Source organism: Pseudomonas sp. zjy_15 (genome assembly GCF_043101865.1).
GTDB classification, from domain to species: domain Bacteria; phylum Pseudomonadota; class Gammaproteobacteria; order Pseudomonadales; family Pseudomonadaceae; genus Aquipseudomonas; species Aquipseudomonas putida_Y.
Genome location: NZ_JBICII010000121.1, coordinates 1 through 41,297, shown reverse-complemented (window position 1 = coordinate 41,297; position 41,297 = coordinate 1). Strand labels below are relative to the sequence as shown.

General features: G+C 60.5%; 39 protein-coding genes. 19 read left to right on the top strand and 20 right to left on the bottom strand.

Annotation, left to right across the window (positions count from 1 at the left end; all coding sequences use genetic code 11):
• Positions 1 to 74 precede the first annotated feature (74 nt).
• On the bottom strand, positions 75 to 995 hold the full coding sequence (locus ACF8EF_RS23700; RefSeq protein ID WP_392461923.1) for an iron-sulfur-binding ferredoxin reductase: 921 nt from the start codon (positions 993 to 995) through the stop codon (positions 75 to 77).
• Positions 996 to 1,244: 249 nt separating this feature from the next.
• Here ACF8EF_RS23700 and ACF8EF_RS23695 point away from each other — a divergent pair, with 249 nt between their 5' ends.
• A complete protein-coding gene (locus ACF8EF_RS23695; protein WP_003255232.1) occupies positions 1,245 to 2,768 on the top strand; it encodes a fumarate hydratase in 1,524 nt (507 codons plus the stop codon).
• A gap of 121 nt (positions 2,769 to 2,889) precedes the next feature.
• Here ACF8EF_RS23695 and ACF8EF_RS23690 read toward each other — a convergent pair whose 3' ends face one another.
• Positions 2,890 to 3,762 (bottom strand): carbon-nitrogen hydrolase family protein, encoded by an 873-nt coding sequence (locus ACF8EF_RS23690; RefSeq protein WP_176683784.1) that lies wholly within the window; start codon positions 3,760 to 3,762, stop codon positions 2,890 to 2,892.
• Positions 3,759 to 4,349: a GNAT family N-acetyltransferase gene (locus ACF8EF_RS23685; RefSeq protein ID WP_003255235.1), complete on the bottom strand. Its 591-nt coding sequence runs from the start codon at positions 4,347 to 4,349 to the stop codon at positions 3,759 to 3,761. Before ACF8EF_RS23685 ends, ACF8EF_RS23690 begins: the two co-directional genes overlap by 4 nt.
• Positions 4,350 to 4,464: 115 nt before the next feature.
• On the opposite strand from ACF8EF_RS23685, the gene ACF8EF_RS23680 reads away from it, so the two are divergent.
• A complete protein-coding gene (locus ACF8EF_RS23680) occupies positions 4,465 to 4,863 on the top strand; it encodes a nuclear transport factor 2 family protein (RefSeq protein WP_176683785.1) in 399 nt (132 codons plus the stop codon).
• 30 nt (positions 4,864 to 4,893) lie between these two features.
• Here ACF8EF_RS23680 and ACF8EF_RS23675 read toward each other — a convergent pair whose 3' ends face one another.
• The 7 genes from ACF8EF_RS23675 to ACF8EF_RS23645 form a co-directional block, all read right to left on the bottom strand.
• Positions 4,894 to 5,472, bottom strand: coding sequence for a DJ-1/PfpI family protein (locus ACF8EF_RS23675; RefSeq protein WP_021781811.1), 579 nt, complete (start codon positions 5,470 to 5,472; stop codon positions 4,894 to 4,896).
• 51 nt (positions 5,473 to 5,523) lie between these two features.
• Positions 5,524 to 6,681 carry a phosphatidylserine/phosphatidylglycerophosphate/cardiolipin synthase family protein gene (locus ACF8EF_RS23670; RefSeq protein WP_176683786.1) on the bottom strand — a complete coding sequence of 386 codons (1,158 nt, stop codon included), beginning with the start codon at positions 6,679 to 6,681 and terminating at the stop codon, positions 5,524 to 5,526.
• Position 6,682: 1 nt separating this feature from the next.
• Positions 6,683 to 7,264, bottom strand: a complete 582-nt coding sequence (locus ACF8EF_RS23665) for a YceI family protein (protein ID WP_176683787.1) — start codon at positions 7,262 to 7,264, stop codon at positions 6,683 to 6,685.
• 44 nt (positions 7,265 to 7,308) lie between these two features.
• Positions 7,309 to 7,605, bottom strand: coding sequence for an amidase (locus ACF8EF_RS23660; protein ID WP_176683788.1), 297 nt, complete (start codon positions 7,603 to 7,605; stop codon positions 7,309 to 7,311).
• Positions 7,602 to 8,681 carry a serine hydrolase domain-containing protein gene (locus ACF8EF_RS23655; RefSeq protein ID WP_392461921.1) on the bottom strand — a complete coding sequence of 360 codons (1,080 nt, stop codon included), beginning with the start codon at positions 8,679 to 8,681 and terminating at the stop codon, positions 7,602 to 7,604. The genes ACF8EF_RS23660 and ACF8EF_RS23655 overlap by 4 nt, the downstream gene beginning before the upstream one ends.
• Positions 8,682 to 8,789: 108 nt before the next feature.
• Positions 8,790 to 9,350, bottom strand: coding sequence for a response regulator transcription factor (locus ACF8EF_RS23650; protein WP_003255244.1), 561 nt, complete (start codon positions 9,348 to 9,350; stop codon positions 8,790 to 8,792).
• Complete coding sequence (locus tag ACF8EF_RS23645; RefSeq protein ID WP_392461919.1) at positions 9,350 to 10,606, bottom strand: ATP-binding protein; 1,257 nt, start codon at positions 10,604 to 10,606, stop codon at positions 9,350 to 9,352. The genes ACF8EF_RS23650 and ACF8EF_RS23645 overlap by 1 nt, the downstream gene beginning before the upstream one ends.
• A 202-nt stretch (positions 10,607 to 10,808) precedes the next feature.
• On the opposite strand from ACF8EF_RS23645, the gene ACF8EF_RS23640 reads away from it, so the two are divergent.
• From ACF8EF_RS23640 to ACF8EF_RS23600, 9 genes are all read left to right on the top strand, one after another.
• Positions 10,809 to 11,525, top strand: coding sequence for an SIMPL domain-containing protein (locus ACF8EF_RS23640; protein WP_392461918.1), 717 nt, complete (start codon positions 10,809 to 10,811; stop codon positions 11,523 to 11,525).
• A 388-nt stretch (positions 11,526 to 11,913) separates the two neighbouring features.
• Complete coding sequence (locus tag ACF8EF_RS23635; RefSeq protein WP_176683791.1) at positions 11,914 to 13,539, top strand: ABC transporter substrate-binding protein; 1,626 nt, start codon at positions 11,914 to 11,916, stop codon at positions 13,537 to 13,539.
• Positions 13,540 to 13,685: 146 nt separating this feature from the next.
• Positions 13,686 to 15,278, top strand: a complete 1,593-nt coding sequence (locus ACF8EF_RS23630) for an ABC transporter substrate-binding protein (protein ID WP_392461916.1) — start codon at positions 13,686 to 13,688, stop codon at positions 15,276 to 15,278.
• 228 nt (positions 15,279 to 15,506) lie between these two features.
• On the top strand, positions 15,507 to 16,886 hold the full coding sequence (locus ACF8EF_RS23625) for an OprD family porin (protein WP_021781802.1): 1,380 nt from the start codon (positions 15,507 to 15,509) through the stop codon (positions 16,884 to 16,886).
• 78 nt (positions 16,887 to 16,964) lie between these two features.
• A complete protein-coding gene (locus tag ACF8EF_RS23620; RefSeq protein WP_176683793.1) occupies positions 16,965 to 18,575 on the top strand; it encodes an ABC transporter substrate-binding protein in 1,611 nt (536 codons plus the stop codon).
• A gap of 91 nt (positions 18,576 to 18,666) precedes the next feature.
• Positions 18,667 to 19,677 carry an ABC transporter permease subunit gene (locus tag ACF8EF_RS23615; RefSeq protein WP_392461913.1) on the top strand — a complete coding sequence of 337 codons (1,011 nt, stop codon included), beginning with the start codon at positions 18,667 to 18,669 and terminating at the stop codon, positions 19,675 to 19,677.
• Positions 19,678 to 19,687: 10 nt separating this feature from the next.
• On the top strand, positions 19,688 to 20,614 hold the full coding sequence (locus ACF8EF_RS23610) for an ABC transporter permease subunit (protein ID WP_009685150.1): 927 nt from the start codon (positions 19,688 to 19,690) through the stop codon (positions 20,612 to 20,614).
• A gap of 10 nt (positions 20,615 to 20,624) precedes the next feature.
• Positions 20,625 to 21,593, top strand: coding sequence for an ABC transporter ATP-binding protein (locus ACF8EF_RS23605; protein ID WP_010952089.1), 969 nt, complete (start codon positions 20,625 to 20,627; stop codon positions 21,591 to 21,593).
• Positions 21,593 to 22,561, top strand: coding sequence for a peptide ABC transporter ATP-binding protein (locus tag ACF8EF_RS23600; protein ID WP_028697406.1), 969 nt, complete (start codon positions 21,593 to 21,595; stop codon positions 22,559 to 22,561). Before ACF8EF_RS23605 ends, ACF8EF_RS23600 begins: the two co-directional genes overlap by 1 nt.
• Positions 22,562 to 23,000: 439 nt before the next feature.
• Here ACF8EF_RS23600 and ACF8EF_RS23595 read toward each other — a convergent pair whose 3' ends face one another.
• The 9 genes from ACF8EF_RS23595 to ACF8EF_RS23555 form a co-directional block, all read right to left on the bottom strand.
• Positions 23,001 to 23,180: a rubredoxin gene (locus tag ACF8EF_RS23595; protein ID WP_012051273.1), complete on the bottom strand. Its 180-nt coding sequence runs from the start codon at positions 23,178 to 23,180 to the stop codon at positions 23,001 to 23,003.
• A gap of 2 nt (positions 23,181 to 23,182) precedes the next feature.
• Positions 23,183 to 24,163: a LysR family transcriptional regulator gene (locus tag ACF8EF_RS23590; protein WP_176683797.1), complete on the bottom strand. Its 981-nt coding sequence runs from the start codon at positions 24,161 to 24,163 to the stop codon at positions 23,183 to 23,185.
• A gap of 94 nt (positions 24,164 to 24,257) precedes the next feature.
• Positions 24,258 to 25,127, bottom strand: coding sequence for a DMT family transporter (locus ACF8EF_RS23585; RefSeq protein ID WP_392461911.1), 870 nt, complete (start codon positions 25,125 to 25,127; stop codon positions 24,258 to 24,260).
• Between the two features lie 75 nt (positions 25,128 to 25,202).
• A complete protein-coding gene (locus tag ACF8EF_RS23580) occupies positions 25,203 to 26,444 on the bottom strand; it encodes a cation:proton antiporter (protein ID WP_176683799.1) in 1,242 nt (413 codons plus the stop codon).
• A gap of 40 nt (positions 26,445 to 26,484) precedes the next feature.
• Positions 26,485 to 27,717: an ATP-grasp domain-containing protein gene (locus ACF8EF_RS23575; RefSeq protein ID WP_176683800.1), complete on the bottom strand. Its 1,233-nt coding sequence runs from the start codon at positions 27,715 to 27,717 to the stop codon at positions 26,485 to 26,487.
• Positions 27,714 to 28,589 carry an iron-containing redox enzyme family protein gene (locus ACF8EF_RS23570; RefSeq protein WP_392461909.1) on the bottom strand — a complete coding sequence of 292 codons (876 nt, stop codon included), beginning with the start codon at positions 28,587 to 28,589 and terminating at the stop codon, positions 27,714 to 27,716. Before ACF8EF_RS23570 ends, ACF8EF_RS23575 begins: the two co-directional genes overlap by 4 nt.
• A 10-nt stretch (positions 28,590 to 28,599) precedes the next feature.
• Positions 28,600 to 29,046, bottom strand: coding sequence for a DUF3291 domain-containing protein (locus ACF8EF_RS23565; RefSeq protein ID WP_176683802.1), 447 nt, complete (start codon positions 29,044 to 29,046; stop codon positions 28,600 to 28,602).
• The gene (locus tag ACF8EF_RS23560; RefSeq protein WP_176683803.1) at positions 29,043 to 29,501 is read right to left on the bottom strand and encodes a VOC family protein; all 459 of its coding nucleotides are present in this window, start codon (positions 29,499 to 29,501) and stop codon (positions 29,043 to 29,045) included. The genes ACF8EF_RS23565 and ACF8EF_RS23560 overlap by 4 nt, the downstream gene beginning before the upstream one ends.
• Before the next feature lie 18 nt (positions 29,502 to 29,519).
• On the bottom strand, positions 29,520 to 30,269 hold the full coding sequence (locus ACF8EF_RS23555) for an ArpA protein (protein ID WP_176683804.1): 750 nt from the start codon (positions 30,267 to 30,269) through the stop codon (positions 29,520 to 29,522).
• A 1,278-nt stretch (positions 30,270 to 31,547) separates the two neighbouring features.
• On the opposite strand from ACF8EF_RS23555, the gene ACF8EF_RS23550 reads away from it, so the two are divergent.
• The 4 genes from ACF8EF_RS23550 to ACF8EF_RS23535 all read left to right on the top strand — a co-directional run bounded on the left by ACF8EF_RS23550 (position 31,548) and on the right by ACF8EF_RS23535 (position 35,350).
• Positions 31,548 to 32,372 (top strand): nuclear transport factor 2 family protein, encoded by an 825-nt coding sequence (locus ACF8EF_RS23550; protein ID WP_209967897.1) that lies wholly within the window; start codon positions 31,548 to 31,550, stop codon positions 32,370 to 32,372.
• 64 nt (positions 32,373 to 32,436) lie between these two features.
• Positions 32,437 to 33,843, top strand: a complete 1,407-nt coding sequence (locus ACF8EF_RS23545) for an NAD(P)/FAD-dependent oxidoreductase (RefSeq protein ID WP_392461907.1) — start codon at positions 32,437 to 32,439, stop codon at positions 33,841 to 33,843.
• Positions 33,844 to 33,876: 33 nt separating this feature from the next.
• Positions 33,877 to 34,218, top strand: coding sequence for a cupin domain-containing protein (locus ACF8EF_RS23540; protein ID WP_014589771.1), 342 nt, complete (start codon positions 33,877 to 33,879; stop codon positions 34,216 to 34,218).
• A gap of 52 nt (positions 34,219 to 34,270) precedes the next feature.
• Positions 34,271 to 35,350, top strand: coding sequence for a polyamine ABC transporter substrate-binding protein (locus ACF8EF_RS23535; RefSeq protein ID WP_028697402.1), 1,080 nt, complete (start codon positions 34,271 to 34,273; stop codon positions 35,348 to 35,350).
• A gap of 131 nt (positions 35,351 to 35,481) precedes the next feature.
• On the opposite strand, the gene ACF8EF_RS23530 is transcribed toward ACF8EF_RS23535, so the two are convergent.
• Positions 35,482 to 37,065, bottom strand: a complete 1,584-nt coding sequence (locus ACF8EF_RS23530) for a peptide chain release factor 3 (protein ID WP_021781794.1) — start codon at positions 37,063 to 37,065, stop codon at positions 35,482 to 35,484.
• Positions 37,066 to 37,622: 557 nt separating this feature from the next.
• Here ACF8EF_RS23530 and ACF8EF_RS23525 point away from each other — a divergent pair.
• Genes ACF8EF_RS23525 through ACF8EF_RS23510 form a run of 4 tightly spaced genes read left to right on the top strand, consistent with a single transcriptional unit; the run spans position 37,623 to position 41,068 of the window.
• Positions 37,623 to 38,336 (top strand): ABC transporter permease, encoded by a 714-nt coding sequence (locus ACF8EF_RS23525; protein ID WP_176685717.1) that lies wholly within the window; start codon positions 37,623 to 37,625, stop codon positions 38,334 to 38,336.
• 13 nt (positions 38,337 to 38,349) lie between these two features.
• Positions 38,350 to 39,264 carry a glycine betaine ABC transporter substrate-binding protein gene (locus ACF8EF_RS23520; protein WP_392461905.1) on the top strand — a complete coding sequence of 305 codons (915 nt, stop codon included), beginning with the start codon at positions 38,350 to 38,352 and terminating at the stop codon, positions 39,262 to 39,264.
• Positions 39,261 to 39,914: an ABC transporter permease gene (locus ACF8EF_RS23515; RefSeq protein WP_028697400.1), complete on the top strand. Its 654-nt coding sequence runs from the start codon at positions 39,261 to 39,263 to the stop codon at positions 39,912 to 39,914. Before ACF8EF_RS23520 ends, ACF8EF_RS23515 begins: the two co-directional genes overlap by 4 nt.
• A complete protein-coding gene (locus ACF8EF_RS23510) occupies positions 39,911 to 41,068 on the top strand; it encodes an ABC transporter ATP-binding protein (protein ID WP_339444670.1) in 1,158 nt (385 codons plus the stop codon). Before ACF8EF_RS23515 ends, ACF8EF_RS23510 begins: the two co-directional genes overlap by 4 nt.
• Positions 41,069 to 41,297 lie beyond the last annotated feature (229 nt).

Below are 41,297 nucleotides of genomic sequence, written 5' to 3'. Positions count from 1 at the left end.
GGTGCCCGTCGCCGAGCACAGCGCCGCATGAAAGAGGGGCCGCTTTGCGGCCCTTCGCACTTCAAGTGCTACCCTCAGGCATGCTCGACGAACACATCAGCAAACACCTGTCCCCGCGGTACCCCTGCCATGAACATGCGCCGGGCAAACCGTTCGACACTCCCCGGCGCCCCACACAGCAGCGCCACCGTCTGCCGCGACAATAACCGCATCCTGGCCAACGCTTCATCCAGCTGCTCCGCCAGCACCAGCTCGACACTCACCCCTGGCAGCTTCAGCAGCGGCTCCGCCAGGTAGTGCCCAGCCTGATCGCGCGCCACATGCACCACCCGGATTTCGCCCCGATGTCCCCGGCGCAACGCTTCGCGCAAGATACCCCAGAGCGGCGCCAGCCCGGTTCCCGCAGCCAGCAACCACAGCGGCCGCTCCTGCCAATCAGGGTCGTAATGAAGGGCTCCGCCTCTGAACTCCCCCAAACGCATCTCATCGCCGACCCGCAGACCACGCGCCTTGTCGCAAAAGGCACCAGGCCGCTGGCAATCGATATGAAACTCGAGAAAATCATCCTCGCCCGGCAGGCTGGCCAAGGAATAAGGCCGAGCAACCGCGCCTAGCCACAGCACCACGTGCTGCCCCGCCTGGTAACGCACCACCCGATCGGGCCGCAACCGCAGGCGCAAGACATCGCCAAACCATTCCAAAGCGCAGACATGCGCCGGTACGCCACCCTGCTGGGGGTCGTATAGCGCCACACGCAGGTCCTCGACCACCCGGCACTGGCAAGCCAGACGCCAGCCCTGGGCGTGTTTCTCCAATGCCAAAGCCTCGGGCAAAGCGTCTGCCGGTTGCCCGTCCAGGCAGCGCACCAGGCAGGCGTGGCAACTGCCCGCGCGGCAACTGTAAGGCACATTCAGTCCCGCCTCGTTGAGGGCATCGAGCAGGTTGCTGCCAATGGGCACCAGCCAGCGGCGCTCGCCCACGCAAATTTCGGGCATGTTCGGTACATCTCCTGCTGTCCAAGGCTCACTGTAAGCCAAGCAGAGCACACCAGCAAAATAGATGCCTGCGCGCTGCCGACCATGGTCCAGACCGGCCGCAGGTGTGCCGGGCACGGATGCGCGCTATACTGCCGCGCCTTTTTCCGTCGGCCTGACCTGCCGGCGCCTTGCAAGGCGCTTCGACGTGCTGGTCGGCTATGTCGAGCGTCTTTTTGAATGTTCCCGTCTTTAAGAGGAGCGCGCTGCATGACCGTGATCAAGCAAGACGACCTGATTCAGAGCGTCGCCGACGCCCTGCAATTCATCTCGTACTACCACCCCGTCGATTTCATCCAGGCCATGCACGAGGCCTATCTGCGTGAAGAGTCGCCTGCTGCACGCGATTCCATCGCCCAGATCCTGATCAACTCGCGCATGTGCGCCACCGGCCATCGTCCAATCTGCCAGGACACCGGTATCGTCACCGTGTTCATCCGCGTGGGCATGGACGTGCGCTGGGATGGCGCCACCATGAGCGTCGACGACATGATCAACGAAGGTGTGCGTCGCGCCTACAACCTGCCTGAGAACGTCCTGCGCGCTTCGATCCTGGCCGACCCGGCCGGTGCCCGCAAGAACACCAAGGACAACACTCCGGCAGTGATCCACTACTCCATCGTCCCTGGCGACAAGGTCGAAGTGGATGTCGCAGCCAAGGGCGGCGGCTCGGAAAACAAGTCGAAGATGGCCATGCTCAACCCGTCCGACTCGATCGTCGACTGGGTACTGAAGACCGTGCCGACCATGGGTGCTGGCTGGTGCCCGCCCGGCATGCTCGGCATCGGCATCGGCGGTACCGCCGAGAAGGCCGCGGTCATGGCCAAGGAAGTGTTGATGGAGTCCATCGACATTCACGAACTGAAAGCCCGTGGCCCACAGAACCGCCTGGAAGAAATCCGCCTGGAGCTGTTCGACAAGGTCAACCAGCTGGGCATCGGCGCTCAGGGCCTGGGTGGCCTGACCACCGTGCTCGACGTCAAGATCATGGACTACCCGACCCACGCCGCGTCCTTGCCGGTGTGCATGATCCCCAACTGCGCTGCTACCCGCCATGCCCACTTCGTGCTCGATGGCACCGGCCCGGCAGAACTGGAAGCGCCGTCGCTGGACGCTTACCCGGAAATCGTCTGGGAAGCTGGCCCGAGCGCCCGTCGCGTCAACCTCGACGACATCACCCCGGAAGAAGTGGCCAGCTGGAAGCCGGGTGAAACCATCCTGCTCAACGGCAAGATGCTGACCGGCCGCGATGCCGCGCACAAGCGCATGGTTGAGATGCTCAACCGTGGCGAAGAGTTGCCGGTAGACCTGAAAGGCCGCTTCATCTACTACGTAGGCCCGGTCGATCCGGTGGGTGACGAAGTGGTAGGCCCAGCCGGCCCGACCACTGCTACCCGCATGGACAAGTTCACCCGCCAGATCCTCGAGCAGACTGGCCTGCTGGGCATGATCGGCAAGTCCGAGCGTGGCCCGACCGCCATCGAGGCGATCAAGGACAACAAGGCCGTGTACCTGATGGCCGTTGGCGGCGCTGCCTACCTGGTAGCCCAGGCCATCCGCAAATCGAAGGTACTGGCCTTCGCCGAGCTGGGCATGGAAGCGATCTACGAGTTCGAAGTCAAGGACATGCCGGTGACCGTCGCCGTGGACAGCAACGGCGAGTCGGTACACATCACTGGCCCTGCCCTGTGGCAGAGCAAGATTGCCGAAAGCCTGGCCGTCGAAGTGAAGTAACCTGATGTAACTGCGGTGGCTGCTTCGCGGGCAGGCCTGCTCCCACACGTACAGCGCAAGCCAGAAGGCTACGCGTTGACCTGTAGGAGCGGGCTTGCCCGCGAAGAGGCTGCCACAGTCATCACAGGACTCTCTCGAACTGCTCCGGCCAGTCCCGCCAGGTAAACACCTGCCCTTCCCGCCTCACCCGCCGTACTTCCTCCAGATCCACCTCACACACCAGCCACTGGCTGCAGTCCGGGCTCAACTGCTCACTCAACGCCAGCACCCCATCGCCCGGCATCCCGTGATCCGGCGGCACGAACAGGCCTGCCCGGCCGATATTCTCGTCCAATGCCGGTGACCACGGCGCCACCCCCACCGTAGGGCTCTGCAACACGGCAATCTGGTTCTCCAGGGCGCGCGCCTGGGCGCCAATACGCACCCGGTGGTAACCGGCCTCGGTATCGGTACAACTCGGCGCCAGGATCAGGTCGGCACCACACTCGGCCAGGCGGCGGGCCAGCATCGGGAACTCATTGTCGTAGCAGATCAGGATGCCAAGCCGCCCCAGTTCAGTTTCGAATACCTGCAACCCCTGGCCTGCAGCAATATCCCACTGCTCGCGCTCGAAGCGGGTCATCATCAGTTTGTCCTGATAACCCAGCACACCTTGGGGGCCGAACAGCCAGGCACGGTTGCGGTAGCGCCCATCGCTGTCCAGCACCGGCACACTGCCCGGTTGCAGGTAGATCCCCCAGCGCCGGGCAAGGCTCTCGCACAACGCTTTCCAGGGTTCGATCAGCGGCTGGATGCCGGCAATCGAAGCCTTCAGGTCTTCCCGCTGCCCGGCACTCAGCTGGCCGCTCAGCACCAGCCCGGCGTACTCCGGCAACAGCAGCAAGCGTGCCCCCGCCTCCACCGCTTCGGCGCACAGGCCTTGCAGGTGGTCGGCGTACGCGTCCCATGTTTCATGCAGCTCGATGGCGTACTGGCAGGCCGCCAGGCGGATCATATCGGCAGTGCCTTGAGCCAGAACGACATCAGTTTGTCGGAGCTTTCCTGCTCGTCCAGGTCGCGCCAGGCGTAGGTGGTGCGCAGCGACGGGTCGTGCAGGAAGCCGCGGTTGCGCCAGAAGCCGTGCAGGGGTTTGTACTCTGCTGGCCGTCGCGGGTGTGCACCAGGCCGTTCGACCGCGCAGAACGCGCAATAATCGAACTCGGCCAGTTTGTGTGCGTAGGACTCGCGCTCGATGAAGAAGCGAACCCCCAGGCCCTGACCGCGGTATGCCGGCAACACCAGCGACTCACCGAAGTAGTACACACTGGCCGGGTCGCGCCCCTGGGCCAGGAACGGCTGCTGGAATTCGGGCGCGACGTCCACCAGCGGCAGGCCGGTAGAGGCGCCGACCACTTTGCCGTCGTCCAGCGCCAGCACAACCAGGCTGCGCCCGGAGCGGGCATAGTTGGCCAGGTAGTCGGCCTCGTACTCCGGGGTGCCGTCGTAAAGGTAGGGGAACTCGCGGAACACAGTAAGGCGCAGGCGAGCGAGGTCATCGATGTAAGGCGCGATAGCGGCACCGTGCAACAGGCGTATTTCCATGTTTGGCGGTCGTTTTGTCGATGTGGATGACGCGCTCGGCTAAGCCGGGCTTGAGGGGAAACCCTATCATCCGAGTTAGCGACCCGCCTTTTCCCTACACGACAGGAATTGTTCCATGACCGCAACCGAACTGGTAAATGCTTACTACGCCGCCTTCAACGCGGGTGACATGCCAGGCTTTCTGGCGCTGCTCAGCGAAGACGTGATCCACGACATCAACCAGGGCGAACGTCAGATGGGCAAAGCCAGGTTTGCCGCGTTCATGGAAAAGATGAACCGCTGCTACCGCGAGCGCCTGGCCGACATCGTGGTGATGCAGAACGCCGATGGCAGCCGCGCGGCGGCGGAGTTCACCGTACATGGCCAATACCTGGTCGATGACGAAGGCTTGCCGGCGGCAAACGGGCAGACCTATGTGCTGCCGGCGGGGGCGTTCTTCTATATTCACTGTGGCAAGATTGCCCGGGTGACCAACTACTACAACCTCAATGATTGGGTTGAGCAGGTTGCCTGAAGCAACCCGCTGCCAACTCAATCAAGCCTGTCAGACAATACGCGTGCCCAGCACTTGAAGGAACGCCGCCAGCCAGGCCGGGTGCGCTGGCCATGCCGGTGCGGTCACCAGGTTGCCATCCACATGCGCCTGGTCCACCGCGATGTCGATGAACGTGCCACCCGCCAGGCGCACTTCTGGCGCACATGCCGGGTAAGCGCTGCATTCACGCCCATCCAGCACCCCAGCTGCCGCCAGCAACTGGGCACCATGGCATACCGCCGCAATCGGCTTGCCGGCCTGGTCGAACGCCCGCACCAGCTCCAACACCTTTTCATCCAGGCGCAGGTATTCCGGCGCGCGACCACCCGGGATCAGCAGCGCGTCATAACTCTCGGGCCGCACCCGCACGAAGTCATAATTCAGGGCAAAATTGTGCCCGGGCTTTTCGCTGTAGGTCTGTTCACCCTCGAAGTCATGAATCGCGGTACGCACGGTCTGCCCCGCCAGCTTTTCCGGGCACACCGCATGCACCGTGTGGCCTACCATGCTCAGGGCCTGGAACGGCACCATCGCTTCGTAATCCTCGACGTAGTCGCCCACCAGCATGAGAATTTTCTTCGCCGTCATCTTGCCCACTCCTTCGGTTAACCGTGAATAGTCACTGCACGATAGCCGCTGTCAGTCACGGCGGTCGAGGAAGTTGACCACCAAACGATCCAGCCAGCCCCAGATCCGTTGCTTGACCCTGCGCCACAAAGGGCGCGCATGCCAGTGAGCGAGATCGACTTCTTCGCTCAGGGCAAAGTCGCGCTCGAAGCTGGCCACCACCGCCGCTGTCAACGGCGGGTCCAGCGCCTCGATGTTGGCTTCAAGGTTGAAGCGCAAGTTCCAGTGGTCGAAGTTGCACGAACCGACGCTGACCCAGTCGTCCACCACAGCCATCTTCAGGTGCAGGAAGCACGGCTGGTACTCGAAAATCCGTACGCCCGCGCGTAACAGCCGCGGGTAGTAACGATGCCCGGCGTAGCGTACCGAGGGGTGATCGGTGCGCGGACCGGTCAACAACAGCCGCACGTCCAGGCCCTTGCTGGCGGCCCGACGCAACGAGCGGCGCACGCTCCAGGTCGGCAAGAAGTACGGCGTGGCCAGCCATACCCGTTTCTTGCCGCTGTTCAGTGCCCGTACCAGCGCGTGCAGGATGTCCTGGTGCTGGCGGGCGTCGGCATAAGCGACCCGGCCCATGCCCTGTCCCTGCGCAGGCACCCTGGGCAGACGCGGCAGGCCAAAGCCTTCAGCAGGGCGCCAGGCGGTGCGGCGAGTGTTGGCGTGCCACTGACGGTCGAACAGCAACTGCCAGTCGCTCACCACCGGCCCCTGCATCTGCACCATCACTTCGTGCCATTCGCTGGTCGCCTCACCCGGCTTCCAGAACTCGTCGGTAACGCCCGTCCCCCCCACCACGGCCCAACGTTCGTCCACCAGTAGCAATTTGCGATGATCACGGTACAGGTTACGCAGGCCACGCTTCCAGCGCAGGCGGTTATACCAGCGCAAGTACACGCCAGCGTCCAGCAGGCGCTGACGCAACGCACTGTTGAAGGCCAATGCACCGTAGTCATCGAACAGGCAGCGCACCCGCACGCCACGCCGGGCGGCCTGCTCCAGCGCGTCGACCACCGCCTCGGCACAGGCGCCGGCCTCGACCAGGTACAGTTCCAGGTCAACCTGGAAGTCGGCACGCATGATCGCCAGGAGCATGCGCGGAAAGAACGCGGGGCCGTCGATAAGCAGTTCGAACTGGTTGCCATCCCGCCAGGGGAAGACCGGCCCCGCCATGTCAGCGAGCAGTGAAGATCAGCACCGCGCTAACCGGCACCGACGGGTTGATGGACTTCAACCTGGCAAACTTGCGCAGGCTTTCCAGGCCCGGCATCAAGCCAAAATCTTCGGCGCGCAGCACCAGAGGCTCTAGGGTCACCACCTGGAAGCGCCGCGCATCCAGGCGGGTGGCCAGCAACAAAACATTGTAACGGTGCGACTGGCCATGCAGGGTGACCGTCAGCGGCAGGCGCAACTCGATCTGTGCACCATCGGCCAGGTCATTGATCGGCTGCAGGTCGATCTGCGTCTTCACTGTGGCCTCGGCGAAGCGCGCGACCTCGAACAGGTTGTCGCGCATTTGCTCGTCACGCAGTGGAATACCGCTGCTCACCGAGTCCATCTCGATCCTCAAACCGGCCACACCCTTGCGGTCGACCGTACCATGCAGCACCAGAAAGCGATGCACTTCGGCGGTATTGCCATTCTTGCCGGTGATGAACGACAGCCGTGAAGATTCGCCATCCAGGTGCCAATTGGCATGAGCGGGTAGGCACAAAGCAAGTAATAAGGCAGGCAGCAGGCGGGGCAACTTGAACATGACAGATCTCGTGAAACCAGGCCGCCAACCTTACCCGCCTGCATTCATGGCAGCAAGCGGCAGCCCTCACGGGCGCCTTGCCAGGCCGCCTGGCTACGCCGCCCCAGGCCTTCAGCGGTGACTTGCCGCTGCTGGCTGTTTTCCTCCAGCAGGCTCAGTGGCAGCCATTGTTTCACATACCCCAGGCAGTACGCCTCGTCGAAGCCCATGACAAAGCGGCAGGAACAGTATTCCTTGGCCGAGTAGGCCGGGAGGATGCCGGGGAAGTCCGCCAGCGCCTGGCGTTCCTGCCAGGCCCAGTACAGGAGCCCTGCCAGTACCAGCAGCCATAACCGCTTCATGCCCCCTCCCCGGCCAGTGCCGCCAGCACCCGTTTGAGCAGTTCGTCGTGTCGATAGCTGCTGTCGCGGTCATCGGCATAGCGCACGATCACCAGCTTTTGCTCAGGCAGCACATATAACGCCTGCCCCCAGTGGCCAAGGGCGGCGAAGGTGTCTGTCGGTGCACTGGGCCAAGGCCGTTCGGCGCCAGCCAGCGGTTGGTTGAGCCACCAGTGGCCACCAGGGTTGGCCTCGCCAGGCAGCGGCTGGGCCTGGGCAAACGGGGTGCGGTTGAAGGCTACCCAGGCTTTAGGCAGCAATTGTCGGCCCTGCCAGCGCCCGTCGCGCTGCATCAGCAGGCCTATACGGGCCAAATCGCGGGCACTGAGGTACAGATAGGAAGAGCCTACGTAGGTGCCTGCCCGGTCACGCTCCCACACCGCACTGCCGATACCCAACGGGGTGAACAGAGCGTGCCAGGGGTAGTCGGGGTACTGCCCGGCATCGAGCATGCCGCGCAGCGCTGCGGCGAGCAGGTTACTGTCGCCGCTGGAGTAGAGGAATCGCTGACCGGGGCTGGCAGCGATACCCCGCGCTGCCGTATAGGCAGCCATGTCTGCGCGGCCACGGGTATACAGCATGGCCACCACAGAGGATTTCAGCGGTGCATATTCATAGTCTTCCTGCCAGTCGAGGCCACTGGCCCAGTGCAGCAGGTCGGCCACGCGCACGCCGGGGTGGGCGCGCATAGGTGGATAGAAGCGGCTGACCGGGTCTTGCAGCTGGAAGCGGCCTTCGCCCTGGGCCACGCCCATTATCGTGGCCAGTACGCTCTTGCTTACCGACCAGGTCAGGTGCGCGGTGTCGGCACGGGTGGGCGCTGTGTAGCGCTCGTGGAGGATACGACCGTCGCGGATGACCAGCAGAGCGTCGGTGCGGATGCCGTTGCGCTCCGAGGGAGAGCGTGCGGGAAAGGCGTAAGCGTCGACGGCCCGCCAGTCAAGGGAGGCAGGGTCGTTCTGCCACTGCGGGTCAGGCCAGTCCTCAGCCTTGACGCTACCTGCAATCATCGCAAGGAGGACCAACAGTACCTTCATCGTGCTCGCCCTGATTGGGGCTGCCTTGCAGCCCTTCGCGGGCAAGCCCGCTCTCACAGTTGCAGGAGCGGATGCCCCCGCGAACAGGCCAACATCATCAATAGAGCATCAGCGCCGAACCGGCCGCTTCTGCAACTTGCGCTGCAGCGTCCGCCGGTGCATGCCCAGCGCCCGTGCGGTCGCCGAGATGTTGCCTTCATGCTCGTTCAGCACGCGCTGGATGTGCTCCCACTGCAGGCGATCGACCGACATCGGGTTTTCCGGCACCAGGGTATCCAGGTCGGTGTGCTCCGACAGCAGCGCTGCCAACACGTCATCGGCGTCAGCCGGCTTGCACAGGTAGTTGCAGGCACCGCGCTTGACTGCCTCTACTGCGGTGGCAATGCTCGAGTAACCGGTCAGGATCACCACGCGCATTTCCGGGTCCAGTTCCAGCAACTTGGGCAGCAGCACCAGGCCGGAGTCGCCATCCATCTTCAGGTCCAGCGTGGCGTAGTCCGGCAGGTCCTGCTGGGCCAGGATCAAGCCTTCTTCGGCAGAACTGGCAGTGCTCACACGGAAACCGCGACGGCTCATGGCCCGGGCCATGACCCGGGTGAAGGTGGCATCATCATCCACCAGCAGCAGGTGCGGCAGCTCTTCGCTTTCGACCTGGTTTTCTTCGCTCATCATTCATCTCCTCGCTTGCCATAGGGCAGGCGCAGTTCGGTCAGGGTGCCACCCTGTTCATGACTATAGAGTTTCACCGAGCCGCCCGCACGGGTCACGCTGGCCTTGCTCAAGAACAGGCCCAGGCCGAAGCCTTTGCCCTTGGTGGTAATAAAAGGTTTGCCAATGGCTTCGGCAATGGCCGGCGGTACACCAGGGCCATGGTCGTGGATACTGATGACAATGTCCTGGGCCTCCCAGTCCAGGCGAACCTCCAGATCATCGGGGCAGGCATCTGCGGCATTGTTCAACAGGTTCAGTAGCGCCTGGGTCAGGTCTGGCGGCGGTGCCAGGCGCGGCACTTTGCCGTCGCGCAGGCGCTGGAAGCGGTAGCTGGCTTCCGGGCGCATCAGGTGCCAGCGGTTGAGCGCCTCGTCCAGCCACGCAGTCACATCCTGCTCCACGATGGCCAGGCGTCGGTTGGCTTCGGCTGCGCGTACCAACTGTTGCAAGGTCTCTTTGCACAGCTTTACCTGGTCCTGGAGGATCTGCAGGTCCTCCTGCAACAGCGGATCGGTGTGGTCCTGGCGCATTTCGTTGATCAGCACACTCATGGTCGCCAGCGGTGTGCCCAGCTCATGGGCGGCACCGGCGGCCTGGGTAGCCACAGCCAGCAGTTGCTCGTCGCGCAGGCTTTCTTCACGCCGTTCTGAACGCAGTTGCTCCTGGCGGCGCAGCTCTTCGGCCATGCGCGCAGCAAAGAAGGTGATCACTGCGGCAGCCAAGGCAATGCTCAGCCACATGCCGTAGACCTGCATCTTGTCCCGCGCCATTGGCAGCCCTTCGAGCGGGTAGAACTGCACCAGCAGCAGGCTGTAGGCCGTCAGCGCAATACCCGACAGGATCAGCGAATACAGCCACGGCAAGGTCACCGCAGCGATCGCCAGCGGCACCAGGTAATACGACACGAACGGGTTGGTCGAGCCGCCGGAGTAATACAGCAAGGCGCTGTGGATCAGCAGGTCACAGGCCAGCTGCAGGGCGTATTCCATTTCGGTGACGGGCAGCGACAGGCGCAGGCGCAGGGCCGTGAAGGCACACAGCAGCGAAGACAGGGCCAAGGTGCCGGCCAGCGACAGCCAGGGCAACGGCAGCAGTTCGGTCCAGTAGGCAACGCCCACCGAGCCGGCCTGGGCAGCCAGGACCAGGACCCGAATAAGGGTGAGGCGCCAGAGGTTCTGGCGGGTAGCGGACAACGGTTGTACGGCGGCGAGCATGAGCTCTCCTGATGAGTGCTCCAGAAAAATCGGCTGGAGTATACCGAAGCCGGGCGCCTCGCTGCAGCGATGCGGCAAAGCGCCACACTTTGTCACAGGTTCATGATGGCACTTTTGAACCCACTACACTGTTGCCGGTCCGATGGGCCATGCGTGGAATGGAAGTCCAGCCCCCACGCCTTTCAATGCCAAGGAGTATCACATGCAAATCCCACGTCGTGGCGCCGCCCTGATCATGTCTTGCGGCCTGCTCGCCAGCCTGCCGGCACTGGCCGCCGATGAACCACGTTTCAACCAGGTATCGCTGCGGGCCGAAGTCAGCAAGGAAGTGGCGCGCGACCTGATGGTCGTGACCCTGTACAGCGAAGCGCAGAACAGCGACCCGGGCAAGCTCGCCAAGCAGATCACCGAAACCATGAACAAGGCCGTGCAGCAGTCGCGCCAGGTCAAGGACGTGAAGATCAGCCAGGGCAGCCGCAACAGCTACCCGGTGTACGACAGCAAGGGCCAGAAGATCACCGGCTGGCGCGAACGCGCCGAGCTGCGCCTGGAAAGCGCCAACTTCCCGGCCTTGTCCCAGCTTACCGCCGATCTGTTGCAAGAGCTGAAAATGGGCGGCATGGACTTCTCCATCGCCCCGGCCACGCGCAAGGCCAGCGAGGATGCACTGCTCAAGGATGCGGTCGATGCCTTCAAGGCACGCGCGCAACTGGCCACCGAAGCGCTGGGCGGCAAAGGCTACAAAGTGGTCAGCCTGAACCTCAACAGCAGCGGCTACCCGCGTCCGTACTTGCGTAGCGCGCCGATGGCGATGAAGGCCATGGGGGCTGATGAAGCAGTACCGGCGCCAGATATCGAGGCGGGCACCAGTGAAGTGAGCATGAATGCCGATGGCCTGATCGAAGTGCAGATGCCATAAGGCGTCCACGCATCATCTGTGGGAGCGGGCGGGCTCGCGAACAAGACACTGCGGTGGATGGCACGGGCTTCGCCCGTGTTCGCGGGTAAACCCGCTCCTACAGGTGACCGCATCAATTTCACGATTTTCGGAAGTTTCCTACGCACCACATAGGTGCCTTCCTACATTCCTGCCCGTCCGAAACATCGCGCAAAACGCCATCATTCTGCCTACGCAAACGTTTAACTTCGCCAAAAGTTATATCGATGCGACATCCATGTACGGACGTTCCACTTTTCTGGCGCCAACTATCCTCCTACCTGTTGCATTGGGAACAGCCCCTGCATAAGTATCCGCAGGTCGGCTCACGAGGCCACCTCATCCAAAAAATGACAACAATGAGGCCACCATGCTCAAACACGCAGTCATTCCGTTCCTGCTGGGTGCAGGCTTGCTCAGCGGCGCACCGTCGGCCGTTGCCGCATCCAACCTGGTGTTCTGCTCCGAAGGCAGCCCGGCCGGCTTCGATCCGGGGCAGTACACCACCGGGACCGACTTCGACGCCTCGGCAGAGACCGTGTTCAACCGCCTGACCCAGTTCGAGCGCGGCGGCACTGCGGTCATCCCGGGCCTGGCGACCCAATGGGAAGTGTCCGACGACGGCAAGACCTATACCTTCCACCTGCGCGAAGGGGTCAAGTTCCACACCACCGACTACTTCAAGCCCAGCCGCCCGTTCAACGCCGACGACGTGCTGTTCACCTTCAACCGCATGCTCGACAAGGACAACCCGTTCCGCAAGGCGTACCCCACCGAGTTTCCATACTTCACCGACATGGGCATGGACAAGAACATTGCCAAGGTGGAGAAACTTGACGAGCACACGGTGAGGTTCACCCTCAACGAGGTTGACGCCGCGTTCATCCAGAACCTGGCCATGAGCTTTGCCTCGATCCAGTCCGCCGAATACGCTGACCAGCTGCTCAAGAACGGCAAGGCCGCCGACATCAACCAGAAGCCGATCGGCACCGGCCCGTTCGTGTTCAGCAAGTACCAAAAGGACGCGCAGATCCGCTTCAAGGGCAACAAGGACTACTGGAAGCCCGAGGACGTGAAGATCGACAACCTGATCTTTGCCATCACCACCGACGCCTCGGTGCGCATGCAGAAGCTTAAAAAGAACGAGTGCCAGGTCACCCTGTTCCCACGCCCGGCCGACATCGAGCCGCTAAAAGCCGACAAGAACCTGCAAATGCCGCAGCAGGCCGGTTTCAACCTCGGCTACATCGCCTACAACGTGATGGACAAGATCAAGGGCAGCAACGAGGCCAACCCCATGGCCCAGCTGAAAGTCCGACAGGCGCTGGACATGGCCGTGGACAAGAAAAAGATCATCGAGTCGGTGTACCAGGGCGCCGGCCAGTTGGCGGTCAACGCCATGCCGCCCACGCAGTGGTCCTATGACGACAGCATCAAGGACGCCACCTTCGACCCCGAGAAAGCCAAGCAACTGCTCAAGGAAGCCGGCATCAAGGAAGGCACCGAAATCACCCTGTGGGCCATGCCCGTGCAACGCCCGTACAACCCCAATGCCAAACTGATGGCCGAAATGCTCCAGTCCGACTGGGCCAAGATCGGTATCAAGGCGAAGATCGTCAGTTATGAATGGGGCGAGTACATCAAGCGCTCCAAAGGTGGCGAACAGGGTGCCATGCTGATTGGCTGGAGCGGTGACAATGGTGACCCGGACAACTGGCTGGGTACCCTCTACGGTTGCGATGCCGTCGATGGCAACAACTTCTCCAAGTGGTGCTACAAGCCCTACGACGACCTGATCAAGCAGGCCAAGGCCACGTCCGACCAGGCCAAGCGCACCGAGCTGTACCAGAAGGCGCAGCATATCCTCAAGGAGCAGGTACCGATCACCCCGATCGCCCACTCCACTGTCTACCAGCCCATGAGCGCCAAGGTGAAGGACTTCAAGATCAGCCCATTTTCGCTGAACGCCTTCTACGGCGTCAGCGTGGACAAGTAGGCTGACTGAGGCACCCGCTGAATCGCGGGTGCCCTTCACCCCCGTCACCTCTTCATGTCGTCCTGCGGCCATACGCTACGGGGTCGGCGAACTGTTGCCGTCATTCGTACCCGGAGGCGGCGCGAACAGATGTAAAAGGATTTGCCATGCGCCACGTTACCTGCCTTTCCGCGCTGCTGGCCCTGGGTCTGGTCAGCCAATCCCCGGTCCTGCTCGCCAACAACCTGGTGTTCTGCTCTGAAGGTAGCCCCGCCGGTTTCGACACCGCCCAGTACACCAGCGCCACCGACAACGACGCCGCCGAACCCATCTACAACCGCCTGGTCGAGTTCGAACGTGGCGGTACCGCCGTGCACCCGGCCCTGGCGACCCGCTGGGAGGTGTCCGACGACGGCCTGCGCTACACCTTCCACCTGCGTGAAGGGGTCAAGTTCCACAGCAACAAGGCCTTCAGCCCGAGCCGCACGTTCAACGCCGACGATGTGCTGTTCACCTTCAACCGCATGCTCGACAAGGGTCATCGGTTCCGTCAGGCCTACCCTACCGAGTTCCCCTATTTCATCGGCATGGGCCTGGACAAGAACATCGCCCGTGTCGAGAAGATCGACCCGATGACCGTGGTGTTCACCCTGAACACGGTCGATGCCGCGTTCATCCAGAACCTGGCCATGAGCTTCGCCTCCATTCTCTCCGCTGAATACGCCGAGCAGTTACTGGCCAGTGGACGCCCCAGCGACATCAATCAGCAACCTATCGGTACCGGGCCGTTCGTGTTCCAGCGCTACCAGAAGGATTCGCAGATCCGCTACAAGGGCAACAAGGACTATTGGGCAGCGAACGAAGTGAAGATCGACAACCTGGTGTTCTCGATCAATACCGACCCCTCGGTGCGCATCCAGAAGCTGCGCCGCAACGAATGCCAGGTCACCCTGCACCCACGCCCGGCCGACCTGCCGGCGCTCAAGGCCGACAGCACGCTGCAGGTGCTCCAGCAACCAGGCTTCAACCTCGGCTACATCGCCTACAACACCCAGCACCCGCCATTCGACCGCCTGGAAGTGCGCCAGGCAATGGACATGGCGGTTAACAAGAAAGCCATCATCCAGGCGGTGTATCAGGACGCCGGCCAACGTGCGGTCAACGCCATGCCGCCGACCCAGTGGTCTTATGACGACAGCATCAAGGACGCCCCGTACGCGCCGGAAAAGGCCAGACAACTACTCCAGCAGGCCGGTGTCAAACCGGGTACCGAGATCACCCTGTGGGCCATGCCGGTGCAGCGCCCGTACAACCCCAATGCCAAGCTGATGGCCGAAATGCTCCAGGCCGACTGGAGCAAGCTCGGTTTCAAGGTGCGCATCGTCAGCTACGAATGGGGCGAATACCTCAAACGCATGAAAAACGGTGAGCACGACATCGCCCTGATCGGCTGGACCGGTGACAACGGCGACCCGGACAACTGGCTGGGCACCCTATACAGCTGCGATGCCATCGGCAGCAACAACTACTCGCAGTGGTGCGACCCGCAGTACGACAGCCTGGTCAAACAGGCCAAGCAGGTGACCGACCGTACCCAGCGCACCGCCCTCTACCAGCAGGCCCAGCAGCGGCTCAAGCAGCAGGTACCGATTACCCCGGTGGCGCATTCCACAGTGAACCAGCCGCTTAGCGTCAAGGTTTCCCAGTTCAAGGTCAGCCCGTTTGGGCGCAATGATTTTTCCGGTGTGAGTGTTGATTAAGCGTTAGCCAGTACCGGCCTCTTCGCGGGCAAGCCCGCTCCCACAGGATCTCAACAGGTTCGGACACTGCGCCCTACCTGTGGGAGCGGGCTTGCCCGCGAAGAGGCCAGTACGGCCAACACAACGCCCCGATTCTGCCCGGTGATCCCGCGGCAACCCTGGCAACACAGCAGCAATCACCCGGCCCACAAGGCCGGCCATAACTAGAAAAGAAAGGGAGCTTTAACCTTGAAAGTATTCACCTTGACCGCACTGGCGTTATCCATCAGTGCCTTTTCCACTGTGGCCCAGGCAGATCCGCAGAGCCAGGACTACCTCCCGCTCACCCTCAAAAGCACCAGCGAGCAAGCGCAAGCCAGCGGCTTCATCGACGGCCAAAGCCTGTCCGGCAGCACCCGCAACTGGTATGCCCGCGAACGCGCCGCACGCGCGCCGCTGTGGAAGTACTACAAGAACGACGGCACCCGCCACGACACCCACAGCCGTGAAAACTGGGTACAGGGCACCATCCTCAACTACAGCTCCGGCTTCACCCAGGGCACCGTGGGCTTCGCCGTCGAGGCCGCCGGCTACAACGCCATCGCCCTGCAGCAGAGCCGCGAGGCCATTGCCGGCCCCAACAACCGCACCCTCACCCACAGCGATGGCGACCCCATCGGCCAGTGGAGCAAACTGGGCCTGGGCAATATCAAGGCGCGTGTGTCCAACACCACCCTTACCCTCGGCCGCCAGTCGGTAGACACGCCGATGATCGCCTACATCGGCAACCGCGCCCTGCCCTCGAGCTTCCAGGGCGCATTCCTGCACAGCGCCGAATTCGACAACCTCAGCATCGACCTGGGTACTTTCGACCGCGTCTCGCCACGTACCGAACAGAGCCTCAGCAAGTTCCGCAGCGAGTACAGCGCCACCGGCGTGGAAACCGACCGTGCCAGCACCGCCGGCATCAACTACCAGCCGTTCAAGAGCCTGAGTACCAGCCTGTACGCCACCAAGGTCGACGACTTCTGGAACCAGTACTACTTCGGCGCCAACCATGTGCTCGGCGACAGCGCAGTGCTCAGCCTGAGCACCGGCCTGAACTACTACAAGACCGTCGACGCCGGCAGCCAGAAAATGGGCAAGATCGACAACGACACCTACAGCCTGTCACTGGGCCTGACCCATCAGGCCCACACCCTCAGCGCCTCCTGGCAGCAGGTCAACGGCAACGAGTACTTTGACTACCTGCACGAAACCAACGGCATCTTCCTGGCCAACTCGCTGCTGTCGGATTTCAACGGCCCCAACGAGAAATCGCTGCAGATTTCCTATGTGCTGAACATGGCGCCCTATGGCGTGCCTGGCCTGAAGTTCAACCTGTACAACGCCCGCGGCTGGGGTATCGACGGCACCCACTACCGCGGCACTGCCTACGACGTGAATGGCCTGGATGGCGAAACCCACTATGAGTGGGGTATTGGCACCAGCTACGCGTTGCAGAGCGGGCCGCTGAAAGACACCAGCATCCGCGCCACCTACACCACCCATCGCGCCAGCAAGGCACAGGGCGACGGCAGCCTGGATGAGTTCCGCGTGGTCACCACCATTCCATTCAACATTCTCTGACCGTCGGCGCCCTGGCCCGTTTCGCTGCGGGCCGGGGCGGCTACGCTGGAACCAATGCAAGCAGGGAGTTTTCAACACATGCACAGAGCTTTCATGAAATCGCGGCCGTTGCGCCTAGCCCTGGTCGCGCTGCTTCTGGGCGGCGCCACGCAACTGGCGGCCAAACCGCTGGTGGTGTGTACAGAAGCCAGCCCGGAAGGGTTCGACATCGTCCAGTACACCACCGCAGTCACCGCCGATGCCTCGGCCGAGACAGTGTTCAACCGCCTGGTCGACTTCAAACCCGGCACAACCGAGATCCAGCCAGCCCTGGCCGAGCGCTGGGACATTTCAGCCGACGGCCTGACCTACACCTTCCATCTGCGTCAGGGGGTGAAGTTCCACACCACCGACTACTTCAAGCCAACTCGTGACTTCAACGCCGATGACGTGCTGTGGAGCCTCAATCGCCAGCTCGACCCGAACCACCCCTGGCATGACAAGACCAGCGTCGGCTACCCGTACTTCGAGAGCATGGGGTTCAAGGAACTGCTCAAGTCGGTCAGCAAGGCTGACGAGCACACCGTGGTGATTACCCTCAGCCGACCGGAAGCGCCGTTCCTGCGCGACATGGCCATGGGCTTTACCTCGATCTACTCCGCCGAATACGGCGACCAGTTGCTCAAGTCTGGCAAGACCGCCGAGCTGAACAGCAAGCCGATCGGCACCGGCCCTTTCATTTTCCAGCGTTACAACAAGGACGCCCAGGTCCGCTTCAAGCCCAACCCGGACTATTTCCGTGGCAAGCCGCCGGCCGATGCGCTGGTGTTCGCCATCGCCATCGACAGCAACGTGCGCCTGCAAAAACTGCGCGCCAACGAGTGCCAGGTGGCGCTCTATCCCAAGCCCGATGACGTACCGTCGATCAAGCAAGACCCGAAACTCAAGGTTGAAGAAATCGAGGCCTTGGTCACCGGCTACATCGCCATGAATACCCAGCACAAATACCTCAACGACGTGCGCGTGCGTAAAGCCATCAACATGGCCTTCGACCGCCAGACCCATGTCGACCAACTGTTTGGCAAAGGCAACGCGCTGGTAGGTGTAAACCCTTACCCCCCCACCATGATCGGCTACAACACCCACAACCAGAACCCACCGCGCGACCTCGATAAAGCCCGCGCACTGCTCAGTCAGGCCGGTGTACCCGAGGGCACGGTAATCACCCTGTTCACCCGCAACGGCGGCGGCCCGACCAACCCCAACCCGCGCCTGTCCGCCGAGATGCTGCAAGCCGACCTCAAACAGATCGGCCTCAAGCTGGATATCCGCGTCATGGAATGGGCCGAGATGCTGCGCCGGGCGAAGAACGGCGAAGCCGACCTGGTGTCCACCGGCTGGGCCGGCGACAACGGCGACCCGGACAACTTCCTCAGCCCGCTGCTCAGTTGCGATGCCGTGAAAAGTGGCGAGAACTATGCGCGCTGGTGCAACCCCAAGTTCCAGGAACTGATCAGCCGCGCCCGCGAAGTGATCGACAACGACGAGCGTGCAAGGCTCTATAACGAGGCATTGAAAGTGTACGATGACGACCAACCCTGGATCAGCATGGCTCATCCAAAGATGTTCACCGCCATGCGTGACAACGTGGAGGGCTACGTGATCAGCCCTCTGACCAACAATAACTTCGCCACGACCAAGGTGAAGTAGAACAACAACGACCGCCGGCACCCCACACGGGGACCGGCGGCACTGCCGTAGCGGGCTGATCGCCCCACGGCCTGATGAGGTAACCCCGACAATGTTGAGTTTTATTGCCCGGCGCCTTGGCCTGCTGATACCGACCTTTTTCGGCATCACCTTGCTGACCTTCGCGCTCATACGCCTGATCCCCGGCGACCCGGTGGAAGTGATGATGGGCGAGCGCAGGGTCGACCCCGAAATGCATGCCCAGGCCATGGAACGCCTGGGCCTGAACAAGCCACTGCCGGTCCAGTACCTGGACTACGTCGGCAAACTTGCCCAGGGTGACCTTGGCGAATCGCTGCGCACCCGCGAAAGCGTGTGGCGCGAGTTCCTCACCCTGTTCCCGGCCACCTTGGAACTGGCCTTCGCCGCCCTGCTGTTCGCCGGCGTCGTCGGCCTGCTGGCCGGTGTAATCGCCGCACTCAAGCGCGGTTCGCTGTTCGACCACGGGGTCATGGGCATATCACTGGCCGGCTACTCGATGCCGATTTTCTGGTGGGGCCTGATCCTGATCATGTTCTTCTCGGTAAGCCTGGGCTGGACCCCGGTATCCGGGCGCATCAACCTGCTCTACGACATCGAGCCGAAAACCGGCTTCATGCTCATCGATACCCTGCTCAGCGATGAAGAAGGCGCGTTCAAGGACGCTGTGATGCACCTGATCCTGCCGGCCATCGTGCTCGGTACCATCCCGTTGGCAGTGATCGCCCGCATGACCCGCTCGTCGATGCTCGAAGTGCTGCGTGAGGACTACATCCGCACCGCCCGCGCCAAAGGCCTGTCGCCGGCCCGTGTGGTGTTCGTGCACGGCCTGCGCAATGCGCTGATCCCGGTGCTGACCGTGTTCGGCCTGCAGGTCGGCACACTGCTGGCCGGTGCGGTGCTGACCGAAACCATCTTTTCCTGGCCGGGCATCGGCAAATGGCTGATCGAAGCCATCGGTGCCCGTGACTACCCCGTGGTCCAGAACGGCATCCTGTTGATCGCCTGCCTGGTGATTCTGGTCAACTTCGTCGTGGACATCCTCTACGGCCTGGCCAACCCACGCATCCGTCATCAGCGCTGAGGCCTTTGCCATGACTAGCCCGATTCCAAAATCCGTGTCGCCGGCCAGCCCGGTGGACCAGAGCCTGCTTTACCCCTCCCCGTACAAAGAATTCTGGCAAGCCTTCGCGCGCAACAAGGGCGCGGTAATGGGCCTGGCCTTCATGTGCCTGGTGGTGTTCTGCGCGCTGTTCGCGCCTTGGGTCGCCCCGCATGACCCGAGCGAGCAGTACCGCGACTTCCTGCTGACCCCGCCGGTGTGGCTGGAAGGCGGCACCTGGCAGTTCATTCTGGGCACCGACGAACTGGGCCGTGATCTGCTTTCGCGGCTGATTCAAGGTGCACGGCTGTCGCTGCTGATCGGCCTGTCGTCAGTGGTGATGTCACTGATCCCGGGCATTCTCCTTGGGCTGCTGGCCGGCTTTTTCCCGCAGTTGCTCGGCCCGTCGATCATGCGCCTGATGGACGTGATGCTGGCCTTGCCGTCGCTGTTGCTGGCCGTGGCCATCGTCGCCATCCTCGGCCCTGGCCTGATCAACACCGTGATCGCCATCGCCATCGTCTCGCTGCCCTCTTATGTGCGCCTGACCCGCGCCGCGGTGATGGGTGAACTCAACCGCGACTACGTCACCGCCGCACGCCTGGCCGGTGCCGGCCTGCCACGGCTGATGTTCGTCACCGTGCTGCCCAACTGCATGGCCCCGCTGATCGTGCAGGCCACCCTCAGCTTCTCCTCGGCCATCCTTGACGCCGCCGCACTGGGTTTCCTTGGCCTCGGCGTACAGCCGCCAACCCCCGAGTGGGGCACCATGCTGGCTTCGGCCCGAGACTACATCGAGCGCGCCTGGTGGGTAGTGAGCCTGCCTGGCCTGACCATTCTGCTCAGTGTGCTGGCAATCAACCTGATGGGCGACGGCCTGCGCGATGCGCTGGACCCGAAACTCAAGAACGCCGCCTGAGGAGAACGCCATGTCACTGTTGCAGATCAACAACCTGAACGTGCGCTTCGGCGACGCCAATGCAGTACCGGTGGTAGACGGCCTGGACCTGAAAGTGGACGCTGGCGAGATCCTGGCCATCGTCGGCGAGTCCGGCTCGGGCAAGTCGGTCACCATGATGGCCCTGATGGGTCTGATCGACGCTCCCGGGCGCATCACCGCCGACTCACTGACCTTCGACGGCACTGATATGCTCAAGCTCAGCGGCCGTCAGCGGCGCAAGGTGGTGGGCAAGGACATCGCCATGGTCTTCCAGGACCCGATGACCGCGCTCAACCCCAGCTACACCGTGGGCTTCCAGATCGAGGAAGTGCTGCGCCAGCACTTGGGCCTTAAGGGCAAGGCTGCCCGCCAGCGTGCTCTGGAGCTCTTGAAGAAGGTCGAGATTCCGGCCGCAGAAAGCCGCCTGGACGCTTACCCGCACCAGCTGTCAGGCGGCATGAGCCAACGTGTGGCGATCGCCATGGCCATTGCCGGCGAGCCCAAGCTGCTGATCGCCGACGAACCGACCACGGCCCTCGACGTGACCATCCAGGCTCAGATCATGGAACTGCTGGTCAACCTGCAGAAGGAGCGCAACATGGCGCTCATCCTGATCACCCACGACCTCGCCGTGGTCGCCGAAACCGCCAGGCGGGTGTGCGTGATGTACGCCGGCCAAGCCGTGGAAGTGGGCCAGGTGCCAGAACTGTTCGATGTGCCCGCCCACCCTTACAGCGAAGCCCTGCTCGCCGCGATCCCCGAGCACAGCATTGGCGCCGAGCGCCTGGCCACACTGCCTGGCATCGTCCCCGGCCGCTACGACCGCCCGGTCGGCTGCCTGCTGTCACCACGCTGCCCCTATGTACAGGACAATTGCCGGCGCCAGCGCCCGCCCCTCGACCCACAGGCCCACAGCCTGGTGCGTTGCTTCTACCCGCTGAATCAGGAGGTGGCGTGATGGCTGTCGTACTTACCGCACGGGAGCTGACCCGGCATTACGAAGTGTCCCGCGGGCTGTTCAAGGGCCACGCGCTGGTACGCGCGCTCAATGGCGTGTCGTTCGAACTGGAGGCCGGCAAGACCCTGGCCGTGGTCGGCGAGTCCGGCTGTGGCAAGTCGACCCTGGCCCGCGCCCTGACCCTGATCGAAGAGCCTTCGTCCGGCTCGCTGCAAATTGCCGGCACCGAGGTGAAGGGCGCCAGCAAGGCAGAGCGCAAACAACTGCGCCGCGATGTGCAGATGGTGTTCCAGAGCCCCTACGCCTCGCTCAACCCACGGCAGAAGATCGGCGACCAACTGGCCGAACCGCTGCTGATCAACACCTCGCTGAGCAAGGCCGAGCGCCGCGACAAAGTGCAGAAGATGATGGAGCAGGTCGGCCTGCGCCCCGAGCACTATCAGCGCTACCCGCACATGTTTTCCGGCGGCCAGCGCCAGCGCATTGCCCTGGCACGGGCGATGATGCTGCAGCCGAAAGTGCTGGTGGCGGACGAGCCAACCTCGGCGCTGGACGTGTCGATTCAGGCGCAGGTGCTGAACTTGTTCATGGATCTGCAGAAGGAGTTCAATACCGCCTACGTGTTCATCTCGCACAACCTGGCGGTGGTACGGCATGTGGCGGATCAGGTACTGGTGATGTACCTGGGGCGGCCGGCGGAGATGGGGCCGAAGGAGGACATCTACGCGAAGCCGCTGCACCCGTATACCCAGGCGTTGCTGTCGGCGACACCGGCGATTCATCCAGACCCGTTGAAGCCGAAGATTCGCATCGCCGGGGAGCTGCCCAACCCGCTGAACCCGCCGGATGGGTGTGCGTTTCACAAACGCTGCCCGCATGCGACCGAGCGGTGTGCCAAGGAGGTGCCGGCGCTGAGGCAGGTGAGTACGCGGCAGGTGGCTTGTCACTATGCCGAGCAGTTTCTTTAACTGTTAGAAAACTGGGCAGCCCTCAATGCGAAAAACAGCAGTTTGCTGCGCTGCCCAGTCACGCTTCCTGACCACCGCTCACTTAGCAGGGCTAATAGTGGAGGACTGAGCATGCGTTTCAGCGCCGAGCATCTGAGGATGCGGCGGGAGGAGCGCAGCTGAAGTGCCAAGGCTTTTTGATTGTGGAGCTGAATCCATTTGTGGGCGAGGTTGCCATTGAGGCTGTAGCCCAAGGCGATGTTTGCGATGGAGGCACCGGGCTCGTCGCACTCTGGGCTTTGAAAGATTTATTGTAGGTACGGCGCTGAGGATGCCTGGAAAATCCGCTTGATGGGCCAGAAATGGTGTCCACTTTTAGGTGGACACCATAGCCTTCGCCGGCTCCGTCAGGAAGATGTGTTGGCCGGACGGATACCGGGATTCGACTACCAGGGGAGTGTCAGTTTTTTGTGTGCGGGACGAAAGCCTCCTTGCCTAACCCGCAGTCGGGGCACCGCCATTCCTGCGGAATGCTTTCGAATGGCGTACCCGGCTCGATGCCATGCTCAGGATCCCCACGCGCAGGATCGTAAATAAACCAACACGTCTCACAATAATATTCGGCAAGCAGTGTCGTCATCACTAGTTCCTTATCCGCTCTAACAGCGTGGCTTGAGTTATCCAGCCATCAACCCCGCCCGTCCTGCGCAGCTCGCCGACTAGGTAATCGACCATCACCTTCACCTTCTGTGACACATGCCGTCCAGGCTGATGGAGGATCCATGCCATTCCCTGTAACGTCCCCACATATTTCCATTCTGGGAAAACTTCCACCAGTACATTGGTGGTAATCGCTTCGGCGGCCAGCCTGACCGGCAGGCAGGAAATCCCCAACCCCGATAGGGTGGCATTCAACACCGCTTCCGGGCTGTCTGAAACGTAGCGGCCCGAAACACTGACCTCACACACGCCTTGTGCCGAAGTGAATTTCCAATTTTGCTTCTCACTGACCTCGGAAAACGGTATGCAGCTGTGTTCCGTCAATGCCGAGGGGTGAACGGGGCGGCCGTGTTTTTCAAGGTAGCTGTTCGATGCGCAGACAACAAAGTCGACAGGAAACAACTTGCGTGCCACCAGCCCTAAGGGTGGGCTGTCAGTGACTCTTATGCCAACGTCTATACCCTCAGCGATGAAGTCAAACTCCCCTTCATTAGAAATGAGCTGAACATTGACGCTGGGATAGCGTTCAAGAAACTCAGGAACGAGTTGATGACATGTCACATACAACGAACGCGGCACCGCGACACGAATAAGCCCTTGCGGGCTTTCGAGAAATCGTTCCTTGAATCGAAATATATTTGCTGACGACTCAAGCAGCTCTTTGCAGTGCGAGTAGACCTGTGCTCCCTCGGCATTGACTTTGAGCTGCCGCGTACTGCGCTCAAGCAACCGAATCGACAAGGCATTTTCAAGCTTTGATACTTGTTTGCTGACTGCAGACGCCGTCAACCCCAATCGGGCAGATGCGTCTACAAAACTTCCAGTTTCAACCACCACCGCAAATGCCGCCATACAAGGCAACATATCAACATGAATTTTCGCAAGATAGCATTGATAGTCCATTATTATGAGCACTCACATCTACAGGCCCACAGCGAAGAAATACGCCATTGGCACAATCCCCAAAAAATCTACAATTTTATAAGTCGAAACAATCTCACCCGTAAAGGTGCAGAAGCAAAGCCCCTGACAGCACTAGGCTAACACCGCCGATCTGGATGACTGACAGCCGCTCGCGAAAAAAGAAGTACCCCAGGATCGCGGCAACACCACCCGACAACGTGCTGATGACGGTGACAACGGAAACCGAGCCATTTAGAGCCCCCCAAGAAAACGCAGAAAACCCTCCCAGGTTGAAAAGACTGGCCCCACACAGTGAGCCATAGGTCTTCAGCATTATCGTCGTATGATCCCGCAGAAACTTGACGGCTTCAGGGATAAGGAACATGACCCCCACCGCATACCCTAGCGCCAGCATGTTCACCGGTCCCAGCGCCGGCAAGGCGAATTTCCCTTGAATCCAGAAGCTGATGCCGTAAAGCATGGCCGCCAACAAAGCAAACCACACAGACATCACACTGGTGAACTTACGATCGAAACCACCACCATTATCGCTGCGGCAGGCCAACAGCACGCCGAAAAAGCAGACAAGGATACCAACCACCTGCCAAGCGGAGAGGGCGTCGCCACCCAGCCATGCCAACAGCGTTGTAAAAACACCATACGAAGTGACCAGGGGCGCCACGACTGCTGTCTTGCCAATAGCGAAAGCTTTTGAAAGCGCCAGCGCTCCTACTACGGTGCATAGAGAGGCGACAATTCCTAACCCTATCGTGAGCCAAGGCGCAGATGTAAACTTTTGCCACTGATCGGCTGAAATGGCAATAAAGACTGCCATCAAGAGAAGTCCTAGCAACTGCCCAAAAAATACCGCCCGTTTCACACCGACCGCTCTTGCGTTCACGCCGACCAAGAAATCGGTAGCCCCCCAGAACACCGCAGCCAGCAACCCCATGAATACGTCCATAGTAACGGCCCTTAATTATGATTTATCCCTGAACCTCCCCAGACAGTAATCGGGAAAACAGCAGAAATCAAACACCTATTTTGGACGAATCTCTACAGACTGAGTATTTCTGCACGCCCACCAGGCTAGCAACCCCAGTAACGGGTTAGTTAGTACCGTAGAGACAACGGCAAGCGCCAAGAGAATACTGTAGGAACTTTCAGACAACACCCCAACCTGTACTCCTACACTAAGTATCACTAATTCAACGAGACCTTTGGTGTTCATCAGCACACCGACTTCTATTGAATTTATTGGTCTCAAGCCCGACATCCAGGCCCCAATGTATGAACCCAGCACCTTGCCGAGAGTCCCCCCCAGCAAGAACAACAGCAGCCATAGCCATAGACTTGGCTCACTGAAAGCACTTAGGGAAACCTGGATGCCAGCGGCGGCAAAAAAGATTGGGGTAAGAAAGAGATGACTGAACCTCCCGATCCATCGACGCCATGCCTCCTCCATCGAGCAGACGTCGTAAAACACGTATGCTGCCATGACCGCGCCAATTGCCTGATGGAAACCGAGCATCCCTGTAAGCTGCGCCGAAGCCAGGCAATACATAAAGGCAGCAGCGGCACGGGAGCGCTCACCAAGAGACGTGACGGCGGCCTGTTTTTTTAGCCATGGACGGAGCAACAGGAGCGTCAGTGCGGCATACGCTGCTAGACCGGCGAGCCTGAACAGGCCCTCATACAGGCCAGCTGCTCCGTCAAACTGTAATGTGAACACTAGCGCCAAAGCGCACCAAGCGAAGACATCGGTATATACCGCTGCTGACAACGCCAATTGGCCCGCCTGCTCATTGATGCCTTCACGCTCCCGGAGAATCCTCACCAATACAGGCAAGGCGGTAACCGAGAGCGCGATACCACAGAAGATGACGAAGGGCCAATAGGGCTGCGTCGGGGCAATCGACGCCTTCGACCAAGCCCCAATGACGCACCCTAGGGAAAACGACATCACGATTCCGAGAGCTGCGATCAAGGCCGGGGCACGCTGCTCTCCCCGGCGCTGGCCGAGGCCGGCGGCATGCCAGGGTACTTCGACCATCAGCATGATCAACCCAAGCTCACCGAACGCCCGCACCACCTCCATCGAGTCGGGCGCCAGCACCTTTGCCGACACTTGCGGAAACCACGCACCTAGCACCGTGGGCCCTAACAAAACACCAGCGACAATTTCCCCAACTACCCGACTCTGCCCAAGTACTATCGCCACACGCCCGCAGACCGCACAAACAAGCAAGATCAAACACACCAGCACTATCCAGTTCGACATGGATCCTCCCTCACTCCAGGCTCGTCAGTGATACCTGAAGCTATGCAAGCGTCAGCTTCAGGTTCTCATGAACGATCTCGGCCTGCCTGCGCAGTAAATCGCAATCCTCATGGACGAGATATACAAATCCCCAGGTCGACAGAAAATCCCGCGTGGCTTCGATGACCTCTCCTCTTCTCACAAGAAATCCAAGATCGTGGAACGACTCGAGGTCTTTGATCAGAGCTACGCCCTCAAAGCCTGTCACCGTGCCGCCTTGTTCAGAGATCAGGCAACAAATACAAAAATGCTTGTCGTAGCGCGGTACGGGCAACCTGAGCGGCGCATGGCCCAAGTAGATATCTATATTGAGGTCATAGCAGTTCAGCCCGGTGCATAACTCAATCAAGGCGGGTACATTAGCCCCAGGCAGGCGACCGTTTTGCTCGATAATGAAGTGCCCTGCCGGATTGATTTTGAACTCGATGTCATTGATGCCGATGTTGGCCTCAATGGCCGAGTTGACTTGGGATGTGTAGATAAATGCCTGGTGCGCCTGAGCGCTTATGGGCGAAATGGATCGAATGTTGCGATAGATGCTGGGGTGATCACCGATCCGGATTTTTTCGTATTCGGCGAAGCAGAGTATCTGTCGCCCGGCCGCTCCAAGATTCGCCGTAACGATGAAGTACTCAGGACCTTCGATATACGCCTCCACCAATGCATGTTTCTCGTCCTCCGACCCGGCGTCAACATTGCTTTCAATAGCGGCTAGTGCCTTATACAGATCGCTTCTGGACTGACAGATCTTCACATTCTCTGCACCCGTGCCTTGGCTCGGTTTGATCACAACAGGGAAAGCAATACCAGAATCATAACCCTCGACCAGATCATCCAAGGACAACCTGAACGCAGGTGTGACAGGAACACCCTCCTCTTGCAAACGACGCTTCATTTCAAACTTGTTCATCCTCGCCAGGCAGGTTGGCACCGGGTTGCCAACCAACCCAAGATGAGCAGCTAATCGGTCACTGATACGCAATGCCGAGTCGGAACCGGGGATAACTGCACGCACCGCCCTACCGGTCAAGCATGTCTTGGCTTGCTCCAGGCTTTCGACATACACCACCTCGTCGAATCCATCGACAGCATGCAGCCTCTGCAGGCGCCCGGGAAATCGCTTACGGGTAAGCAGGGCGACTGCGTGATACCCCTTGTGACGAATGTCCTGTCCATAACGCCGGCCCGAACTGATCGGATCGATGACAACTACCGTCTGTCGCTGAATACTCATCCTAGGCTCCGCATCGCGTTGTACATGTAGTGGTAGTAACGCAGCGCGACGTTGTAGCGAATCATCACCCCCAGCGAGAGTTCGCGCACCACATCTTCGCCACCAGCGGCATAGTGCTGCAGTACCGTTTCATACCAAGCGGCGCTGTGCCGGGTATCGATACTGATATGGGCCTTGTGATAGGCAATTACGTCCTTCGGCAGGCATAGACGCTCCATCGCCGCAGTAGTGGCGCCAAAACGTACCGGTGCAGACCCCTCTACCAACCCTATCGCACCGATAAGGCGCATGTTGTACTCGCGACGTACCGCCCACATCAGCAGAATGTTGCCATTCATCAGGCACTCCACGGGGGGCACGTCTACTCGGATCCCCGCTCTCCCCAATAGATCACGCATGTAACTGGATGACGTACGGAACATCGTGGTATGCACGGCGGTAAAGTCGCCATTGCCCATTTCATCCCAATAGTTCTCTCCTGCCACCATTTTGCAGTGAATCGGCATACCTAGTTGGGTCAATGCCATCAGGTCATCGAACGAACCATCGACCATTTCTTCCATACAGATGTAATAGGCGACTTGCTCTGCACTCGCCTTATGGCGCATAAAATCGACAAAGAAGCGAATATCTTCATTGATTTTCTTCTCGCACTTCATGTACCACGGAAGAAACGCCTCTTGCGTAGTTGGTAGCCTCCGAAGATCAACAAGGCGCTCCTCGGCAGCAGTCCATTCATCCTCCAGACATTCCGCGATGCTACGGGATAGCCTGACCGATCGTTGCGCGGAAACAAGCTGGGCTGGATCTCCGAGAAAGCAGCGATAATAGTCGGCAAGTTGCTGTTGTGTGTTGTGAGCCAATTGAGTCATCTCCGCCTCCTCAGTACAGGACAGTTGGCAGTTCACTGGAACGCAGGTCGAAAGCGTCATGGGATGGACCGACCTCGTACAATCTCGTAAGGCGGGCATGAGCCTCGCGCAGGGTGGGCACATGACTAGGCTCGACCCACCACAACACTACCCGGGGGTGTAGAATAGGGTCGAACCATTCCCGACCACGCTGCATGAACGCCCTATGTGGGGTGTTATAGAGAAAATCTTTCAATGATTCGACATCCCGCCACAGCGAGAGCGTGTAGAGGTAGCCCTCGCCCCATAGCTGATCTAGTAGCGGCTGGTCTTCAGCAGTCTCACGCCAGATGAATCCCGGATGCTGTTCGGCCAATGCGTTGACATAAGCTGTCGAATTATAGAAGTCCTTCATTTTTGCATGCCCTCTGGGAAAACTTGGCTTCACCAGATCGAACTGTGCAAGTCTACGTTTCATAACGCCTCCCACCGCTGGACTTCGATAATGTTCCGGTCGGGATCACGCACGTACACAAACGTACACATCCCCACCCCATCGACTGACTGCTTCGCCAATTTCCCAAGTAGCGATCCGCCGGCACTGATGACTTTTGCGCATACGATGTCCAAATCTAAAACCTCAAACGCAATGTGTGTAAAGCCACGCGAGTTCGCCAGCTTTTCCGGTTCCTCATGAATTTTACGGTACTGAAATATCTCTAGCGTCGGACCTTCCTCTTCGAAACCGGGCAACCGAAGATGAATGCCTTCGATCTGCGGTTCATTCAACCCAGTACCTTCTGCTACCGACCGCCCTGAGAGCCGGCGTACAGGGCCAACTGGAATACAATCGAACACATCGATATAGAACTTAGCTATCTTCTTCCAGTCGCTTGCGACCAGGTTAGTATGTGAATATTTGAGCTTAGCCATACCCCAAATCCTCGAATACTAGTCACGAAAAACAAAAGTTTCATGCTCTACCTGTCGGTCTTTGTCCCGCGCTCTTTCCCAGGTGGTATTGAGAATGGTACGAGTGACATCTCGTGTGAGTGGTTTGACACGGTGCAGGGTAGTGTCAGCCTTGAGCAGATAGACATCACCCGTGAGGTGGAAGTAGGAGTCAATTTTGTTCTCCACCAGCAAATTTTCTACCCGGGGATTCCGCTTATCCCAATTTGTATGGGGTACGCACTCCAACAAACCGCCCGCCTCAAGTTCTGGGGCTTCAACGACCCAGATTATAGTGTAGGGGTAATCCCCCCAATGCCAACCGTGGGTATCGCCAGATTTGTGCTGACTATTTATAATGAAATTATCCCATTTCCATGGCGTCGGAATGATGTCTTCCTTGACTATATGGCTGATCAAACTCATCAGGTAACGAGACTTGTATGCAAGTGAAATGTAGCGTCCATGAGCCTCGATAATTTCCTGAGGGACATTGCTCAGATAACGCGGTGTATTTCCAGTCGACTCAATCAGAAAATCCCGACGCTTCGCGAAGTTCACCAGCAAATACTTCACGTCTTCAGAAATCCGGTCACGCACCTCGGAGTCAATCAAGTGATTTATCTTCAGATATCCGTCCCTGGCAAATCGATGTTGTTCCCAGAAAAAGTCCCGACCTTCGAACGGGTCTGACTCCAGAATATTTTTACCATGTGCAGTATTTTGCTCCACCACGGATCGCCCTGGCATAATAACACTCCGAACCAATTAAGAAATCATGTGCTTCTGACACATGAAAATACTAACTCCTTACTAGGTCCGGATATACCCCAAATCCAGACTTACACTAATTCCTAAAACCGTGTAATTTCTTCTCTGAAACGACACACCTTCGCTAAGGATTCTCCGAACAAGCTATCGGTCATGCTAAAATCTGGGGCGCTACCCTGTTCAATTGTTTTACTGCAATTGACACCATGGAGCGTCGCAACCTGTGACCTGCGACACTTTAGGTAGTCGGCAAAGATGTCCTCTGGTTCCATGCCGTAATCTGGCTGGCGATGTTGCTTGGGCTGAAGCAGGTCGAGGTAATCAGTGGCTGGACCTACCAAGCAACATGTTTGCTCAAGGGTTCTGGATTTGCGAAGGCGGAAAAAATCGAAAAGAATGGGGAATTTCGCTGGGTTCGAGGATCCTGCATCATTGCGATTAATTCAGCGTGGATGGCATGCGGTTCTTCCTCGCCAGTGTCGGGCCAATAGGTGCCAGTAACGCGGATTTCGCTCATGCACGCCTGATTGAAAGCTACAACGCAAACTTGGGCAACACCGTGAAACCGCTTCAATCGAATCATCGGCATGGTCAACCGTAACCTTGGTGGCGTGGTTCCTACCAGCGGGCCAAATGCAAGTGAGTTTATGGAAAGCATCGGCGAATTAAGCAGAATATCCCGAGAAAAGGGCTAGGCATTTCAATAGGACAAAATGACCTCATCTGCACTGACGGTGTTCCGTGCAATTGATTAGTACGTGAACCTTAGAACACTACAAACTGATCAAGCATGCCGAGAATCTCGCGCACGTAGGCCATACCCTGTATGACTACCTGGAAGCCCTGAATCATAGTGCACGTGTGCTGTGGCCAGTCATGCTTACCAGCATGGCCGAGTGCTGCACAGCTTGGGTTGCCTTTAAGAGAGTGGGGGACCTAGCTTTACCCATGGGCGCCAGGTGTCAGCAATGTGTCCGGTCTCTACAGTTGTAGCAAAAGGGCCGCAAAGCGGCCCCCAAAAATCTCAATGCATAAAGAACCAGATCAGAATGATCACCGGAATCGGCACCCCAATCATCCAAAGCAGTATCGAGCGCATGGCCTTTCTCCTTGTTCGATGGTGACAAGAAAGGTGCAGCCGCCATGTCAGTTGTATCAAAAAACTACATTCATAAAAATCAGAGACTTACCCTCCAAGCCGCCTGAGCAAACCGTGCAATATGCAGGATCCACGCCCTTGCACCTGGGTGTTCTGCAATGCACTATCCACCCATGATCGCCACCACCCTCCCCGACGGCCCCGAGCAAACCCCGCTTACCGCCGAAATCGTGCTGCGCTACCACCTCTGCTGGAAGCATCGCGACCTCGACGGTGTCATGGCGCTCTACCACCCCGATATCCAGTACCACGACTTCTTTCAGAACCGCGTGCTCGGCCATCAGGAACTGCGCGACTACGTACGCGCCTGCCTGCCCCATGAAGCCGGCGAGGACATCGTCCACAGCGACCGCATCCGCGTCGATGGCTGCACCGCATTCATCCAGTATCAGGTCACGGTGCAGGGCGGTGACGGCCTGGTTGCGTTCCAGTCCAGCGAGGCGATCACCGTCATGGACGGGCTGATCTGGCGGGTCAACGAATACGCCACGCTGGTCCGCCAGAACGGCACAGGCCACGCCAACAGCGGCCCGCGCCCCGCCACCAGCCGCCTGGGCCTGTCGCCCCGGCAGTTGTCGACCATGGCCCAGGACCTGGAGCACTACTTCCAGCGTCAACGCCCCTACCTCGACCCGGAGCTCGACCTGCAACAGGTCGCCGACGCCAGCGGCTACAGCCGCAACCAGATTTCCTACCTGCTCAACCAGGTGCTGGGGCAGAGCTTCTACCGCTACGTCAACCAGGCACGCCTGCAGCACCTGATGGCCAGCCTCGGCGATGATAGCGTCGAGGCGACGATCGACGAGCTGGCCTTCAGTGCCGGCTTCAACTCGCTGTCGGCGTTCTACAAGTGCTTCCGTGAGCACACCGGGCTAACGCCCAAGGCCTACCTGAAGCAAATTTCCCTGCGTGCACGCACGTAAGACAGCTGCCCGCTGACACCACTACGATCGCCCACAGACCTTGACGGATGTGGAGCCGAACCCGATGCAACCCCTGCGCACGCTCAGCCTGTGGATGGACCAGCTCGACGAGCCGCTGTGCGCGCGCCCGGCACTGCGCAATGACCTCGACGTTGACGTGTGCATCATCGGTGCCGGCTATACCGGCCTTTGGACCGCGTACTACCTCAAGCGCCAGGCACCCCAGCTGAACATTGCGGTGATCGAAGCCCAAATCGCCGGCTTCGGCGCTTCCGGCCGTAATGGGGGCTGGCTGATGGGCAACCTGCTAGGCGAAGACCGCCTGCTCGGCACCCTCTCGCCGCAACAGCGCCGCGCCAGCATCGACCTGCTGCACGGCATCCCTGATGAAGTGCATCGCGTGTTGCAAAGCGAAGGCATCGACTGTGACTACCGCAAAGGCGGCGTGCTGTATTGCGCGGCGCGCTACCCCGAGCAGGAACGTAGCCTGCGCGCCTACCTCGACGACTTGTATCGCCAAGGCATGACCGAGGACGACTACCGCTGGCTGAGCCCCGAGCAGTTGGGGAGCCAACTGCGGGTCAGCAATGCGTTTGGAGCCATTTACAGCCCGCACACGGCGACCATCCAGCCAGCCAAGCTGGTGCGCGGCCTTGCCCGGGCAGTAGAGGCGCTGGGCGTATCGATCTACGAAAACACCCCGGCCATCGACTGGCAGCCGAGCGAGGTGCGTACCCCGCTGGCACAGATTCGCTGCCAGTGGATGGTGCCTGCCGTGGAGGGTTACGCCGCCAGCCTGCCGCCACTGGGCAAACATCAGTTGCCGGTACAGAGCCTGCTGGTGGCCACCGAGCCGCTGCCGGAGGCTACCTGGGAGCAGATTGGCCTGAGCCAGGGCCAAGCCTTCAGTGAAAGCAGCCGCCAGGTCACCTACGGCCAGCGCACCGCGGACAACCGCCTGGTCTTCGGTGCCCGCGGTGGCTACCGCTTCGGTGGGCGTCTGCGCGAAAACTTCAACCTCGACGAACACGAAGTCGAACTGCGCCGCTACCTGTTCGGCGAACTGTTCCCGCAGCTCAAACAGGTACGCATCACTCATACCTGGGGCGGCAACCTCGGCATGGCGCGACGCTTCCGCCCACACATGCTCTGCGACCGCCAGCGCGGCATCGCCCTTGCCGGCGGCTACGGCGGCGAAGGCGTCGGGGCTACCAACCTGGGCGGACGCACCCTGGCGGCGCTGATCCTCAACCAGCGCAACGAGCTGACGGCGCAACCCTGGGTGCTCGACAACCGCCCGATATCGAGACTGGCCAGCTGGCCTCCCGAGCCCTGCCGCTGGCTGGGCTACAACGCGATCATCCAGAGCTTCGTCCACGAGGACCGGACCCTCGCCAACCCCGCCAGCGCGCCGTGGAGGCGGCGCCTGGCCATATCGCTTGCGGACTTCATGGAAGGCTTCATGCACTGACTTCCCTTAACACTCGTACAGGATCCACCGGTCATGAGCATCACCCAGTTCAAGAACACCGAATTTGCCGTGCTCGACAGCTCCAACCCGGTCGCAGTACCGCTCGGCGAACCCGTGGCAGTCACGTCAGTCACCTGCGTGGAGCGCAGCGATGGCGTTGAAACCGGCATCTGGGAATGCACCCCAGGGCGCTGGCGGCGGCAGATCGTGCAACAGGAGTTCTGCCATTTCATCAAGGGCCGCTGCACGTTCACCCCCGACGGTGGCGAGCCTCTGGTCATAGAAGCCGGAGACGCATTGATGCTACCGGCCAACAGCACCGGCACCTGGGACATCCAGGAGACCGTGCGCAAGACCTACGTGCTTGTTTTCTGATCCGCTGATCGCCTGCCTTCGATAACAACAGACAAAGCAAGGTAAACCCGACATGCGCACCTTCCTCCTCGCCCCTCTGATGCTGGCCGCCAGCGTGGCCAGCGCCGCTGAAACGGTGAAGATCTACAACTGGTCCAGCTACGTGGCCCCCGATACGTTGAAGAACTTCCAGCAAGCCAGCGGCATCGTGCCCACCTACGACGTGTACGACAGCAATGAAACCCTCGATGGCAAGCTGATGACCGGCAATTCCGGCTACGACGTGGTGTTCCCCTCCAACCACTTCATGGCCCGGCAGATTCAAGGCAAGGCCTTGAAGCGCCTGGACAAGTCCCAGCTGCCCAACTGGCACAACCTCAACCCGGTGCTGCTCAAGGCGCTGGAGGTGAACGACCCGGGCAACCAGTACGGTTTCCCGTACCTGTGGGGCAGTACCGGCATTGGCTACAACATCGACAAGGTCAAGGCGGTGCTCGGCGACAACGCGCCGGTGGACTCCTGGGACCTGATCTTCAAGCCCGAGTACATGAGCAAGCTGAAAAGCTGTGGGGTCGCGGTGCTGGACAATGGCCCCGAACTGCTGCCGATCGCCCTGCACTACCTGGGCTTGCCCCATCACAGCCAAGACCCCAAGGACTACGAGAAGGCCAAGGAACTGCTGATGAAGGTGCGGCCGTACATCAGCTATTTCCACTCGTCCAAGTACACGGGCGACCTGGCCAACGGCGATATCTGCGTGGTGGTGGGGTTCTCAGGGGATGTGCTGCAGGCGAAGAACCGCGCCGACGAGGCGAACAATGGCGTGAAGGTGGGCTATTCGATACCCAAGGAGGGCGCGCCGATGTGGTTCGACATGGTCGCCATGCCCGTCGATGCGCCGGATGAAAAGGCCGGATATGCCTACATGAACTACCTGCTGCAGCCGGAAGTGATGGCCAACATCAGCAACCATGTGCAATACGCGAACGGCAACCTCAAGGCAGACGGGCTGGTGGACCCGGCGATGAAGGGTAATACGATGATTTACCCGAGCGACGAGGTGATGGGCAAGCTGTATGCGCTGGAGGCGATGCCGGCGAAGATCGACCGTATTCGTACGCGAATCTGGACCAGTATCAAAGCCGGAAATTGAAATGGGGCCGCCTAGCGACCCTTCGCGGGCACGCCCGCTCCCACAGGTATCACATGACCTCCAGGTTTGGTGATTCCCTGTGGGAGCGGGCGTGCCCGCGAAGGGCTGCAAAGCAGCCCCGATTTCAGGCCTTAATGGTGCTCGCGGGTAGCGCGGAACTTGATGTCCGGCCAGCGCTCTTCCATCAGCGCCAGGTTGACCCGGGTCGGCGCCAGGTAGGTCAGGTGACCGCCGCCGTCGATGGCCAGGTTTTCCATGGCCTTGGTCTGGAATTCCTCGAGCTTCTTCTTGTCATCGCAGCTGATCCAGCGCGCGGACCAGACGGTGATAGGCTCGTAGGCGCACTCGACCTTGTACTCTTCCTTCAGCCGGCTGGCGACCACGTCGAACTGCAGCACACCGACCGCACCCAGGATGATGTCGTTGCTGCGCTCAGGGAAGAACACCTGAGTAGCACCTTCTTCGGCCAGCTGCTGCAGGCCTTGACGCAGTTGCTTGGATTTCAGCGGGTCTTTCAGGCGTACGCGGCGGAACAGCTCCGGCGCGAAGTGCGGAATACCGGTGAAGCCCAGCGCCTCACCTTCGGTGAAGGTGTCGCCGATCTGGATGGTGCCGTGGTTGTGCAGGCCGATGATGTCACCGGCAAAGGCCTCTTCCAGCTGCTCACGCTCGGAGGAGAAGAACGTCAGCGCATCGCCGATACGCAGATCTTTGTTCAAGCGCACATGGCGCATTTTCATGCCTTTCTCGTACTTGCCCGAGCAGATGCGCATGAAGGCGATACGGTCGCGGTGTTTCGGGTCCATGTTCGCCTGGATCTTGAACACGAAACCGGTGAACTTCTCTTCCACAGGCTCCACGGTACGCTCGTTGGCCACACGGCCAAGCGGACGCGGCGCCCAGTCGACCACGGCGTCGAGCACGTGGTCGACACCGAAGTTGCCCAGCGCAGTACCGAAGAATACCGGGGTCAACTGACCGTTGATGAACTCTTCCTGGTTGAACTCGTGGCAGGCGCCCTGCACCAGCTCCAGTTGCTCGACGAACGCGTCGTACTGGTCGCCCAGGTGTGCGCGGGCTTCGTCCGAGTCCAGTTTCTGGATGATCTTGGCTTCGGTGCGCTCGTGGCCGTGGCCCGGGGTGTAGACGATGATGTAGTCGCCAGTGAGGTGGTACACACCCTTGAAGTCACGGTAGCAACCGATTGGCCAGGTGATTGGCGCGGCCTTGATCTTCAGAACGGCTTCGATCTCGTCGAGCAGTTCGATCGGGTCGCGGATATCACGGTCGAGTTTGTTGATGAAGCTGACGATTGGCGTGTCGCGCAGCCGGCACACGTCCATCAGGGCGATGGTACGCGGCTCTACACCTTTACCGCCATCGAGCACCATCAGCGCCGAGTCCACCGCGGTCAGGGTGCGGTAGGTGTCTTCGGAGAAGTCTTCGTGGCCCGGGGTGTCGAGCAGGTTGATCATGTGCTCGCGATACGGGAACTGCATCACCGAGGTGGTGATGGAGATGCCGCGCTGCTTCTCCATTTCCATCCAGTCGGAGGTGGCGTGGCGGTCGGACTTGCGCGACTTCACGGTACCGGCGACGGCAATGGCCTTGCCCATCAGCAGCAGCTTCTCGGTGATGGTGGTCTTACCGGCGTCGGGGTGGGAAATGATTGCGAAAGTGCGGCGCTTCGCGACTTCGGCGGCCTGGTTGGTCATGGGAAATCGCCTGACTGGGGGATTTGAAAGGGGCAGTATCATACCTGAAGTTGGGCCTGGACCAAAATCTGCCGAATGAATGGCGCCTGTGCCGGCCTCTTCGCGGGTAAACCCGCTCCCACAGGTACGACACAGGATTCGAATGCGGTGCAGTCTGTGTAGGAGCGGGTTTACCCGCGAAGAGGCCGGCACAGACAAAAGAAATCCAACAGGCAATCGCTTTATCACGACAAATGACCAAAGCGCAGTTATTTCAACGCCTGCAGCACATTAAGTCGCTGTTTTTTCTCGCCAAAAATCCTGCCCCCCAGTGATTAACGCTGGCCAAATGCTGCCTCAGATGGGAACCTTGACACCCATGGAGACGTCCACTCCCCTGCAAACCGCTTCGGTTGGGGACTGGTTTCATCAGCATTTTCGGGCCCGACGGGGTTCGGCTCATGGCCTGATCGCAGCCCTCGGCTTGCATCACGCTGCTACTCGCGAACACACCACCCGCCGCCAGAATTGGCCGGCAACCAAGAAGTGTGCTCGCCGACTACACAAGGAGTCCACCTGTGGCAAAACGCTACGGTTCGGGGCTGTTGGGATGGGCCGCCGTGCTCGTCATCCTGGCCCTGCTGGTCCACTGGATCGGCATCGACACGATCGCGCGTTATCGCGACGATCTTGGGTTCTACCTGCAAGCGCACCTGGTATTGGTGCTGGCTTCGATGGCGGCGGCGCTGGCCGTGGGCATCCCCGCCGGCATTGCGTTAAGTCGACCGCACCGGGTCGACAAAGCCGAGCGCTTCATGCAGTTCTTCAACGTTGGCAACACCATCCCCCCTCTGGCCGTTCTGGCCATCGCCCTCAGTATCCTGGGCATCGGAGCCGGGCCTGCGATCTTCGCGCTATTCCTCGCCTCCCTCCTGCCGATTGTGCGCAACACCTACGAAGGCCTGAAAAACGTCCCTGCTTCGCTCAAGGAAGCCGCCACCGGCATTGGCATGACCCCGCGCCAGCAACTCTGGCAGGTGGAGCTGCCCAACGCCGTGCCGATCATCGTCGGCGGCGTACGCGTGGCCCTGGCACTGAATGTGGGTACCGCACCGCTGGCGTTCCTGATCGGCGCCAACAGCCTGGGTAGCCTGATCTTCCCCGGCATCGCCCTGAACAACCAGCCACAACTGCTGCTGGGTGCCGCCTGCACCGCGCTGCTGGCACTGGTGCTGGATGCGGCGGTGAGTTTCTCCAGCAAGCGCTGGCTGGAACGCGGCCTGGTCCAATAAGGATAGGAAACGTATGAAGAAGAGAATCGCCTTGCTACTGGGCGCGGCCTTGCTGTTCGCAGGATTTGCCCAGGCAGCTGAAAAACCGCTGATCCGCATCGGCGCGCGGGTGTTCACCGAACAGACCGTGCTCGCCGAAATCACCGCGCAATACCTGCGCGCCAACGGCTTCGATGTGCGTGTCATCGGCGGGCTTGGCAGCAACCTCGCACGCCAGGCCCAGGAAACCGGCCAGCTCGACCTGATGTGGGAATACACCGGTGTGTCGCTGGTGTCGTACAACCACATCGAAGAGCGTATGCCCAGCGCCGAGGCAACCTACGCCAAGGTCAAGGAGCTGGATGCCAAAAAAGACCTGATCTGGCTGACCCCGTCGAAATTCAGCAACACCTATGCCCTCGGCTTGCCGAAGCAGGTCGCCGAGGCCTACCCGCAGATCAACTCGATCAGCGACCTCAACCAGGTGCTGCGCGACGAGAGCAAGCGTAATCACCTGGTGGCCCTGGACACCGAGTTCGCCAACCGCCCCGACGGCCTGGTAGGCCTGCGCGAAATGTATGGCCTGCCGCTGGGCCGGCGCAACATCCGCCAGATGGACGCCGGGCTGGTGTACACCGCCATGCGCAACAATCAGGTGTTCGCCGGCCTGGTGTATACCACCGACGGCCGCCTGGACGCTTTCGACCTCAAGCTGCTGGAAGACGACAAACACTACTTCCCCGACTACACCGCCGCGCCGGTGATACGCAAAGCCACGCTCGACGCCAACCCGCAGCTGGCTGGCCTGCTCAAGCCGCTGGCCGAGCAACTGGATGACCAAACCATGCGCCAGCTCAACGCCAAGGTCGATGTCGAGCACCAGAACCCCACTGCCGTGGCCGCGGACTTCCTGCGCAAGCACCCACTGAACAGCGAGGGCCAGCCATGAACCTGATCGATACCTTCAGCCACCTGGACTGGGCCCAGGTACTGCACCTGACCTGGCAGCACATCATGCTGGTAGGCGTTGCCGTGGGCCTGGCGATTCTGGTCGGGGTGCCGCTGGGCATCCTGATGACTCGCTTTCCGGCCCTCGCAGGCCCGCTGCAGGCCAGCGCCACAGTGCTGCTGACCATCCCCTCGATTGCCCTGTTCGGCCTGCTGTTGCCGTTCTACTCCAAGTTCGGCCAGGGCCTGGGGCCGTTGCCAGCGATCACTGCGGTGTTCCTGTACTCGCTGCTGCCGATCCTGCGCAACACCTACCTGGCCCTGACCAATGTCGAGCCCGGCATCCGTGAAGCCGCACGCGGTATAGGCATGACCTTCGGCCAGCGCCTGCGCATGGTCGAACTGCCCATCGCCGTACCGGTCATCCTCGCCGGTGTACGCACCGCCGTGGTCATGAACATCGGTGTCATGACCATTGCTGCCACCATCGGCGCCGGCGGCCTGGGTGTGCTCATCCTCACCTCCATCAGCCGCAGCGACATGTCGATGCTGCTGATCGGCGCCTTGCTGGTGAGCCTGCTGGCAATCATCGCCGACCTGCTGCTGCAAACCCTGCAACGTGCCCTGACTCCAGAAGGACTGCGCTCATGATCGAACTGAAGAACCTCAGCAAAACCTTCAACGTCAACGGCAAGGACGTCAAAGCCGTCGACTCGGTAAGCCTCACTGTCAACGAAGGGGAAATCTGCGTGTTCCTCGGCCCGTCGGGCTGCGGCAAGAGCACCACGCTGAAAATGATCAACCGCCTGATCACGCCCACCTCGGGCCAGGTGTTCATCGATGGCGAAGACACCACCGGGCTGGACGAAGTCACCCTGCGCCGGCACATCGGCTATGTGATCCAGCAGATCGGTTTGTTCCCCAACATGACCATCGAAGAGAACATCACCGTGGTCCCACGCCTGCTTGGCTGGGACAAGCAGAAATGCCACGAGCGTGCTCGCGAGCTGATGCACATGATCAAGCTCGAACCCAAGCAGTACCTGCAACGCTACCCGCGCGAGCTGTCCGGCGGCCAGCAACAGCGTATCGGCGTGATTCGTGCCCTGGCAGCAGATGCACCCGTGCTGTTGATGGACGAACCGTTCGGCGCGGTCGACCCGATCAACCGCGAGATGATCCAGAACGAGTTCTTCGAAATGCAGCGGGCGCTGAACAAGACGGTGATCATGGTCAGCCACGACATCGACGAAGCGATCAAACTGGGCGACAAGATTGCCATCTTCCGTGCCGGCAAGCTGTTGCAACTGGACCATCCAGACACCTTGCTAGCCCATCCGGCGGATGATTTCGTCAGCAACTTCGTGGGCCAGGACAGCACGCTCAAACGCCTGCTGCTGGTGCGTGCCGAGGATGCCGCAGACAACGCGCCATCGGTGAGCCCGCAAACGCCTGTGAGCGATGCGCTGGAGCTGCTCGACGAGCACGACCGCCGCTACGTGGTGGTGACCGATGCACAGAACAAAGCGCTGGGCTATGTGCGCCGACGCGACATGCACCGCCAGCAAGGGACGTGTGGCGATTTCCTGCGACCGTTCAATGCCACGGCGGCGCACGATGAGCATTTGCGCATCCTGTTGTCGCGCATGTACGAGTTCAACCGGGCATGGTTGCCGGTGCTGGATGCCGAGCAGGTGTTCTTGGGCGAGGTGACGCAGGAGTCGATTGCGGCGTACCTGAGCTCAGGGCGATCGCGGGGGGCGAAGACCAGTATCGTTTCGCCAGCTGAGGCCGTTGCTTCGTAAACGTCGGGGGCGCTTTGCGCGCCTTCGCGGGTAAACCTACAGCGGCCTGCGCCCAATCAGCGATGTGTGTCCACCACAGATCATGTGTAGGAGCGGGTTCACCCGCGAATGCGGTAGCGGCGGCAACGGTGAACGGCTGGTGAAATTGGCCAGCAGGCCCGGCCCTTTCGCGGGTAAACCCGCTCCTACGACGGCCTGTGTCCAATCACCGATGTGTGTCCACCACCGA

Excerpts from the sequence above, each read along its gene's own strand:
- ACF8EF_RS23700 (WP_392461923.1), bottom strand. The coding sequence starts at position 995 with ATGCCCGAAATTTGCGTGGGCGAGCGCCGCTGGCTGGTGCCCATTGGC.
- ACF8EF_RS23695 (WP_003255232.1), top strand. The coding sequence starts at position 1,245 with ATGACCGTGATCAAGCAAGACGACCTGATTCAGAGCGTCGCCGACGCC.
- ACF8EF_RS23690 (WP_176683784.1), bottom strand. The coding sequence starts at position 3,762 with ATGATCCGCCTGGCGGCCTGCCAGTACGCCATCGAGCTGCATGAAACA.
- ACF8EF_RS23685 (WP_003255235.1), bottom strand. The coding sequence starts at position 4,349 with ATGGAAATACGCCTGTTGCACGGTGCCGCTATCGCGCCTTACATCGAT.
- ACF8EF_RS23680 (WP_176683785.1), top strand. The coding sequence starts at position 4,465 with ATGACCGCAACCGAACTGGTAAATGCTTACTACGCCGCCTTCAACGCG.
- ACF8EF_RS23675 (WP_021781811.1), bottom strand. The coding sequence starts at position 5,472 with ATGACGGCGAAGAAAATTCTCATGCTGGTGGGCGACTACGTCGAGGAT.
- ACF8EF_RS23670 (WP_176683786.1), bottom strand. The coding sequence starts at position 6,681 with ATGGCGGGGCCGGTCTTCCCCTGGCGGGATGGCAACCAGTTCGAACTG.
- ACF8EF_RS23665 (WP_176683787.1), bottom strand. The coding sequence starts at position 7,264 with ATGTTCAAGTTGCCCCGCCTGCTGCCTGCCTTATTACTTGCTTTGTGC.
- ACF8EF_RS23660 (WP_176683788.1), bottom strand. The coding sequence starts at position 7,605 with ATGAAGCGGTTATGGCTGCTGGTACTGGCAGGGCTCCTGTACTGGGCC.
- ACF8EF_RS23655 (WP_392461921.1), bottom strand. The coding sequence starts at position 8,681 with ATGAAGGTACTGTTGGTCCTCCTTGCGATGATTGCAGGTAGCGTCAAG.
- ACF8EF_RS23650 (WP_003255244.1), bottom strand. The coding sequence starts at position 9,350 with ATGAGCGAAGAAAACCAGGTCGAAAGCGAAGAGCTGCCGCACCTGCTG.
- ACF8EF_RS23645 (WP_392461919.1), bottom strand. The coding sequence starts at position 10,606 with ATGCTCGCCGCCGTACAACCGTTGTCCGCTACCCGCCAGAACCTCTGG.
- ACF8EF_RS23640 (WP_392461918.1), top strand. The coding sequence starts at position 10,809 with ATGCAAATCCCACGTCGTGGCGCCGCCCTGATCATGTCTTGCGGCCTG.
- ACF8EF_RS23635 (WP_176683791.1), top strand. The coding sequence starts at position 11,914 with ATGCTCAAACACGCAGTCATTCCGTTCCTGCTGGGTGCAGGCTTGCTC.
- ACF8EF_RS23630 (WP_392461916.1), top strand. The coding sequence starts at position 13,686 with ATGCGCCACGTTACCTGCCTTTCCGCGCTGCTGGCCCTGGGTCTGGTC.
- ACF8EF_RS23620 (WP_176683793.1), top strand. The coding sequence starts at position 16,965 with ATGCACAGAGCTTTCATGAAATCGCGGCCGTTGCGCCTAGCCCTGGTC.
- ACF8EF_RS23615 (WP_392461913.1), top strand. The coding sequence starts at position 18,667 with ATGTTGAGTTTTATTGCCCGGCGCCTTGGCCTGCTGATACCGACCTTT.
- ACF8EF_RS23610 (WP_009685150.1), top strand. The coding sequence starts at position 19,688 with ATGACTAGCCCGATTCCAAAATCCGTGTCGCCGGCCAGCCCGGTGGAC.
- ACF8EF_RS23605 (WP_010952089.1), top strand. The coding sequence starts at position 20,625 with ATGTCACTGTTGCAGATCAACAACCTGAACGTGCGCTTCGGCGACGCC.
- ACF8EF_RS23600 (WP_028697406.1), top strand. The coding sequence starts at position 21,593 with ATGGCTGTCGTACTTACCGCACGGGAGCTGACCCGGCATTACGAAGTG.
- ACF8EF_RS23595 (WP_012051273.1), bottom strand. The coding sequence starts at position 23,180 with ATGACGACACTGCTTGCCGAATATTATTGTGAGACGTGTTGGTTTATT.
- ACF8EF_RS23590 (WP_176683797.1), bottom strand. The coding sequence starts at position 24,163 with ATGGACTATCAATGCTATCTTGCGAAAATTCATGTTGATATGTTGCCT.
- ACF8EF_RS23585 (WP_392461911.1), bottom strand. The coding sequence starts at position 25,127 with ATGGACGTATTCATGGGGTTGCTGGCTGCGGTGTTCTGGGGGGCTACC.
- ACF8EF_RS23580 (WP_176683799.1), bottom strand. The coding sequence starts at position 26,444 with ATGTCGAACTGGATAGTGCTGGTGTGTTTGATCTTGCTTGTTTGTGCG.
- ACF8EF_RS23575 (WP_176683800.1), bottom strand. The coding sequence starts at position 27,717 with ATGAGTATTCAGCGACAGACGGTAGTTGTCATCGATCCGATCAGTTCG.
- ACF8EF_RS23570 (WP_392461909.1), bottom strand. The coding sequence starts at position 28,589 with ATGACTCAATTGGCTCACAACACACAACAGCAACTTGCCGACTATTAT.
- ACF8EF_RS23565 (WP_176683802.1), bottom strand. The coding sequence starts at position 29,046 with ATGAAACGTAGACTTGCACAGTTCGATCTGGTGAAGCCAAGTTTTCCC.
- ACF8EF_RS23560 (WP_176683803.1), bottom strand. The coding sequence starts at position 29,501 with ATGGCTAAGCTCAAATATTCACATACTAACCTGGTCGCAAGCGACTGG.
- ACF8EF_RS23555 (WP_176683804.1), bottom strand. The coding sequence starts at position 30,269 with ATGCCAGGGCGATCCGTGGTGGAGCAAAATACTGCACATGGTAAAAAT.
- ACF8EF_RS23550 (WP_209967897.1), top strand. The coding sequence starts at position 31,548 with ATGCACTATCCACCCATGATCGCCACCACCCTCCCCGACGGCCCCGAG.
- ACF8EF_RS23545 (WP_392461907.1), top strand. The coding sequence starts at position 32,437 with ATGCAACCCCTGCGCACGCTCAGCCTGTGGATGGACCAGCTCGACGAG.
- ACF8EF_RS23540 (WP_014589771.1), top strand. The coding sequence starts at position 33,877 with ATGAGCATCACCCAGTTCAAGAACACCGAATTTGCCGTGCTCGACAGC.
- ACF8EF_RS23535 (WP_028697402.1), top strand. The coding sequence starts at position 34,271 with ATGCGCACCTTCCTCCTCGCCCCTCTGATGCTGGCCGCCAGCGTGGCC.
- ACF8EF_RS23530 (WP_021781794.1), bottom strand. The coding sequence starts at position 37,065 with ATGACCAACCAGGCCGCCGAAGTCGCGAAGCGCCGCACTTTCGCAATC.
- ACF8EF_RS23520 (WP_392461905.1), top strand. The coding sequence starts at position 38,350 with ATGAAGAAGAGAATCGCCTTGCTACTGGGCGCGGCCTTGCTGTTCGCA.
- ACF8EF_RS23515 (WP_028697400.1), top strand. The coding sequence starts at position 39,261 with ATGAACCTGATCGATACCTTCAGCCACCTGGACTGGGCCCAGGTACTG.
- ACF8EF_RS23510 (WP_339444670.1), top strand. The coding sequence starts at position 39,911 with ATGATCGAACTGAAGAACCTCAGCAAAACCTTCAACGTCAACGGCAAG.